Origin of the sequence: Leuconostoc mesenteroides subsp. mesenteroides ATCC 8293 (assembly GCF_000014445.1) — a bacterium.
Taxonomy (GTDB): Bacteria; Bacillota; Bacilli; order Lactobacillales; family Lactobacillaceae; genus Leuconostoc; species Leuconostoc mesenteroides.
Genome location: NC_008531.1, coordinates 902,981 through 960,651 on the forward strand (window position 1 = coordinate 902,981; position 57,671 = coordinate 960,651).

Here is a 57,671-nt window from a genome sequence, read left to right on the forward strand (position 1 = left end):
AATCGCTTCATTGGTTTTATTTCAAGTGTTTTCACACCTTTCTTAGGGGCAATGGCCGGAACCGGTGTTTTGAAAGGCCTATTGGCACTTTTTGTGACACTCGGATGGTTGCAAGAGTCCAGTGGAACTTATCAAATTTGGTATGCTGCTGGTGATGCATTCTTCTACTTCTTACCAGTTTGGCTGGCCTTCACAGCTGCAGCGCATTTGAAAGTGAATCAATATGTTGCAGCAGCTTTGGCTGGTGCGTTACTTTATCCAAATTTGATTACATTATTAGCAGGGAGTAAGCCTGTAACATTCCTCGGTTTGACCGTTGTCGGAACAACTTACAGTTCGAGTGTTATACCAATCTTGTTAGCAGTTTGGATGTTATCTTATTTACAACCAATTTTGGATAAGTTTTTCCATGATTCTGTTCGTAATATCTTTACACCAATGGTCAGTCTGATTATTATGGTACCAGTTACATTATTGGTTGTTGGTCCATTAGGTACTAGTGTTGGAACTGTGCTATCGTCGTCAGTCGAGAGTGTTTACCGCGTGGCACCTTATGCTGCTGGTGCTGTAATGGGTGCTTTGTGGCAAGTGTTTGTTATCTTCGGCGTACATTGGACTTTCGTGCCAGTTATGACAAATAACATCAGTCAGTTAGGATATGACTACTTGCTACCAATGTTAAGTGTTGCTGTTTTAGCACAGTCGGGTGCCGCACTCGGTGTGTTCCTCAAAACAAAAGATGCTAAGATGAAATCTTTAGCAGGATCATCAGTCCTCACAGGTGTACTAGGCATTACTGAACCGGCCATTTATGGTGTTACGCTTAAATTAAAGCGACCATTTATCTTTGCAACGATTGCCGGTGGTATTGGCGGTGCCATTGCTGGTGGGGGTGGCGCACATGCGAATGCCTTTGCCTTACCTAGTTTATTAGCCTTACCTACGTATTTGGGTAAAGGATTTACCAGTGTGGTTATTGGTTTGGTTGTCGCCTTCATTTTGTCAGCAGTTGCTACTTATCTATTCGGTGTACCTAGCCAACCAAAAGACAGTAAAACAGACGCTAAAAACCCCGAAGAAATTCAAGATGACCTAGTCATTGCACCCGTGTCTGGCACCATTATCCCACTAGAATCAGTAAAGGACGAAGTTTTTGCCAGTGGCGCAATGGGCAAAGGTATTGCTATCGTACCTGATGATGATCAAATTGTTTCACCAATAGTAGGTACAGTAGCTGCCGTTTATCCAAGTAAACATGCAATTGGTTTAATCTCCAATGGTGGTGTAGAAGTACTAATTCATGTAGGAATTGACACCGTGCAACTGAATGGAAAGCATTTCAATCAATTAGTTGAACAAGGACAAAAGGTCTCTGTTGGTACGCCATTAATAACCTTTGACCGTCAAGCTATTCAGGAAGCTGGATATGATCCAACGGTGATGGTGATTATCACAAATACAGCAGATTACGAAATCACCGAGACACAAGATACGGTAGCTAACCAAAATTGGTTACTACAACTGAAAGCATTATAAAAAGGAGAATAAAAATGTACAGTAAAGAATCAATCACAGGCTTTCCAAAGGACTTTTTATGGGGTGGCGCAACTGCTGCTAATCAAATTGAAGGGGCGTGGCAAGTAGATGGGAAGGGCTTAACAACAGCTGAAGTCGTACGTAAAGCTGAAGACCGACGTCATGGTTCAATGGGAGATGTTAACGCAGATACCCTACAAGAAGCTATCGCCGATCATTCGGATGTACATTATCCAAAACGTCGTGGAGTTGATTTTTATCATCACTACAAAGAAGATATTGCACTATTTGCAGAAATGGGTTTTAAAGTATTTCGACTTTCAATTGCTTGGTCACGTATTTTTCCAACTGGTTTAGAAGAAAATCCAAATGAAGCTGGGTTAGCTTTTTATGACCGAGTATTTGATGAACTAGATAAATACCATATTGAACCACTCGTGACTCTTTCACATTATGAGATGCCAATTGAACTAACGAAGCGTTACAATGGTTGGTTGGACCGTGAGGTCATCAAGGCATTCAATCACTATACAGAAACTGTTTTTAAAAGATACAAGGACCGAGTTAAGTACTGGTTGACATTCAATGAAATTAATACTAGTGCTTGGGGATTTCATGAAACTGGCGCTATGGATGGTGATTTAAGTACGCAAGAACAGTTGCAAGTGCGCTATCAGGCAGTTCATCATCAATTTGTTGCCAGCGCTATTGCGACAAAGCAATTAAAGGAAATTGCGCCCAACGCCAAAATTGGTTCAATGTTAGCTCGCATGCAAACGTATCCAGCAACAGCAAACCCGGTTGATGTGCAAGCAGCACAAGTTGAAGATCAGAAAAATTTGTTTTATACGGATGTCCAAGCACGAGGTGAATATCCAGAATACATGAATCGATATTTCAATGAAAATGGTATCGTTATTAATATGTCTGCTGATGATGAAAAAATTTTGAAACAGTATCCGGTTGATTTTATTAGTTTCAGTTATTATATGACCAACGTGACAGGAGTAGATGGTGTTGAAGACGGGATTGGTAATATGAGTTTGGGTGGTCGTAATCCCTATTTGAAGGAATCAGAATGGGGATGGCAAATCGACCCAATCGGCTTGCGAGTTTCTCTGAATGTCCTGTGGGATCGTTACCGTAAACCATTATTTATTGTTGAAAATGGCTTAGGAGCAGTTGACGAATTAACAGCAGATTACAAAGTACACGATGATTATCGTATTGACTACCTTCGTTTGCACATTGAGCAAATGAAAGAGGCTGTGATTGATGGCGTTGACTTAATGGGCTACACAATGTGGGCACCACTAGATATTATTAGTTTTAGTACTTCTGAGATGAGTAAGCGTTATGGCTTGATTTACGTAGATCAAGATGATGCAGGAAATGGCACATTAAAGCGTTACAAAAAGGATTCGTTCTTCTGGTATCAAAAAGTTATTGAAAGTAACGGTAAAACATTAGAATAATAGCAAAAAGCGACACACCGATAAACAGTGTCGCTTTTTAATTGAAGTAAGTTATTTAGGCTGAAATTTAACAAATATATTCAAATCTTTGAAATCATCATTATAAGTTATTTGGTCTTTTAATATTGCTTCTAAGGTAAAGTTCAGTCTATGAGCTACAGCTATACTCTTACCATTTTCACTGTCAGATTGAAGGATAATTTTATGAAAATTTAATTTTTCAAAAGCATAGTTCAACACAAGATTTACTGAGCTGGAAATGATGCCCAGACCTTGGTAATTACTCGATAACCAATAACCTAGCTCTGCTCTTTTGTTTTTCCTGTCAATATTATGTAAGTCAATCATTCCCACGGGAGTATTATTAACGAGTATCGTCAGCATAAGCAATTCTTGTTTGGCCATTTTAAGCCGAGCGTAATTTAAAAATTGTGCCTCATTTTCTACGGTTTTAATATTAGGCGTCCAAGGCATCCAGCGTGATAGAGTTTCCCTATCTTGATTAATAATACGAAATAATTCAGCAGCGTGACTGTTTTCGGGCATGACTAACTGGACTTTATAATGATCTATTACGAATTTTTGAAAAGTGAACATTTTAAACTCCTTAATACCTTTAAATTATACTCTTTCAATGAAATAGTTTGCGTTTTTTGCGAAAGTATCGTGATCATTTAATTAACAACAAGTTTGTACAGTCTAGTAATTTATATCAATTGCAGAAGTAGATCAGCTGAATAATAAGTGTTTAATAATTTACTCGGAACTTGTTTTATGTTAATATACTTATAATTAATAAGTATATTACTTTAATAAAAAGAGGTGTGTTCATGAGTAAAGTTATAAGTTTGGTTGGTCAACAGTTAGATGCGTTACTAGAAAATGAGACTAATATCGTTTCCAACCTAGCAAATGCTGCTGCCTTATTGTTTCAAAACTATGAGAATCTGAACTGGGCAGGTTTTTATATCTACAACGATGATGCTAAAGAGTTGGATTTAGGCCCATTTCAGGGTAAAGTGGCATGTATGCATATCAAGCCTGGATCAGGCGTGGTAGGGACAGCTTTTGCTAACAAAGAAAGTATTGTTGTACCGAACGTACATGATTTTGCTGGCCACATTGCTTGTGATGCTGATAGTAATTCGGAATTAGTGGTACCAATATTTAAAAATGGACAAATTTATGGAATAATTGATATCGATTCGCCATTACTGAACCGCTTTGGTGAGAACGAAAAAAATGAAGTAGAAGAGCTTGCTGAAATCTTAGCAAATCATATTTAATGTCCATGCTACAAATTAAAGGCAACTGAGTTGAACAGTTGCCTTTTTATTTTGATAGGAATCCGTATCAGTATCTACCTATTTTTGAGGACATCTAGTACGTGGCATTTTTGGTAAATAACCAATACTAGTAAACCTCCTAGCGACCCAACTAATGCCAGAAAAAGACCTGAGCTAACTCTAGTATCCGGAACAAAATGATTGGATACTAGACTCAATCCGGTAAACAGTATTAATAACATAAATGAGCTAACATAGATGGCATTTAATGCTTTTGTATTTAAAAAGTCAAGAAGTTCAAATCGATGATTAATATAACTGCCCATAATAATTGTGACAATAACCAGAGAAATAAACGTTGATAATAAAGCGCCTAGAGAGCTTGTTAAATAGATCATAATAGGTTGGCATAGGATTTTTACAGCTATGCCCCAGCCAATTGCCCTAAGCGCTATGCCAGTTTTACTGAGTCCTTGTAAAATCATGGCTAGGACAGATGTTAACCCCATGAATAGCGCAATAACCGCTGAAATTTGTACCATTGGTATATATAAGCTTTCCGCAGCATAATTTCCATAAAATAAAATGTAGACCGGTTTACTCAACGAGTAAAGTGCTGCACAAGCAGGTAAGGTAATGGCACAAAATAATACGTAAGCTTGACTAATATATTTTCTTAGTACCTCATGATTGTACCGGCTTTTCGAAATTAGAGGCAAAATAGTCGATGCAATTGAAACAGACAATGAAACCACAATCATAATTAGCTTATTACTATTAAAATTGAACAAGCCAAAAATCGTTTCAATTTTATTACTTGATAGCATAGGATTGAATTTTGACATCAGTACGTGAAAACTGAATTGATCTATCCATTGATAGGCAACTAAGAAACCACCAATGACGACGAAAGGCAAAGACTGAACAATAATATGCTTAAAATCGATGATTTCTGGTTCAGAATTTTCTTTAAGGGAATCAGCATTTAACAGCTGCTTTTTTGAAAGTGAGTTGGTGCAGAAGAGTAAGTAAAGTGTTGCAACCCAAGCACCAATTGATGCTGCAAATGTTGAATGTACAACTACAGTTACCCAGCTGCCATGCTGTAGTTGTAAAATAACATATGCAGATCCTAACATATAGGCCACACGGACGACTTGCTCAATCACGTCAGACTTGGCAATTTCTGCCATTCTTAGCTCACCCTGCAGTCGACCTCTTAAAACAGATAAAAATGGAAACACTAATACAGCCAAAGAAAGGGATCTTAGTACAGGAATCAATTTTACGTCACTGGCAGAAAGGATAGGGGCTAAGGACCATAATGCAACGCAACAAATAAATCCCGCGACCCAACTTAGTCGCGTCGCATTTTTCAAGAATTGATGCTTACTATTACCTTCAAGTCGTGCCGTAAATTTAGCAACAGCTGAAGGTAATCCAGCAGTCGATAACATTAAGAAAAATTGATATAAATTATAGCCTTTACCCATCAAAGTGTTAGCTTGGAGTGATAATGCACCTAACATTATTGTCCAAGGAATGACATACAATGCGCCTAAAACTCGCGAAGTAATATTGCCAAAAGCAAGCCATGCGGTACCATTGGTGAGTTGGTTTTGGGATAATTTTTTTAGTCTCATTTTATTATTGTAACACTGATAATTATTTCAATATATTAGTGCGTCTAAATTTGAAAAGGGATTGCATAAATATAGTTACAAAGTAGTCATTCCTTTGACAAAATGGACTGGTAAGGTGACGTGATTGTGGGACGCTGTAGTAGTAGTTTTTTGATTCATTTGTGATAATAATTTTTCTACTGATGATTTGGCGATTTCGGCAGTAGGCTGTTTAATTGAAGATAAAAAAATTTGTTGTCGTGAATAAATACGAGCACCATCAAATCCTATTATTTGTACATCTTTGGGTACATTAATTCCCTTATTGAAAGCTGGAATAAATTATATACGCAACGACAACGTTGGCAGCGTGGCCAAATTGAAGTATCGCAAAAGTATTCTGGAAATCGTTTGGGATTAAAATCATTTTTCTCAAATTTTTTGGTGAGAAGACTAATCATTGATCACACATTTATGTTTCTAAAAACAATATGGCTCTTCGCAAGTATTGCGCTATTGTTTTTAAACTATTCACCGTTATTGCTACTACTATCATATGTTGCCATTTATCTTCTATATGTTTTTATGAGTACAATGGTTTTTGTTAATGTAAACATGATGCTAAAAAAATTTAGTGATGAGCGAACATTTTATTTTTCGCTATTCGATTGTGTATTTTGGATGCCCATATATAATTTTATTTTGTCTTGGGTACGCTTAATTGGCGTAATTAATACAGAATATCTTTCTGCTAAGTGGGCTACGAAAAATTATCATGAAGAATTCAAAACAGTAGGAACAATTGTTAAGCAGGACTTTATTAAAATTAAAGGAGGTAGAAAAAAATGAATTTAGTAGGTACCTATCATTTGAAATATTACATCCATGCTAGCCATGCAATTAGATGGGAAAATGGCGAAGGTGACGAACACGCACATTCTTGGGAAATAGCGGTAGAGTTCCGTTCAACCAACGAAAACATGATTGTATTTGATAAAATTGAGAGCTCTCTAGATGATCTTTTTAAAGCATATTCTGGAAAATTTTTGAACACGGTTGAACCTTTTACCACAATAGATCCTACTTTAGAAAATATAACAAAGTTCTTTTTTACGTTAGTTGAGAAGCAAATTTTACCTATGCACGCACAATTAAACAAAATTGAGCTCGGTGAATCGCCAATGAGATTTTATTATGTGACCCGAGATGACATGAGTGGTGAATAGGATATGAAAAAGAAGATATTTTCTTTGGGAAATGCTACTATTCTGATTTTATTTTATTTACTTTTTGGTGTTACCTATCTTTCAGCGATTCTATCAGATAATTTTACTATCGGCGATAACTTAAAAAGAGGCACAACAACTACGTTGGGATTGCTTGTCTTTATCAGCATAATACTATTGTTCATAAGCCTAATTTATTTTTTACCTAAAGTCAAAAAGGCTGTTGTATTTGTTTTTAAACAACATAAAAATATTACATCAATTGCGTTATTTGTATTGTTAGTTTTATTACAATTTTTGTTTGTAACAGTATTTCATCCTAAAATTGGCTGGGATCCTTCGGCATTAATTAATACACTAGATCATGTAGATGATGTAAATAATCGAGCATATTTTAGTTTGAATTCAAATAACTTGCCCATTCTGTTGTTTATGTCGTTTCTTTCAAATGTTTTTCAGTTGAAAACATGGTTGTTTTTTGATTATCTGACCATAGTCATGGTTGATCTATCGATTATTTTTTCGGTTGCCACCTCTTATATGATCGACAGACGTTACTTTGCAGTTTCTTTATATATTCATATATTAGTATTTGGTTTCTTTCCTTGGATAGTTATACCCTATACCGATACATGGGTCCTACCATTTGTATCAGCATTTTTATTTTTCTATTTCAGCGCAAAGAAAGTATCTAAACTATGGCAAAAAAATATATTAATGACACTCTTTGCTTTACTTGTGTGTGGAACGTATTTCATTAAACCATCCGCAATTATTCCCGCTATCGCAATTGGTTTAATTGAGGCACTTAGCTTGTTTAAAGAAAAACGTGTGTTATTACCCGAAGTACTCAAAAAAACCAGTACAGTTTTGATAGTTATGTTTTCTTTTATTTGTTTATACACGATAACTCAAAATAAAATTGAGCATCAAACATTAATTCATGTCAATCGAGAGCGGGTTATCCCAGCGGTGCACTTTATGAACATGGGTATTTCTGGTGATGGTGGATATAATGCGCAGGATACTTTAAAAATGGGTGAGTTAGCAACTAAGTCCGAAAAAATTGAGTATTCGAAACAAATGTATGTTAAACGATTAAAAAAGTTAGGTGTCATTGGCTATTTTCATTTTATAATTCAAAAGCAAATAAACAATACGGCCGATGGCTCGTTTGCATGGGGAAAGGAGGGGCATTTTATTCAGGGAGACCAAATTCCAAAATCCCACGGATTAAAAGGGGTGCTGGAAAATTATCTATATATATATGGGAAAAATGTGGCCGACTTTCGGTTTATTGCCCAATTCATTTGGTTGATTATCTTAAGCTGTATATTTTTTGGTTGGCATAATAAATCACAGACAACACAAACAATCAGATTAGGTATCACGGGAGCCTTTCTGTTTCTTCTTTTGTTTGAAGGAGGTAGAAGTAGGTATATTATCCAATTTTTGCCACTATTTTTATTGGGCGCCAGTCTCTTGGTTAATGATTCGAAACAAAGTATTAAAAAAATTATTGATGCTACGTTATTAAAACGAACAAACTACGAATCATAAAAATTACAATTTTGATAGTATGATGTCACTGGTAACAGTGGCTTTTTAATTATGAAAGCGTGAAAATTAAGGTTATAATTATTTTGTTGGAAAACACAGTACGCAGTAAAGTTAACAGATTAATAAGTTTGTTAATTGTCAAATCATATTTTGAAACTTTACGTCAATATATGAGTCATCGAACGAAAAATGGAGAACATAAACGTATGACCAAACAAAAGATAGTATTAATAACTGGTGCTAGCAGCGGTATTGGGTATCAAGCAGCAGAAAAACTAAGCGCGTATGGCTTCAAAGTTTATGGTGCAGCACGCCGAATTGAAAAAATGAGTCCACTGTCTTCATTAGGAATTATTCCTCTTAAGATGGATTTAACTGATGAACATTCAATTAAATCAGCTGTAGCACACGTTATTAGTCAAGAGGGTCAGATTGATATTTTAATTAATAATGCTGGATATGGTTCATACGGTGCTATTGAAAATGTCCCCATAGAAGAAGCTAAAAAGCAATTTGAAACTAATTTGTTTGGCCTTGCCACTCTTGTTCAACTGGTTTTACCACATATGCGTCATCAAAAATATGGTCGTATTGTTAACATTTCATCTATGGCAGGACGTATGACAACATATATGGGCGCTTGGTATCATGCCACTAAGTATGCTCTCGAAGGATTTAGCGATGCGCTACGCATGGAGGTCAAACCATTTGGCATTGATGTTATTCTTATTGAACCAGGTGGAATTAAAACTGACTGGGGTACTATTGCTGCAGAGAATCTTCGAAAAACTTCGGTTGATACACCTTATGCTGAACATGCTTTAGCAGCGTCCAAAAGAATGCATCAACTTTATACATCTAGCAGGCTAACAGATCCAGATATAGTTGCTTCAACAATAGTAAGGTCAGTGACTACTAAACGACCAAAGCCTAGATACTTAGTGGGTTATGGCGCAAAAATATTGATTAGTTTGCATGCCATTTTACCTACACGAATGTTTGATAAATTAATTCAAAAGGTTGTTTAAATTTTAGTCCACTACAAGGAGGTAGTTATGGATTCATTTCCTTTGGAAAGACCTTACATCACTATTACTAATGTCATCTGGAGCTTTGATTATGACACGCAACAGGTCAAAGTACTATTAATCAAGCGTGCCGATGAGCCATTTAAAAATTTTTGGGCGTTACCAGAAATATTGTTGCGAGAAGATGAAAGTGCACACGAAGCATCCTTACGGCTAATAAAAGAGAAAATAGGATTATCGCTTTCTGATGTTCATGCAGAGCAACTAGCAACGTTTACAGCACCAGATAGAAATCCTGATTTTCGGGCGCTGTCGCTGAGTTACATGATATTTTTGCCAAAATACGTGAATCTTGTTCCTGGATCTGGTGCAATCGAAGCAGAATGGTTTACGCTAGAAAAGATTAAAAACAATTATTTTGGCCTAAAAAAGGGTGATTTGTTTTTTAAAACGTTAGCTGAAAATGAGTACGTAACAGAATTAGATTCTCAAAAGCGATTGGCCTTTGATCATAATTGGATTTTAACTGTGGCTTGCCACCGGATAGTCAACAAACTGAACTACCAGCCGACTATTTTATTAACATTAGGATCTTCCTTTACGCTGAAAACAGCTCGGCACGTCTATGGTATTTTTGGACAAGATGAGCCTGATAATTCTAATTTTTTACAAAACAACAAAAAAATATTTGAATTAGTTGGAGAAGTTGATAAAAAAGGGCCGGGGAGGCCAGCAAAAAAGTTTCGCTTGCTAATTTCATTTTAAAGATGTAGAATCTCTTTATAAATAATAAAAGTAAAAAATACTTTTATAAGGAAGAGGTTCTTTTTATGGATAAAAAGAGACACTTATTGTTCATTATTGGCACGGCATGGATGATTGACGCATTGGATGTTGCTTTGCTATCGTTTATCATGCCATTGATTAAAAATGAGTGGGACGTCGGTAGTACAGAATTAGGATTGGCCGCCGCTGTCACATCGATTGGCATGATTGTTGGGTCAATTGTTTGCGGTAAATTAGCTGATAAATATGGTCGTAAAAATATTATCATCGGAACGCTACTCATTTTTTCATTGGGTAATTTGGCGTTAATATTTGCGCCAAACATCTTGTGGTTTATGGTGATTCGTTTTATAACAGGCATTGGATTAGGTGGGGAGTTACCAGTAGCAGCAACGATTATTGCTGACAACTACACTGGTACAAAGCGATCACAAATGCTGTTATTAGCGGATAGTTTTTGGGCCTATGGTTGGATTTTAGCATCTTTGATTTCTTTTCTAATTATTCCTCGTTTTGGCTGGCGCGCTGCCGTTGCCCTTGCGGCTTTGTTTGCTTTTTATGCCCTAGCATTGCGTAAGCACTTACCAAATGAACCGATCAATAAGAAAAGTCACGAAGGCACTTTTAAAGAGCTTCTTTCCAGCAAACATCGATCAAGGTTAATTGTTTTAAGTATAATGTGGTTTATTGTGATGTTGACCTATTATGGGATCTTTTTGTGGCTACCTACTGTCCTAACCATGCGTGGTTTTTCAATCGTTAATTCATTAGGATATACGCTTATCATGAGTATAGCTCAGTTGCCTGGGTATTATTTAGCTGCCTACTTAATGAATAAGATGAGTCGGAAAAAGATTTTGGCAATTTATCTGTTGGGCACGTTGATTTCGAGTTTCGTTTTTGGCTTTGGTACTAATATAGCTTTAATATTAGTGGCCGGTGCCTTTATGTCTTTCTTTGACTTAGGTGCATGGGGGACATTAATCTCCTTGACTCCCGCACAATTTCCTGAGAAAATACGGGGTACAGCCATGGGTACCGCACAAGCAGTTGGGCGTGTTGGTGCCACGGTTGGACCATTCCTTGTCGGTTGGTTATTTGATTTCAAATTAGGCATTAGTGTCATATTTAGTGTCTTTGCAGTATTGCTGATTATTGCGATAGTGGTGTTATTGATAGGTGTAAAAGACAATCTAGAGGACGAGTATTGATTTTTACCATAGTATTACTTAGTTGTGTTGTACAAATTTATATGTTTTATACAAAAAAACAATGAAATTTATATACACAAATTGTAAGCGTTGACATATAATATAATAAAGATAATTTATGTCTTCCAAAATTTAAACTGATAGTCAGAAGGAGAAAAAATGAAAGCAGCTGTATGGCATGGCGTTAAAGATGTTCGTGTGGAGGATGTTGAACTCAAACCAACAAAATCTAATGAGGTAGTAGTGCGTGTTGCTTATGCTGGGATTTGTGGCAGCGACTTACACGAGTACCTTGAGGGTCCTGTATTTATTCCCGTTGATCAACCAGATGAATTGACTGGCGGTCAAGCACCATTAACGATGGGACATGAGTTTTCTGGCGTTATCGAAAAAGTAGGTCCCGATGTGGCTAATTTTAAAGTTGGGGATCACGTTTCAATTAATCCAACTGTCACAAAGGGAATTTCTTCTGATGATTTGGATGTTTACGATGGCTATAGTTTTATTGGTTTAAGCACGGATGGTGGCTTTACATCATACGTGAATGTACCAGAAGATAACTTATATCATTTACCTGAAGAATTCTCATTGAAATTAGCAGCTACTATTGAGCCAACTGCAGTTGCGGTCCAAGCTATCAAAGAGGCTGATCTTCGATTTGGCGAAAAAGTTGTGATTTTTGGTGCTGGACCAATAGGTGTATTAGTTGCTGCTGCTGCGAAGGCGGCAGGGGCTACTAAAATCGTGGCTGTAGATTTGTCAGAAATTCGCTTGAGAAAAGCGCTTGAAATGGGCGCAACAGACGTGATTAATCCAAGTCAAGTACCAGACACTGTTGCAGCTATTAAAAACATTATTCCTGGTGGAGCGGATGCATCATTTGAAGTTGCCGGGGTACAACCAACCTTTGAACAAGCAATAGATGCAACACGTCCGCGCGGAAGTGTCGTTATTGTTTCAATTTTTGCAAAGCCAATCAGCTTTAACCCAATGCAATTGATGAATGCAGGTGTTAAACTGACCACAACAATTGCTTATTCAAAAGAAACTTTCCAACAAACTGTTGCTCTTGTTAGCAGTGGGCAAATAAATGTAGAACCAGTTATTACGGATACAATTTCATTGGACAGTATTGTTTCTGATGGTTTTGAGTCATTAACAAGCGATAAATCGCAGGCCAAGATTTTAATTGATTTAAGTAAAGATTAACTACTTTAAAATATCGAAGCATACAAGTTGCTACTATTCTTACTTTTGTTTAGGATAGCGGTAGCTTTTTATTATGATTTACACATTTAGCTAATTAATATATAATGAAAAGAGTTTAACTTGTTTTTTAGAATTTATAACAGTTATGGGGAAGAGTAATGGACGATGTTAAAAACTTATCCAGCGTATATTGGGTTAATATGCTGAGCAACAAATTTGTTTTTATTTTTAATTTGGTTATTCCGACTATTTATTTTCTATATATAAATATCAATTCTTTCATGCGTGACAGCGTGACGTTTAACCACGAAACTTTCAAGGTCATTGGTTATTTTTGGGCTTACATCATTTTAGTCACAATTTTAAATAATGTGATTGTTGGGATGATATCTCAAAGGGAAAGCGGATTTTACAAACAAACTTTCTTCATTGTCGGATCTAAATACAAAATACTGGGTGCTAATTTTCTTGTCCAGTTATTAGTGTTGAATATTGAATTACTGATCTTTAATTTTGTGGTCATGTTTACTGCTCATTATTGGAGCATAAAGCTATTATTAGCTGGCATAATGGCTTCTATCGTTGTTTCATTACCGATTGCTTTTGCTGGTAGCATATTATTTATGCTTAAAATTAAAATAGAGTCAATAAATATCCTGGTGAGTATATTATTATTTGGTCTATTTATTGGGATGCATGTTCCAAACAATAGGGAAAACTTAATTACTACCTTTACTTCGCTAATTAATCCGCTTTCATATATTACTGAAGTGAGCTATCAAGTGCTATTATTTTTATTTAATGCTAAATTGTATTATTCGGAGATTGTCGTTTGTCTATTAGTCACACTTATTTATGTTTTAATTGGTTGGTACTCTATTTCAAAATTATCAGTAAATGCAGTGGCCGATCGAGTCTAAGCGGGGAGAGTAAGTTATGCAAATAAAAAAATATTCACTCCATTTTGGGAAAAGGATTCTTGCAAAAAATCTTGATGTTATATTAGCCGAAGATAAAATAAATATTATCTCCGGTGGTAACGGTGTTGGAAAAACTACTTTTTTAGATTTTCTTGCTGGTGTCGGGCCCAAGACAGCGACTGGAGAAAAAATTGGTGTTCCTGCCCAACGCGATATTGCTTACCAACTTCAGAACATACATTTTTTTCCAACACTAACCGTCAAACAAACTATTGAAATGTATCGTCGATTCGGTAATTCGTTGTTAGAAGATAATGAAAGCTTTAAAAAAATTAAGCAGACAGTTTTAGACAGTATCTGGCATTTAAAAGTTGGCCAACTTTCTGGTGGAGAAAGAAAAATTGTGTTGACTTATGGACAGTGTCTACTCAATAAAAAATTGTATATTTTTGATGAACCGACAAGCGGGGTAGATACTACAAACGCTAAAATTATATTAAAGCTTATTGCAGCTTTAGTTGTAAATAATGAAAAAACAGTGGTTATGACATCGCACAATTTGGACCAATTAGACGGCCTCCCATTTTCTAAAATAGATTTTTAACACAGTTGGATGCTATTAATATGGTAATATAAAGTTAGATTATGTAATTCATAACAAATGGGAGAAATACATGACTATCTTTGAGGACATTAAAGCAGATAAGGATAATTTAACTTACACAGAAAAAGGCTTAAATCCTGTATTTTACACACCTAAGAGCGCGAAAATTCTGATTATTGGTCAGGCTCCTGGTAAAAAAGTGCAAGAAACAGAAATCATGTGGAATGATGCTTCTGGAGATAGACTACGCGAATGGTTGGATGTTGATAGAAAACAATTTTACGATTCTGGTAATTTTGGATTTATTTCGATGGACTTTTATTACCCGGGGAAAGCAAAATCAGGTGATAAGCCACCGCGTGGTAGTATAGCAAAAAAGTGGCATCCAAAGCTTATTGCTTCAATGCCTAATTTGCAGTTAATTGTTTTAATCGGGTCATATGCTCAAAAATACTACCTACACTTGGCTCGCACAGAGAAAATAACTGATGTTGTTAAAAATTATAAATCTTATTTGCCAAAATATTTTCCTATCATTCACCCATCGCCAAGGAATAATATTTGGCTTAATCGTAATCCTTGGTTTGAAAAAGAGGTAGTACCTCGCTTGCAAGCCAAAGTTAGTGACACAATTAAAGAAAAGTGAAATTGTGCGACTATCTGACTGAAGTATAAAAAGATATTTATTTAAAATAAAAGGAAACAAATAATATGATAGAACAAAAAAATCATACAAAGCAGATCACTATTTTAGCAACCATCATTGCTTTCAATATTGCATTATCTTACATTGTTAAGATACCTGTCCCAGCGACAAATGGATTTGTTAACTTGGTTGAAGCTGGGATATTTTTAGCTGCCCTGCTTGGTGGTGCACGTAGTGGATTGATCGTCGGTGGCTTAAGCGGTCTGCTGTTAGATTTGCTTGCTGGTTATCCACAGTGGATGATTTTTTCTTTAATTATTCATGGGATAGAAGGATTAATCGTGGGCTATTTTGGCTATAAGAAACATATTACCAGCCAAGTCATTGGCTTAATTATTGGATCATTTATTATGGTGGTTGGGTACATGTTAGCTGGTGCTATGTTGTATAATTGGACAGCGGGATTGGCGTCAATTATCGGGAATATCGCACAAGCAGTGATGGGATTAATCGTTGCATTAGTTCTTGTTCCAGTATTTAAAAAGCTACCACAGGTTGATTTGAAAATTTAAGCTTTTTTGGTTAGCTATTGCTTTTTCCGGTTGATTGAAGACCTTGTATAAGAAGAACAACAAAAGTTACATTTATATGATATAATTACAAACGAACTGGAAAACTGGAGCTAGGGTTCCGCAATATGGTCAGTGACCGAGGGCTCCATCTTTTGAAATATTCAAAAGGCACCTATTGATATAAAAAATCCGAGGGGAAAGGTTTAGCGTTTTTACTGTACGCTGATTCTTTCCTCTTTTTTGTTGTTTTTGACTTCGGTAGAGTAATAGCTGAAAAATAACGTAAAATTCAAAACTCAATATTTTTGCTATATTGAAAAGTGCAATAAAAAAACATTAAGAGAATACGAAGAGGTAAAAGATGATGAGAAAAATTGCTTTTTTTATTTAGATGGAACGCTTTGTTCAGGTGGCGATTTACATGTCTCTTTGGAGATCAAACAAGCGTTTCAAAGCATGCGTGAGAATGAAATTGAACCTGTTATAGCAACGGGCAGAAGTTTTTACGAGGTACAGCATTTACTGACGTTTTTAGAAGTAGAAAATTACATTCTGTCTAATGGTTGCTATGTCAAATTCAAAGGAAAGCTAATTCAAAATGCGACTATGTCGATTGTTGAAATTCAGCATATATTAGCAATAGCCAATGAGTACAATATTGGTACAGGTTTTTTTAACCAGAACGGTTTTGCTCTAACAATGGATAATCCGATCGTGCAACAACATATGAGAAGTATGGGCAGTATGGATATCGAGTTCAATGAGAAGTTTTTTGTAGAACAACCTGTTAACTTTATGAATTTATATTTAAACGCCAAAACCGAGAGGGTCATTAGAGAGAAAATTATTGCAGTTTCAGATATTGAATGCTATGCGCCGTTGGCCATCGATATCCTACCTAAAGGAGTTTCTAAGGGGCAAGCAATTAATTTGTTGCTAGAAAAGGTTAGTGACAGTAGGGTGACAACTTATGCATTTGGTAATCAAAACAATGATATTTCCATGTTCAAAACGGTGAATTATGGGATGTCTATGAAAGAGTCTACAGCGGAATTAAAGAAGTTATCTAGCTATGTTGCAAAAACAGATAATGGCGTTTTGGAAGGCTTAAAACATTTTAAGTTAATATAAAAAACTTTCGAATAATCATTCAAAAGTTTTACGGTTAAAAAAATAAATGAGGCCGAACAGTGATAAAGTTAAACTACCTAAAACACTGTAGGTCCAACTACCCCAAGTGCTTACAAAAAAGCCAAAAATAAATGAACCTACCGGTTGAATGCCATCAAAAAATAGAAATGTAAGTCCAAAAATTCTTCCCAAAAATGAGATGTCCGTTTCTTCTTGAATAAAAGTAATCATACTGCCAAAGAAACGTGATTGTATCAAACCATATACTAGTGCAATGATAATCCAACTATATATCGAAAATTTTAGGCTACCTAGAATAAGAATAATACCATAACAGATTTGTTCAGCAAAAATACGATTTGAAGAAATTTTTTGTTTTTGTACTGTTAACCACAGACCGCCTACCAGACCACCGACAGCTGCACAGATCAAAAACAAACTATAACTAGAAGTGATTTTGGAAAAGTAGTGGCTACTTATATAAGGTGTGGTGAGTAGGAAGCCAGCGCACACAAAGTTAAAAATACCCATGGAAGTCATATATAGAAGTAATTTTTTGTGTTCGAGCACATATTTGAACCCGCTAATGGTACTTATTAAAAAAGATTCAGATTGATGGTTCTTAACTGATGGTGTTGGCTGGTAAGTTATTAATAAATTAAAAAATAGTGCTATAAAATATGAAGCAGCATTAATTAAAATAAATTCACTAAAATCAATGCCATTTATTGCCAATAAAACGCCACCAATAACTGGGGCGATAATATTTGCAAGACCAAAGAATGTATTTGAAAGTGCGTTGAATTTTTGCAAATAATTCCCGTTGATTACTTCAGGTACAATTGATTTAGCGGCTGGATAGTTCAGGGCCAGCATTAAATTTAGTATAAAAGTAATCAAAATTAAAAGCCATATTTGGGGAGTGTTATTATTAATTAGAAAACTACTGACGACACAAACCAAAGTAGCAATAATATCAGTCCATATTAAAACATATTTTCGATTGTGTTGATCTACTAGTAAACCGACTAATAAATCGCCGATCAAGAACGCAAAGCCACCAATTCCCTCGATGATACCCAGTAGTTGCGTAGTGCCAGTAGATTTTACTATTAGCCAGTTTAGCCCTAAAACATATATAGCTGAGCCGATTTGTGAAAAAAATGGGCTTAACATTAATGAAACGTAGGTTCTTTTCAAATGATTTGTCATAATAAAATCCATTTTAAACAAATACTTTCAGTAAAACAATATAAATTAGATATGTTCTCTTTATGCAAATAAAAAAGACCATCTTTCCTCAGAAATTAATGATCAATGGTAAGATAATTTTTATTGTGTTTCTAATTTAAAGCATCAATTATAGCTTCATTAAATGATGGAATGTCTTTTGGTTCTCGGCTAGTGATGAGATTACCATCAATAACCACTGGCTTATTCTCTATACGGGCACCGGCGTAATAAAGATCTGGTTGTACTGTTCGATATGCTGTCATGGTTCGACCCAATACTAAGCCAGTAGGAATCATCAATTGTGGACCGTGGCAAATACTAAATAATGACTTATTGGTTGCCAAGAAATGTTTTGTAAAATTAACAAAGCGTTCATCGGCTCGCAACTGATCTGGAGAAAAGCCCCCGGGAATGAACAATGCGTCAAAATCAGATGGCGCTACATCGCCGATTGATTTATCAATGTCAATTTTGGTGCCATGTTTTCCTGTAACAGCTTCAGTACTAAAACTGATTGTTGTAACTGAGGCACCACTTTCTTTTAGTGCTTTGACGGGGTCAGTGAATTCAATATCTTCGACTAAGTCGGTTACGAGAACAGCAACTTTTTTACTCATGACTAATTCCTCCTTCTATAATTAATTCAATTGTAACGATAATTGATATAGAATGAAAACGATATGTCTTGTAAATAATGAATAAGTCATTATCTTTGTAAACGTTTTCTGTTGGTGGTATATTAACATCAACAAATTGAATGTGTCACTTTGTTGAGAAAAATTTCTTTTTTTATATAGAATATTCAAATCGACTGCTAGCACAACAATTGCGTGTTGTGCTTTTTAATTTAAAAAATTTAAATTTTAAAGATATAGTAGTGAGCATTCGGCACGCACTCAAAAGGAGATGGAACAATGGCATTATTATCTGAAGAAATGAAAAAAATGATTGACCAACAGCTACCATTTTTAGCGACTACCGGAGGAGATGGATCGCCACAAGTCGGTCCTAAAGGATCAACTCGTGTGTATGATGATGAACATCTGATTTACTATGAACATACATTCAAACAAGCTTATGCAAATTTACAACAAAATGGTTATGCGGCAGTTGCAGTTGTGGATTCTAATGTAGAGAAAGGGTTCCGCTTTGAAGGAACGGCCGTTATTCATGAAGATGATGACTTTGCTAATGACATTTTAGCCAAAACAAGCATATTTGATCGTTTTCCAAGGGCGGCCGTCGTCTTGATAAGGATTGATCGCATCTATAAATTGGATAATACTCTGGAAGCTGGAGATCGCATTGCCTAATAGTCAAGAGAATATGGAAAAGGAAAATGTCATGACAAAGCCTATTAACCATCAAGTGATCAAAACAGAAGCCTCAGGAATTCGTCTTGTCTTGGACTTAGTAAAGAAACCTGCTGACCAAATGATTGAATTAACGGTTGGCGAAATCGATTTACCTACGCCCGCAGCAACTAAAGAAGCAGGTAAGCAAGCAATTAGTAATAACGTGACAAAGTATACCGAGAATATGGGATTCCTGTCGCTTAGAAGAGTGATATCTGATTACATTAAAAAGTTTTATGAAGTAAGTTATTCCCCAGAAAGCGAGATACTTGTGACTGTTGGTGCCAGTCAAGGTATTGACCTCACGGTTCGTGCGCTCATTGACGCCGGTGACGAAGTCCTTCTAATTGGGCCTGCCTATCCAGCTTATATACAAGCAGTAGTTCTAGCTGGGGCAATTCCTGTCGTGGTTGATACTCGTTCTACTCATTTTAGGTTATCTCCAGAGCAACTTGGGTCAGCAATTTCAAGCAAAACAAAATTAGTTATTTTGAACTACCCAAACAATCCAACAGGTATTGTGTTGTCGAAAGAAGAATTGAGTTCACTAGCGTCAGTTATTCAACAAAACGATTTATATGTGCTGACAGATGATGTTTATCAAAGACTAACATATGATCAAGATTGTGCGCCATCAATTGCCAGCGCATCATTAATGAAAGAGAGAACAATAATAGTCAACGGTTTGTCGAAATCGCACAGCATGACAGGCTGGCGTATCGGCTATTTAGCTGGTCCTAAAGTACTAATTCAAGAAATCTATAAAATACAGCAAGCTAATGTTGGTTGTGCATCAAGCATCTCACAAATGGCTGCGCTAACAGCTTTAACCACCGATATTGAAGCACCAAAAACATATATTAGGGTGTTTAGAAAGCGTAGAGACTATGTTTTGCAGCGCTTAGATGAAATGTCCTTAAACTATACTAAACCTGATGGTGCTTTTTATGTGTTTATCGATGTAAAAGCATTTGGCATGTCGTCTTGGGATTTTGTTGCATTCACAATCAACGAATCTGATCTTGTTTTAGTACACGGTTCTGCTTTTACGGAGGCCGGTGAAGGATACGTGCGGCTATCTTTTGCAAATGAAATGCAAGTACTCGTTGAAGCGATGAATCGTTTAGAGAAAACGGTAGATGTTTTAACGACAAAAAAATCCGCTCATTTAAGTTGACAAAATAAATACAAAAGACTATCATTGTAAGCGGTTACACGTAGTGGTTTATCGGTACACTAAGAAAGGAAGAAAATGATGGATAGTCTATCTAATTTATTTGATCTTACAGGTCGAGTTGCGATAGTTACGGGTGGTGCTTCAGGATTGGGAAAATATTATTCTCAAGCTCTATTAGATGCAGGAGCTGATGTTTTTATAGTTAGCAGAAGTGAAAGAGGCTGGCCAGAGTTAACGCAGTTTGCTGAAAATCGTAATCGAAAAGTGCGATTTATGAGCATCGACATAACTGAAAGTGGCGCGGCAGAAAAAATTGTCAAAAATTGTGTTACAATTTTTGGTCAATTAGATATTTTAGTTAACAACGCTGGTATCCAGATTAGAAATAACGTGCTGGATTATAAGGATGAGGATTGGCGTAAAGTTATTGATATCAACCTAAACGCATTATACTTTTTGTCACATGAAGCCGCAAAATTCATGACAAAACAAAAATCTGGGAAAATAATTAATATTGGATCAATGCAATCGTTTCGAGCTGGAAAGTTTATTTTTCCTTACGCTGCAAGTAAACATGCAGTAGTCGGACTAACAAAAGCTTATGCAGATGCTTTAGCGCCCTATGGGGTTCAAGTCAATGCGCTGGCTCCCGGATATATTGATACTGAAATGACAAAGGCTCTCCAAAATGATCCAGAAAGAAATACCGAAATTCTAAACCACATTCCGGCAGGACATTGGGCAAAGCCATCGGAATTAATGGGTACGGTTATTTATTTAGCTAGTGATGCTTCAAATTATGTGAATGGCGCAACAATCCCTGTTGATGGCGGCTATTTACTAAGGTAAGGTTCGTATTTAAAAGGAGAATTAATTATGCCATTGTTAACAGTTTTGATTGGTGTCATTTTACTCGTATTCTTGATTACTAAATTTAAGTTGAACACTTTTTTATCGTTAGTCATTACAGCGTTTGTTGTCGGCTTAATTTTAGGTATTCCAGTTTCTGATATTTCAACAAGTATTGAGACAGGAATAGGTGGTCAGTTAGGCCACTTAGCGATTATATTTGGATTTGGATCGATGCTTGGAAAGTTAATTTCCGACGCAGGTGGTGGCTTTCGAATTGCGCACCAGCTCATTGCGACTTTTGGAAAAAAACGCATTCAAATTGCTGTTATTATTACGTCGTTTATTATTGGTTTAGCTTTGTTTTTTGAAGTTGGATTAGTCGTGTTATTGCCAATTATCTTCGTCATTGCACGTGAAGTAAATATGCCTCTTTTGTACCTTGGTATTCCAATGGCTGCGACATTAAATGTTGCACACGGTTTCTTACCACCGCATCCTGCACCGACTGCTGTATCACAGGTGTTGAATGCGCCTTTGGGGCACGTTTTACTGATTGGTATTTTAGTGTCAATTCCCACGATCATTATTTCTGGTCCGGTGTTCAACTATTTTTTGCATCGAGTATATCCGCAAGTTTATAAAAAAGATATTAATATTTCTGTTTTAGGTGAGTACAAAGAATTCGAGTTGAAAGATACACCAAAGTTTGGTATTAGTGTTTTGACAGCATTATTACCAGTAATATTGATTAGTATTGCAACCATCTTATCATTTGTTTTGCCAGCTAAGTCAGTTATTTATCAAATCGTCACATTTATCGGTGCACCTGATGTAGCTATGCTCATATCATTAATTGTTGCGATTTTCACCATGGGTATTTTCCGTGGATTGAATATCAAAGAAATTGGTGACGCAATGTCTGAATCGGTTAAACAAATTGCTATGATGTTGTTAATCATTGGTGGTGGTGGTGCCTTCAAACAAGTATTAGTTGATGGTGGTGTTTCTAAGTATATTGGCGATTTATTCGGACAAACTAATTTGTCCCCAATTCTTGTTGCTTGGTTAATCGCTGCTTTACTTCGCGTCAGCCTAGGATCATCTACTGTTGCTTCGATAACAGCAGCCAGTTTAGTTACTTCAGTTGTGTCCAACTCAAGTGTGAGTCCTGTATTAGTAGTTTTGGCAATTGGTGCTGGAAGTATATTTGCTGATCATGTTAATGATGCTGGATTCTGGATGATAAAAGAATATTTTGGTTTAACATTGAAAGAAACGTTCTTATCTTGGACGACATTAACCAGTGTCATCTCCGTTTCGGGTCTGTTATCGATTCTACTCGTGTCATGTTTTATGTAGTGCAGTAAATTAATTATATATGAAATAAGTTTAAATTAAGGAAAGTGGGTAATAAAATGGAACAAGCAGATTTTGGTGTTGTTGGATTAGCTGTAATGGGACGTAATTTAGCGCTCAATATTGAATCCCGGGGTTATCGAGTTGCTGTTTATAATCGTTCTCGCGAACGAACTGATGATTTAGTCCAAAAGCATGAAGATAAGGCATTTATCCCAAGCTATACTACAGAGGAATTTGTGGAGACTATCAAAAAACCTCGCCGAATTTTGCTGATGGTAAAAGCTGGAAAGGGTACGGATGCTGTTATTGATGAATTATTACCACATCTAGAAAAGGGCGATATGCTGATTGATGGCGGTAATACTTACTTCGAAGATACGATACGCCGCTCAGATAAATTAGCTCAAGAAGGCATTAACTTTATTGGTATGGGTGTATCAGGTGGTGAATTGGGTGCACTGCAAGGACCGTCATTAATGCCAGGTGGTCAACGCGAAGCATATGATTTGGTAGCTCCTATTTTGACGCAAATTGCAGCAAAAGCCCCAGAAGATGGTAAACCAACCGTTACGTATATTGGCCCTAATGGCGCAGGACATTATGTGAAAATGGTGCATAATGGCATCGAATATGGTGATATGCAATTAATTGCAGAGTCCTATGATATTTTGAAGCGTGTCTTACATCTCAATCAAGAGCAGTTATCTCAAACTTTTTCTGGTTGGAATGAAGGAGAACTAAACTCTTATTTGGTTGAAATAACTGCTGATATTTTAACTCGAAAGGATGATTTAGGTACTGACAAGCCAATTGTTGATGTTATCTTAGACCGGGCCGGAAACAAGGGCACAGGCAAGTGGTCTTCTCAATCAGCGCTTGAAGTTGGAGCGCCACAGTCATTAATAACTGAATCAGTTTATGCACGTTATATATCAGCAATGAAAGATGATCGTGTTGCGGCTTCAAAAACATTGCAAGGACCAGACTATTCGTTTTCTGGTGATGAGCAAAGTACCGTAGAGGATATTCGAAAAGCTTTGTATTTTGGAAAGATCATGTCATATGCACAAGGATTTGATCAACTTCGTATGGCATCAGAGCACTATGATTGGCATTTACCATTTGGAGAATTAGCACAATTATGGCGTGCAGGGGCGATTATCCGTGCCCAATTCTTACAACGCATTACGGACGCTTTTACAACGCAAGCTGATCTGCATAATTTGCTCTTAGATCCTTACTTCCAACATATTGCTGAAGAATACCAAAATGCTGCTCGTCGTGTAGTAGCACTAGCTGTTACCGCTGGTGTGCCAACGCCTTCATTATCTGCTGCTGTAGCTTACTACGATTCATATCGTTCAGCTGTTCTACCTGCTAATCTCACACAAGCACAACGTGACTATTTTGGTGCGCATACCTATGAGAGAACGGATAAGCCTGCTGGAGAAATGTACCATTATCCTTGGTATGATGAAGCATGAAAAAAAACCGTCCAAGACGGTTTTTTATTTGAATGTACTTTCTTATTGAAAATGTGCTACAATTCTCTACAAATATGATTTGTGGGGTGAAATAATGGAAACAATTTTTCCTAAAAAAATACAAAAAGACGATGAAATAAGAATAATATCGCCAAGTTCTTCAATCAAGCGAGTTGGTGGGTTTGACCAAAATTTAGTGGCCAAGGAAAGATTGGAAAAATTAGGCTATAAAGTAACATTTGGGGATCATATACTTGAGAATGATCTGTTTTATTCTAGCTCAATTACTGCGCGTATTCAGGATTTACACCAGGCCTTTATTGATGATAACGTGTCAGTAGTGATGACGACCATTGGTGGCTTGAATTCAAATGAATTGCTGCCTTATATTGATTGGGAGATAATTAGAAGCCATCCAAAAGTGTTTATTGGCTATTCGGATATAACAAGCTTACACAATGCTATTCGTGCCCAGACAGGATTAGTAACATATTATGGGCCATGTTACTCATCTTTCAAAATGAATGAATTACAGGAGTATCAAACAAACGAATGGATAAAAGCATTAGGTCAGTCAGAGTATGATTTACAACCAAGCGGGCTTTGGACAAGCGATATGTGGTTTGATCCTAATATACCAAGAAAGCCAATGCCTAATTCGTGGCAAGTATATAACTCGGGCCAAGCAACGGGGATAAGCACTGGTGGTAATATACAAACGTATGGGCTCCAAGCTGGGACAAAGTTTTTGCCCGCCGTCACAAAACCTATTATATTTATTGAACAAGCTGAGGGCGGAGAACCACTTGAATTTTCTAGAGAATTATCTCAAATGCTACAAATTCATCCAGATATTGCCGCATTAATTATTGGAAGGTTCCCAGTTGAAAATAAAATGTCAGAACCCAATCTTCACAGCATATTAGCTAAATTTCCTGTTCTCAATACTATTCCGGTGGTTTATCATGTTGATTTTGGTCACACTCAGCCTATATTCACTTTCCCTCTTGGTGGCATGATTACTGTTCGTGCTAAGAATAATGCCGATGTTACGATAGAAGTGTTAAAAGGATAGCATTTATGCCAGAAACAAAAATGATGACGATGTAAACATAGTATAATTATAGAAATAATATATTTTGTGGGGAACTCGATTACATTGATTAATGACAGTTAAGTTGAAAAAATATATTATTTTATTCTTAATTCAGGGGGTATTGATTATTGAGCGGGAATAATCAAAAAGTCTCTAACACATTTATTTATTTAACTTTCATTATTTGTGTTTGGCTTATTTATTTTATATTTACGGTTGCTATATTAGTTTTATTCTGCAATTTTAGTCGGGCAATCTTTCTTGCTATGATAATATCTAGCATCCTAACATTATTGTTTGTCATAATACAGACTTCATTTAAACATTTGAATTCAATCAATAACGAAGATGATTAAATTTAAAAAGCTGCCTTAACAGGGCAGCTTTTTTTGTCGTATTTTTCAAGAAATAAAACAACTTTCTGGATGATAATATTTATTACTAACTATTCAAATCAATCCAGTATCGACAAAATAATTTTCCTGTGCTGGGTTCTTTGATGATATTTTCAAGGACGCCACCATTAGATTCAATTGTTTTGCGGCTAGCGATATTCCATTTTTCAGCGGTAATCAAGACAGGTGAAATTTTACGTTGCTGATAAATGTTTAGTGTTAATTCTAACATTCTCTTAGCTATTCCCTGTTGACGCCAGGCAGGGGCAACGCCGTATCCTATATGGCCTCCAAAATTAAGCAAGTGGTCATTTAACTGCCAGCGAGCTGATACGCCGCCTTTTATCAAACCATCCTCAATAAAAAAATAATTGCTGGCGGGAACAAAATTATTAATACTATTATTTTTCATTTGCTCTAGATTAGCTAAATGTTCAGCGAAACTGCCGGTAATGGGTTTGGCTACAGAAACAATTACTGATTCAGTGGTCCAACTTTTTATCCAGTCGTTAAAAATTTTTTCATCTGATTGTTTTAATTCTCTAAAAGTCATTTGTTTCCCCTGATGTGACCATAATCATTGAATGTATTTACCAATAATTTTATCATAGTAATTTATGTGGTTTTATATATTTTTAATAATCACCATAAAAATTACTCTTGTAAGGTAATTTCCGCAAGTATGAGGAAAACAATTCAATGGCAATGTAAGCGCTTACTTGATAAAATGTGAGTAGTTAAAGGAGGACTAAATATGTCTAAACGTTTATCTGAAGATTTTCTTTGGGGTGGTGCTGTTGCAGCTCACCAATTAGAAGGTGCGTGGCAAGAAGGAGGTAAAGGAGTTAGTGTCGCTGACATCATGACGGTTGGTGGACCAGACAAAGAGCGAAACATTACGAAAGGAGTTGTTTCAGGAGAATATTATCCTAATCATGAAGCGATTGATTTTTATCACCGTTACAAAGCAGACATTGCCTTATTTAAAGAAATGGGATTTAAATGTTTTCGAACTTCAATTGCATGGACAAGAATTTATCCTACTGGTGAGGAAAGCGAGCCAAATGAGGCAGGTTTAAAATTTTATGATGACTTATTTGATGAACTTATCAAAAATAATATTGAACCAGTCATCACGTTATCTCATTTCGAATTACCGTACCACTTGGTTACAAAATATGGTGGTTTCCGTAATCGAAAAGTAATCGATTTATTCGTTAAGTTTGCAACGACTTGTTTAAAGCGATACAAAGACAAGGTCAAATATTGGATGACGTTTAACGAGATTAACAATCAGGCTAACTATGATAATGATTTTCTGGTTTTCACAAATTCTGGGCTGCATTTTAACCCTGGTGAAAATCGTGAGGAGGGTATGTATCAAGCTGCTCATAATGAATTAGTAGCTAGCGCACGAGTTGTTAAAATGGGTCATGACATCAATCCCAATTTTCAAATTGGCTGTATGATTGCTATGGGACCAATTTATCCAGCATCTATGAATCCAGATGATGTTCTGGCAGCTCAAAAGAGCATGGAAAAAAATTATTTCTTTGCAGACGTGCATGTCAATGGTCAATATCCAGCATTTTTAACAAAATATTGGACTCGGAAGGGATTTAACATTGATGTTACCCAAGAAGACCTGGCAGACTTACAAGCTGGTACCGTTGATTATATTGGTTTTAGTTACTACATGTCACATGCAGTTAAAAAGCCAGAAGGTTTAAACTTTGATGACATGACACCAGAAAATAGCCAAGTACGTAATACCTATTTAGCAGCAAGTGATTGGGGATGGCAAATTGATCCTAAGGGGCTGCGTTACGCCCTGAACTGGTTTACAGATAAATATCATTTACCATTATTTATTGTTGAGAATGGATTTGGCGCATACGATAAAGTTGAAGAAGATGGTACAATACATGATTCTTATCGCATTGCATATTTACAAGAACACATTCGGGAAATGAAGTTGGCGGTAGTTGAAGACGGCGTTGATTTGATTGGATATACACCGTGGGGATGTATTGACTTGGTTTCAGCCGGGACTGGAGAAATGGACAAACGATACGGATTTATCCATGTAGACAAAAATAACCAAAATGAGGGTTCATTGAAACGTAGCAAAAAGGATTCCTTTTATTGGTTTAAAGACGTTATCGCAACGAACGCTGAAAATATTAATTAAAAAGGAGAAACACGATGAAAAAAGCTTTAATTATTTGTGCAGCTGGTATGTCATCCTCCATGATGGCAAAAAAAACAACTGACTATTTCAAAAATAAAAATATAGATATTGAAGTGGATGCGATTACTGCTACAGAAGGAGAAGATGCTATTCGTAATAGTGATTTTGATCTATTTCTGGTCAGCCCACAGACAACAATGTATCTTGAAGGTTTTGAAAAGATTGGAGATGAGGTTGGTAAACCTGTTGTTTCTATTCCCTTTAAAGCCTATATACCCATACCAACAGGTATTGAGGGCATGGCGAACTTAGTACAGGAACATATTAGTTAGCAATTTGCATGGTAAAGGTTGTGTGAGGTGTGATGATGAGGAAAAAAGAGCGTGATTTACTAATCTATTTAGTAGATAATTCAGATCGTTTCGTAACCAGTGAAGAATTATCTACTCTTTTGTCACTGACACCTAGAACAATTCGTAATTATATCAAAATTTTAAAAGAAACCTTAGTTTCACAAGGTGCCCTACTTGATGCAAAACCCAGTTTAGGTTATCGGTTGCACATATCTCATCCCGTTACATTTGACTTATTTTTAAATAAAAATTATGAATTATCCCAGTGGTTAATTAATGAGGACAGCAATAATATTTCGGACCGTCAAAAGTATATTTTGAACAAACTTATTATTGAAAATCAAAAATTTTTAATTGATGACTTGGCTGAAAAATTATTTGTTACAAGGACCACACTTTCAAAAGATTTATCGATCATTCGCAAAGTGTTAATGCCATATCGAATTAGTGTCGAAAGCAAAGCCAATATAGGTGTTTTCATTACGGGTTTAGAGCGCGATAAACGTCACTTTATTCTAGATTACTTTTTCAGTCATAGTGAAAATTCTATTCAACATTATATGAAAAATAAATCTTTCTTTAAGGCAATTAGTTTTGATCAAATTACGATTATTGTTCTTGATGAATGTCGAGAAGCTGGTATTCATTTAACGGACTTTACCATACAAAATATTGTTTTATACATTGCACTAAGCGTTCAACGATTGAAATGCGGCTTTGAATTACAGGCTGCTCCAGTTGACATTAATCCTGAAATCAGAAATGTTAGTGATGTTGCTAGAAAAATTTTTTCTCGTATTGAAAGTGGCTTAGCATTAAAATTTCCGGAAAGTGAAGTAGATTATTTAACCATTCAATTAATGGCACAAGGGAAAAATATTAATATACAAAATGATGGTCCCTTGCAACGGGATTTAGATATGATCTTGCAACGAATTGAATTAGAAACCGATTATCCAGTTACTAAGGATTATGCTCTCAAGAAAAATATCATTGAACATCTAAAACCCATGATAGTTCGCCTTGAGCAAGGTATTCAATTGAAAAATCCTTTGTTACAGGAAATAAAAACGAATTATTTAAGTGAGTTCATGGATACCAAGCGCTATATAAAATGGTCGCCTTATTTATCTCGGTTTGACATTAATGACGATGAAGTCGCTTATCTAGCACTTCATTTGATGGCAGCAGCAGAAAAATACAAAAATTTAAATAAACCAAGAGCCTTAATTATCTGCGCAACAGGGTATGGATCGGCACAGTTACTCAACAATCGTGTCGAAAAAGAATTTGGCATGTATTTAAACATTGTTGATATTAAAGGATATTATGAAGTTGATGACACTACTTTAAGTAATGTTAATCTCATTATCAGTGCTATTGATCTGTCAACACGTGTTTTCAAGGTTCCAGTCATACAGGTAAGTATTTTTTTAACCGAAGCAGATGTTCAAAAAATAAATGAATTTTTAGATAATGAGCAAGTCCGAAATAAATATATTGCTGTAGAGAAAAAGCAACCAATTAATAGTGTTTTAAATCATTTTGATCAATTTATTGATCAGTCAAGTTTTAAAATATGGCAGGTATCGCCTCATCGGAAGGAATTACTACAAGAGTTAACTAATATGCTGATGTCCAATGAACCTACCGAATTAAAACATGAATTTTTGGAACAAATCGATCAACGTGAACAACTGAGCTCAATCGTTTTTAGTGATACTATCGCCGTTCCACATCCTGCTATGCCGATGAGTCGAGTACCCAAAATTGCTATTGGAATTATACCAAATGGTGTCAGATGGTCTGACGAGCATCCAAACATTCAGCTAGTTTTCCTGCTATCACCATCCTATCGGAGCAATAAGGGTTTGACAGAAACGACGCAGGCAATTGTAAAATTTACAGAAAATACTGAAGAACAGGGCCGGTTGGTTGCCTCAATAAATTTTTCAGAATTTCGGCATAATTTTCTGTTAATGATGAAAGGAGGTAAGTATATATGAAATCAGAAGACATTCAAGTTGTCGCTTTTGAAATTATTTTACACAGTGGAAATGCGCGCACAATGGTTCATAAGGCTTTTGAAGCCATGAGAGAAAAAAACTTTAAGTTATCTAACGAAAATCTAAAATTATCAAATGACGAATTACTATTAGCTCATAAATCGCAAACAAACTTGTTACAAGAATACGCTGAGGGTAGTCATATTGATATGGAAATTATATTAGTCCATGCACAAGACCACTTAATGACAACGATGACTTTACGTGAGATGGCTATTGAAATGCAGACTCTTTATGAGGAGGTACAAGACATTGAAAAAAGGAATCAAACGAGGGCCAAAAAAGCCACAGGATAAACAGCACGGTTTAGAGGTCGCAATCGAAAAAAATCGTACGGAAATGAGCCTTAAAAGCATGCAGTTTAATCGATTCATGTTAATCCGTTATGCCACGGCATTCTTTCTGTTCGTAAACTTGTATTGGGCCATAATTATGTGGCAGACCCTAGTGGCACTGATACCTGTTGCTTTAATGTTTATCGCTTCGCTAGCAATTATTGAACAAATTAAGTTATTTGGACATCATACGAACCAACTGATTTATTCAAAAGTGTTCTTCAGATCACAGCTTATCGTGAATATCATTTTAATGGTGAGCATCCCAACATCGTTATTTACATTTTTTTACCAATTTATACAAAATACTGGTAGTAACCGCTTAGTGGTACTAATCCTGTTATTACTCAGTAGTAGCATACTTCTCATAGTTAACAAAAGGTTAGGCTTGATTGCAACAAATCACGATAAATATTACGCACGTTTGACAGCCTATCAGTCCGTTCTTAAAAATAATAAGGAGATGAAATAGTTATGGAAAATGGACCTATGTTTAACTTCCTACAAAAAGTGCTTTTGAAACCAATGACCAAAGTTTCCCAATATAGAATTGTGAGAGCTATCATGGCTGCTGGTATGGCTTCAATTCCTTTTACAATTGTGGGATCTATGATATTAGTTTTGAATATATTGCCGACAGTATTTCCGTTCTTAAATGATTTTTTCGACGCAACATTCTTTAAGTTTAGCGATTTGTACATGATTGCCAACACAGCAACCATGGGTATCTTAGCCATGTATTTTAGTTTAGCAATTGGTTTTGAATTAACTCGTATTATTCAAACAGAAGATAAACTAAAAGTAGCGCCATTAAATGGTGCCTTCTTATCACTATTTGCATTCTTTATGTGCTTGCCAGAATTGGTTTTAAAAGGCGGAAAAATTGTTCTGCTAAATACTATATCCAAGGACGAGACAGTTATCAACGGATTTAGAATGACTAGCACAATCGACCGTGTTGGAACAAGTGGTATTTTCACAGCGATTATTATGGCTATTTTAGCAGTTTGGTTGTATTCATTCTGTGTGAAACATAACTGGACGATTAAAATGCCGGATGCTGTACCGGAAGGTGTATCAAGATCATTTACGGCATTGATTCCAACTTTCGTTATTGCTTTTGTTGTACTGGGTATTAATGGTTCCTTAGTGTTACTCGGTACTGACATTTTCAAAATGATTGCAATACCATTTAGCTTCGTTACAAGCATGACTAGCACCTGGCTAGGAATTATGGTGATTGAGTTCTTGATTCATGCCTTGTGGATTGTTGGTATTCATGGCGCTAACATTATTTCCGCATTTATTACGCCTATCTTCTTAGCAAATATGGTAGCAAATTCAAATGGGGCTAACATACCGTTTGCTGGAGAATTTAATAATGCCTTTGCTATCTTAGGTGGCTCTGGTGCGACACTTGGATTATGCATATTTATTACTTTACTAGCACGTTCCGAACAGCTAAAAGTTTTAGGCCGAGCTTCAATCGTACCATCACTTTTCAATATTAACGAGCCGTTAATATTTGGATTGCCAATTGTTTATAATCCTTATCTAGCTATTCCATTTTTCTTGGCACCAATGGCAACAGCTTCCGTTGCTTATGCAGCCATTAACTTCCATATCATTCGGCCAATTGTTATTCAAGCACCATGGCCATCCCCAGCCGGAATCGGTGCATTTATTAGTACCGTTGATTGGAAAGCAGCAGTCTTAGCAATAATCTGTGTTGTAATAGCTTTCATTATTTACTTACCATTTATCAAAATATATGATACTAAGTTGTACAATGATGAGCAGGGGAAAACACAAGTACAGCCTTAATGACGAGGCATCAAAATACTGGTCTGTGTTTAGTAACAGACTGGTATTTTTTATATTCTCGACTGGCTGATTTGTGAAAGGTAAATTTCATCAGTAAGGATATCACTTAATGACAAACTTATGTGAAAAATAGAATGAATTACTTACATTTAATAGAAAATTTATGATACAATAATGCTTGTGCTAGGGGCGCCAAAATGGCTGAGAAGAACCCTTCGAACCTGAACTGATTAACATCAGCGTAGGAAAGTGCTACATTTTTTAACGTAGCATTTTTCTCTAGGTGAGAAAAATGTTTTTTTATTGCATAAAATGACTTGTTGAAAGGATTTTTTTGAAAAATGAATAATAATCACTAGGGGCGTCGCAAAGACTGAGATGATGTATATCGGTCCCTTTGAACCTGATCTAGTTAATACTAGCGTAGGAAAGTGACCAATATTTGATAACGACATGTACTGTTGTCAAAAGTGTCCTTTTTTATGTATTTAAGGGCACTTTTTTTATTGGAAAAGGAATTTAATTATGATGACACCAAAACATAATCGAATCATGGATCATGGCCTAGCTGGAATACAGCACGTGTTTGTTTCTAACGTATGGTTAGATCCAATTTATGTTGCCGCTGCCGCAGGGCTCTCACTGAACTTATCAACTAATCTTGTGAACACGATTTTTATTGTTTCAGGATTAGTCACGCTTACACAGGCAACAAAATTAGCGAAGCTGCCTATTGTTCAAGGGCCGTCAGCTGCTTTTGACGCGTTAATGATTAATGCTGGTAAAGCTGGTCAGTTAGCAACGGCGAGTGGTTCAATTTTACTGAGTGCACTCATTGTATTTTTATTGTCCGTTACAGGACTTATCAATAAACTAATCAAATTATTGACACCGGCAATTACCGGAACACTAATATTTTTGGTTGGTATTTCTTTATCTGGATTCACACTATCTGAATTCTTAGGTGGTTATCCAGGTGATAAAGGTTTCTCTTCACCAACAACACTTATTTTGTCTGTTACTACAGCAACTATTGTCATTCTATTGTCGATATTTGGTAAGGGATTTTGGAAGCGTTTTTCCTTTTTAATCGCGCTAATTGTTGGTGATATTCTAGCAGTTTCGTTAGGTGTCGTAGATTACAGCGTATTATCAACAAAATCATGGTTTGGCATGCCTCATTTATTGCCTTATGGATCGCTAAAGTTTAATTGGGTCATGTTTTTGACATTCTTTGTTGCCTATGTGGTTGCAGTGGTAGAGGCTTTAGGTGTCTATCAGGCAGCTGGCGATACTTTAAAAGAAAATATTTCACCAAGGCGCATTCAAAATGGTCTAATTGGCGAATCTGCGGGATCAATGTTTTCATCCTTGTTCGGAGGCTTTCCAACAACTGCTTTTGCTCAGAATGTAGGGATTTTAAACTTAACTGGCAATGTTTCGAGAATACCAGTAATTATTGCAGGGATTTTGTTTGTCGTACTAGGTTTTGTTCCTAAAATTGGTGCGTTTTTGGCAATAACGCCTAGTCCAGTGATTGGGGGCATATTTTTGCCCGCAGCAACAACTTTAATTCTGACTGGATTCAACATTTTGAAAAGAGCGCCTGACAACAATGAAAATAACATGATTATTGGATTGTCTATCATACTAGCGATTGCTCTGCCCAACTATGCAACCGGCTGGTCAGGTGTTACAGGTGAATTATTATCTAATAGCATATTAGTCGGTGCGTTGTCTGCCATCATCTTACAGTTTGCCTTGGTTAACTTACCACGAATGATAAAAAATATAAGGGGATCTCATGATTGAAAAATCTAAAAAAATTCAAAGCGACATTTTAACTTTCATTAATAAATACAAGGATCATCAAACAGAGCAATATGAATCGGACTTCAATCAGCTAGCTATGCGCATTTTTGCTTATCAATTTCAAAACAATTTACCATATAAAAAATTTGCCCAATTACGACATAAAAACCTCTTGACTGTAAAAAGCTGGCACGAGGTTCCGCTAATTCCGATTCAAGCGTACAAAGAATTAATTCTGTCAACCGAAGATATTAATCAAGCTGCGGATGTTTTTTATTCGAGTGGCACAACAAATATTAATCATAGAAGCAAACATTATATCTCGAATTTAAATATTTGGGAAGAATCTATGCGGGCAGGATTCAAGAAAAACGTTTTGCCTAATACGGATAAAATTAGAATACTTTCTTTGTTTCCGGGTATGGCAGATAACCCTAACTCTTCTTTATCTCGCTATATATCAACCGCTATACGAGAATTTGGTACTGAAAATAGCCATATCTTTTTTGAAAATAACCAACTAAACTATTCGGAACTAATCGTTGCTCTTCAAGAAGCAGAAAAAAATCATGAGCCCATATTACTTTTGGGTGCTTCGTTTTCTTATGTTCATCTATTGGCATACTTACAGCAACATCACCAATCCTTTAATCTGGCAAAAGAAAGCATTATTTTTGATACTGGTGGATTTAAGGGCAAGTCAAAAGAAGTGAGTATGACTGACTTATATGCTGATTTGGAGAGCACATTTAAGGTGACACGCGAACAAATTATAAATATGTACGGCATGACAGAGATTAGTTCTCAATGTTACGATCGAAATTTAATGGATCATTCAGAAAATAAAACAGTTTATTTTGATAAAATAGCACCTGCTTGGGTAAAAACTCAGGTCTTGGATACTGAAACGTTACAGCCTGTTGTACAGGGTCAACGTGGCCTATTGGCATACTATGACTTAGCTAATTGGGATTCCTGCGTATCAATTCTAACTGAAGACATTGTTATCAAAAACAATCATGGATTCACAATCATTGGTAGAGCAAAAGGATCGGTGGCTAAGGGTTGTTCCATCACCGCTGATGAGCTTTTACAACTGCAATAAAGGTGTCAATAATGTCCAATAAAGAAATGACAAAAATTAATATTTTTTACACGCCAGACAGCATTATCCTTGGTGATTTAACCGAAAAGGTAGTTGAAAATGAAACACATCATCTTGTATTGTGTTATCCCAAAATAACCGAACAAGAAATAAAAGAGATTACAAAAATAATAACGCATAACCGTAATCATTATTTAAAGCATCTTACAGTGAATGAAATTATTGATATTATTGCTCGGGCAGCAGAAAAATGGACTAACCCATCGTATCATCTTCGGAAAATAGCAGAAAAAGCAGTCCCCGCGGTAACTGGTTATGACGCTGATCAATTTAGTTTAGAGCTCAAAAACTTTATTCGCTTATTTCGAAAGAAAGAGTTAAAACGATTTGTGAATAGCGAACTTGGACAATCAGGTGCAATGTTGGATGATTTTCAACCAAATCTTTCCGGTGGATTTTCAAAATTTTACGGACCAGATTTAATATTCCAAATATTTTCCGGTAATGTGCCAGGTATACAACTGTGGACACTCATCATGGGACTACTTGTAAAATCGCCAACACTGGGGAAAACATCTTTTGCAGAGCCTATTATGCCAGCCTTGTTTGTTCAGACGTTAGCTGAAATTGATCCAAAATTGGCAAATACGATTGCCATTCTACCATGGCATAGTGGTGGAAAATTCGAGGTACGCTGTCTTAATTTGGCCGATACTATTGTTGTGTGTGGTGGTAAAGAAGCGGTTGCATCTGTAAAAAGCAAAACACCATTAAATAAGAAGATTTTAAGTTATGGGTACAAAATCGGTTTGGCAATAGTTGGTAGGGAGACGTTGACACCAGAGTATTATGCTCAAGTCATTAAAGACTTAGCTGAGGACATTGCCACCTATGATCAGCAAAGCTGTCTAGCTCCGCAGTCAATTTTCATTGAAAGAGGTGGGGCAATAACGCCTCAAGAGTTTGCGAGTATCCTGTCCAATGAGTTAAATAACTATCAAATCAAATATCCTCGTGCACCGATACACGAATCAGATAAAATTGCTATTGAAAAAATGCGGCAAGAAGCTGAGATAACGTCTATAAAAAACGGAGCAACCTCAGTATTTCGAAGTGACAATAGTACCGCATGGACTATTATTTTACATAATAATATCGGATTTAGCGCCTCGCCTTTGAATCGTTCAATTCATATTTTTGTTGTTAATGATTTGACAGATTTACCACCTGTACTCATACCGTATCAGCAATATTTACAGTCAGCAGGAATTGCGATTTCTCCGAATCGTTTGTTCTCGTTGGCAGATATGTTAGGGAAAGTGGGTGTTAATCGAATGAGTGCGCTGGGAAAGATGAATCACGTTTCCAGTGGCTGGCACCATGATGGACGCTTTAACTTATTGGATTTAGTTCGTGTTACAGACATTGAGCAGAGCTTAGAATTCTCTAGTGAGAAGTTTGATCCGGATGTGGAGTGAGGAGAATAAAAAATGCTATTAAAAAACAAAGTTGCACTGGTGACGGGAGCCAGTCGAGGAATTGGGGCAGCCATTGCCAAAGAGTATGCCAAACAAGGTGCCTTTGTCATTATCAATTACCTGGAAAATACTAAAAAGGCCGATGAAGTTGTTGCAGAAATTATTTCAGATGGTGGTCAAGCAATTGCCATAGCATGTGACGTACGTGATGAAAAACAAGTGAAAAACATGCTATACGATATTTTTGAAAATTTTGGTACGATCGATATCATTGTAAACAATGCATTAAGTCAATATCAATTTGATCCTAAGCATCGAAAAATGTTAGACCAACTGAAGTGGAGTGACTACCAAAATCAAATCGACGGTAGTTTAAAAGCAGTTTTAAATGTTACTCAAGGTGCTTTATCAAGATTAAAAACAAATAATAGCAGTCGCATCATTAATATAACCAGTAATTTGATAAGGTCTCCAGCAATCCCTTATCATGATTACATTGTCGGAAAATCTGCTATTCTTGGGTTGACACGTACAATGGCTAGTGAGTTAGGTGCTTTTGGTATCCGAGTAAATGCTATCGCACCAGGATTGACGTACCCAACAGCTTCTAGTAAGTACACGCATCGTGATATTCGGGAAGCACTTATTGCGCAAACACCGACTAAACGTTTAACTACTCCTGAGGATGTGGCAGGTTCAGCCGTATTTCTGGCCTCAGAGCTTTCGAATAATATGACCGGCCAATGTCTGTTCATAGATGGTGGTTTAACTATGCTCTAATCGAAATCAACACAATAATTAAAATATAAAACACAATGGAATATTAAAAAGGAAATCATAATGAATAAAAATGTTAAGTTGACAAAAATAATGGTCGTTACAATTATGATAGCGCTAGATATCGTGTTATCTCCAATTTTTAGAATTGAAGGTATGGCGCCAATGTCCAGTGTCATGAATATTATTGCTGGTGTAATTCTAGGACCAGTATATGCAGTTGTTATGGCAGTAGTCACTGGAATAATAAGAATGCTAATGTTAGGTATACCCCCATTGGCTTTGACTGGTTCAATTTTTGGTGCTTTCGGTGCAGGTATCTTGTATAAGTATGGCCGCAATATGTATTGGTCAATGTTTGGTGAATTTCTTGGGACCGGAATTGTAGGATCGTTAATTTCAGTTCCGGTGATGGTCTGGTTTACTGGACAACAACAAAACTTGTACTGGTTTGTGTATACACCTCGTTTTGTGGGTGCAACCATAATTGGATCAGTAATCGCTTATTTTGTTTTAGTAAATTTGCTAAAAATAAATTCTTTTAAAGAAATTCAGAGAATGTTTGTTGGGTAGCATAGCTATGAAAAATGAATTAATAAAAATTAAATCAATTTTACCTTTGCAAAAGGCACCGTTAGTACATTGCATAACCAATGATATTACGTTAGAAACGGTGGCTAATACTATATTGTATCTTGGTGGTAAACCTATCATGAGTAGTGATACCCGTGAATTTTCGTCATTATTTCAGTCAACAGATGCTCTACTACTAAACATGGGCCGACTTAATGAGTCACACGAACAAAGTCTCAGTCAAGCTAGCTCTTTAGCAGATATGACTAAAAAACCGACTGTTGTGGATCTGGTAGGCTATGGTATTACTAATGAACGAACAAAGTTAGGAATGGCTATGGCGCGTAATCATCCAACAGTTATCAAAGGAAATACTTCAGAAATCAGAAGATTTGTCGGCTTACCATCTTTAGCAAAAGGTATTGATGGTGCTAGCTCTGATCAGCATGATCAGGCGTTAAAAGATCTCATTTTGTCTTTGAAACAAATAACAACTGAGTATGCCGATACTGTGTTTGTGGCAACAGGGAAAAAGGATGTCATTGTTCAAAATGATAAACACCTTATTTTGAGCAATGGCGTCGATGAATTGGATAAGTTTGTTGGGACAGGAGACATGGTTGGCGCAATTATAACTACACTTCTCGCGGTCGGTGAAGATCCGTGGGTTGCTAGTCAATTTGCAATTAGCTACCTCAATGTAGCTGCTGAAAAAGCATTGTCATTAACAAACGGCATGGAAAACTTTAGACGAGAAGTTCTTAACCAAATTGATTTGCTAGGGAGAAATCAACAGTGGGCAACGAAAATTAAGTATTCGAATTTTTGAATCTAGGAAGAAAAAAATAATGGCAACCAAAAATATTCTGTTGATATGTAATACAGGTGCTTCAAGCAGCTTTATGGCTCAAAAAATTCGTCAAGCATCAAATGAAAATCAGCAAGCTTGTCAAGTTCATGCGGCAAGTATGACTCAAATTGATGAATACATTGATCGTATCGATTATTTATTAATTTCACCACAATTAAAGTATGCAGAAAGTGAAATACGATTGTCAGTAGCGAACAGTAATATAAAAGTTGCTGTGATTCCCTCAAAAGTTTATGGACTCTTAGACGGCAACGCAGTCCTAAACCAAATACAAAAAATGTAAAATTTGAAAGAATAATGATGAATAATATTTTAAATAGTCAGTTTATTAAAAAGGTAAACGATGTTACCTCAAATTCATGGATACAAGGTATTCAGAAATCCATTACGTTGATTTTATCCTTTATAATCATTGGGTCGTTAATTACTGTAATTAGTTTAATAAATAATATTAAAGCTAATCTAATCCCTGATTTAGGCTACATGTCAACCTTTACATTTGGAATGGTGGGACTTTTTGTCGCCTTCCTTATTCCCTATAATATTCTTCAACAAAAAAAGAACGATAAAAAGATGTTAGCGAGTTTTACATCATTGGCATTATACTTAATGCTCATCAAACCAAAATTTGATGGTTCAGGCAATCATGTAACGTTTGAACTCAGCCGCTTTGGTTCTGCAGGACTATTTTTGTCCATTATCGCAGGAATAGTAGTAACTGCAATAATACTATTCACTAGCAGATATTCTTTTTTTAAAAAAGATACATTAATGCCAGAGTTTATCGTCAATCTATTTGACTCTTTGATACCAATAACATTTATCATATTCATAGGGTGGTTAGGCTTAACCGCTAAAAATATTGACCCATTTAAAATTGTTACTTCACTTTTTTCACCATTATCAATCATTGGTCAAAGCTACATAGGCTTTATTGTTATTGGATTTGTATATAGTTTATTTTATTCGTTTGGTATTAGTACGTGGACATTATCACCAATTATTTTACCTATTATGCTTAGCGGTATCGCAGAGAATGAGCGACTAGCTGCCCATGGCTTAAAAGCAGTGAATATCACAACCCAAGAAGTTTTTTATACGGGATTTATTGCAGCAGGGGGAATTGGATTTACGATTACTTTAGCAATTATGATGCTATTTCTCTCAAAATCACAACAACTAAAAGCAGTTGGTCGAGCAACTTTTCCTGCTTCTATTCTCAATATTAATGAGCCCTTAGTTTATGGAGCTCCTATTGCATTTAATCCTTTGTTAATGATACCGATGTGGTTGAATGGTATTCTAATTCCAGCAGTTGCTGGTGCAGCGATGCGTTTAAATATTGTTCCAATTCCCGATAAAGTCTTCTGGATTTGGTATTTGCCATTCCCAGTTTCAACGTACATCACCACTGGCATTAAGGGCGTATTATTATTTGTCATTTTGTTCATACTTTCTTGGACAATATATTATCCATTCTTTAAGTACTATGATGCCCAGCTGTTAACTAATGAGTTGGAGAATAGAAAGAACTAGTGGATATGAACAGCAAATATGATTTAACAAATGATGCCATGCAAATCATTGTATGGGCTGGAGATGCTAGACAGTTGATTATGACAGCACTAGAAAAAATCGCGCAGCATCAATTTTCTAAAACACGATCTTTATTAGATGAAGCCGAATCACTATTAAATAATGCGCACAAAATACAAAGTCGTTATATGAGCTTAGAAGCGTCGGGTACACATATTCCATATTCTGTTTTATTTAATCATGCGCAAGATTCTTTGATGATTACAATGAGCGAGTTAAACATCGCCAAAAAAATGTCAATTATTATGAAAAGTGAAGTGAAAAATCATGAGTAAAAATCATTTTCCACAATCCTTTTTATGGGGTGGCTCATTTTCAGCGAATCAAGCCGAGGGCGGATACAAATCCGCAGGCAAAGGTGTATCGCAAACAGATCTTATTCCATTGAATAAGTCGTCTAAAATCACTTCTTCATTTGAACTGAATAACTACTTAGCTGATGAAAACAGTTATTTTCCGAGAAGAACTGGTATCGATTTTTTTAACCAGTTTGATGAGGATTTGGCACTTATTTCAGAATTAGGCATTAACTCATTACGTATTTCCATTGCATGGTCTAGAATTTTTCCCAATGGGGATGAAACGACACCTAATGAACAGGGGCTAGCCTTTTATAAAAAAGTGATCGATAAGCTTAGTTTGTTAGGCATTGAACCAGTAATCACTATTTCACATTATGAAATGCCCGTTAAGCTAATTACAAATTATGGTGGTTGGAAAAATCGAAAATTGATTGATTTTTATACTAACTATGTGCAAACATTACTGCACGCATTTCCAGAAGTTAAATATTGGCTTACATTTAATCAAATCAATTCTGGGTTAACAGATCCATTTTCTGCGTTGGGATTACTAATAAATGATTATGCATCAAAAGAATTGTTACAACACGACAAGTTTCAAGCCATGCACCACCAATTAGTGGCGACAGCAAAAGTTAAACAAATTGCACAACAAATGAATTCTAGTGTCTTAATTGGGGCTAGTGTTTACGATATGACATCTTATCCAAGATCCCCTGAACCAAATGATGTGTTGTCGAATCAAGAATCCATTTTGATATCAGATTTTTGTAGTGATGTACTGGTACGAGGAAGATATTCAAAATTTATTTTAAATAATTTCAAGAAAAATGGTGTTGATTTAGACATTACAGCGGAGGATCAACGGCTATTATTGCATAATACAATTGATTTTCTTGGAATTAGTTATTATGTAACCACGGTTGTTGATCAATCAACGCCATCCTTATTTGAAATAAATGACTGGAATATTCGCGATGAGACATCCAATAAACACTTAAAAGCTACGAAATGGGGATGGGGGATTGATCCAGTTGGCTTACGTATTGCATTGCGGAGGTATACAGACAAGTATCCATCTATGCCAATTATGATTTTAGAAAATGGATTGGGAGCAGAAGAAACATTATTTAGTAAAAAGAAAATTCATGATTCTTATCGAATTGATTATCTAAGAAAACACCTTTCTCAGTTACAATTATCAATACAGGAAGGCGTTAATGTCATTGGATACTTTTACTGGTCTCCGATTGATATTGTAAGTTCCGGATCTGGTCAAATGCACAAAAGATATGGACTAATTTATGTTGACTTAAATGATTTTGGTATTGGCAGCGGTAAGAGAATAAAAAAGGATAGTTTTTATTGGTACAAACAGTATATTGAATAGAAGCAGCATTGATTCTAGCTGATATCAGATGGTCAGTTTTCAAAAATTCACTTTGTGCGAATATGATATACTAGTATCAGCAAACAAGTTAAGATGGTGGCTAGCCGAATGGAGGTGGTGCTTATGGTGTAAAAGCTAGAGGCCCAGATTCTAGGAAAGGAGATGCCTAGTGTCCGTTTCGGATGCTGTGCAACTAATGTTAGGCTTTGGAACTTTTGTTCTAATGCTTCTCGGATTAGTTGTTGAGCTGATAAAAAACAGCAATAAAAAATGACCATCTTAGCTTGGCAGAGCTGATGGTCATTCAAGATTATTAACTTTAGCCACCGTCTAAACGGGTTTGTTGGAGAGTCATAGTTTGCGCTATGGCTCTTTTCATGTTTATATTATACCACATAGTTATAGTATTATGGATTAACAGATAGAAAACTCCATAGATGCTTATTTATCATTTAGTTACTTTTATATACTAAATAACTATAAACTGCCTACTATCAATTAGTTCGCAAATGTACTATAGTTATTGTAGTGAACAAAACAAATAATTATAGAAATGAGGTTTCATCATGAAAGTAACAATTTTTGGTAAAGGCAATATGGGACAGGCAATCGGAGCTAATTTTGAAAAAGCTGGCAATGATGTCAACTATTTAACTTCAGAGGATACAGCGACAAGTCTTAGTGAATTAGTTATTTTGGCTGTGCCTTATCCTGCTTTAGATACAATCGCTCAACAATACAAACAAGAATTAAAAGGAAAAGTTGTTGTTGATATAACAAATCCCTTGAACTTTGAGACATGGAATGAATTAGTTGTTCCCGCTGATAGTTCAGCAGCAGAAGAACTACAAAATAAGTTACCAGATAGCATAGTACTTAAAGCATTTAATACAAATTTTGCTGCTACGCTACAAAGTGGAACGGTTGGTGGAAATACAACAACCGTTTTGGTGGCAGGAAATGAGGAAGGAAAGAAGCTATTTAACGACGCTTTGAATGATAGCGACTTAAATGTTCTCGATGCGGGTCAACTTAATCGAGCTCGTGAATTAGAAGCAACTGGTTTTCTACAGATGACCTTAGCAGCTAGTGAACAAATTGGCTGGACAGGTGGCTTTTCAGTCACTAAGTAAATTGCAAAATAAAAAGCAACTATCTTTAAAATAGTTGCTTTTTATTTTGCATATACATTCATCCGAAAAATGTATATGTTTTAATTTTATTGTTCCAGCAAAGCTTTTCTTTTGTCTGGATTTTCGTCAAGATAGAAACTACCCCAGTCAGCCATCGAATCAATAACTGGACGCATACTTTGTCCCAAGGTTGATAAACTATACTCTACTTTAAGAGGTACTACAGCAAAGACCTGACGAACAACAAGACCGTCTTCTTCCATCTCTCTCAAACTTTGCGTTAACATTTTTTGACTAATACCGGCCACACTAATTTTTAATTCTGAAAAACGTTTTGTTCCAGGTAAAAGATCACGAATAATTAATACCTTCCATTTGCTGCTGAGCAGGTCAATAGTTGTTGCTACAGGGCAGATGCCATTTTGTTCTAATAATTTTCTAGACATAATGATTATCCTTTTTATTTTAAAAGATACTGAAAGTGTGTAGGTTACTTTTAGTGTCTTTTAAGTATTATAGGCTTTCTTTGATGATATGGCAAATAACTACAACATATAATCAGTCATTTTTTTAAAGTTGAAGTGTACTATTTGCAATATATATCGTATGCGATATAATATTATTTAGGAGGTTACGATATGAATAAAGATGAACATCTTTACGACGAATTGTGCTTGTCAATATATAATACAAATCGTTATTTTCATCATCTGTACGGTTATGTACTAGAAAAATATGATTTATCATATTTGCAATATATGAGCTTACTGATTATTTATAAACAGAATTCGGTGAAATTAATGGATATCGGTGCCGAGCTTGAGTTGTCAAGTAATACATTGACACCTGTAATTGAGAAACTTGTCAATAAGTCTTGGATTATTAAGGTGCAAAGTTCACAGGACAGACGCGTCAAGGTTTTAAAAATGTCTGATCAGAAGGTAACTACTTTTGAACGCATTTTGTATGAAATCAGAATTATGCGTGACAACCTAATACATCAAAGTGGACGTCCAATTGAAGAGGTATTACGAGAAAATCAAGCGCTTAATCAGGTCTTAAAAAAGATGATACAAGAAAAAAAGAGGTATGAAGATGAATTATGATGTTATTTTTATTGGTAGTGGTCATGCTGCATGGCACGGGGCACAAACGTTAGCTCGCTCAGGAAAAAAAGTAGCCTTAGTGGAAGAAAACAAAGTTGCTGGTACATGCACAAATTTTGGTTGTAATGCCAAAATACTGTTAGATGGCCCAGCTGAAATGATGCATCATTTGAATCATTACCATGGTATCGGAATTAATGACACGCCCAACATCATTTGGCCAGAATTAATGGCTTATAAGCACCAAGTGATTGATCCTTTATCAGGCGGTTTAGCACACATGCTGTCTGTTGATGGAATTGACATTATTAATGGGCACGCCAAATTTTTGAATAACGAAAAAATTGTTGTTGTTGATCAAGTTTATCAGGCTGAAAAATTCGTGATTGCTACTGGTCAACGACCTGCAAAACTACCAATTTCTGGTTCAGAGTTTATGAAGGACAGCACAGACTTTCTCGACTTACCTGATATGCCAAAGTCAATTCTATTCGTTGGCGCTGGTTATATTGCGATGGAATTTGCTTCAATTGCACATGCCGCTGGGAGTGATGTCACTTTAATTGAATACGGGAACCATGTTTTAAATGGATTTGATGAAGTCTATTCTCAAAAGGTCATCGAGGATATGACCGAAAAAGGCATCCATTTTACGTTTAACCAAGCTGTTTCAAGTGTATCGTTACTTGCAAATGGGCAATATCAAGTTGATACAGCGCAGGGAGAAACCTATTATGTTGACTACGTTATGGATACAACAGGTCGTGTGCCCAATATTGAAGAATTAGCCTTAGACGACATTAATGTTTTGTATGATAAGCAAGGTATTTTAGTTAACGATCATTTACAAACTTCTATTGACAATATTTACGCCAGCGGCGATGTAATCTCTAAAGCAATACCAAGATTAACACCAACTGCTACTTTTGAATCGAATTATATTGCTAGCGTATTATTAGGTAATCAGGAACCCATAAATTATCCTGTAGTGCCAACAGTCGCTTTTACATTGCCTCGTGTAGCACAAATAGGGGTAACCATTGACGAAGCGGCTAAGGATGAGAACTTACAAGTTCATGAAATTCCTTATGGGAGAGTTATGCGATTTCAGACACTAAACGATGTTCACGCAGCAATTAAAATCATAGTGAATAAAAACAAACAGCTGGTTGGTGCAGCTTTAATCGGTGATTTTGCCCCAGAGGTTGTCAATGCACTGGTTCCGGTGATTAATCAGCAGTACACAAGTTCGGACATTAAGTCGCAAATTTATGCGTTTCCAACTGACTCAGGTATTATATTGCCAATGATTGCCAATTATTTAGCCTAAGTAAGGAGGCCTTATTATGAAAGCAGCAGTGATTAATCACTATGGTGGTAGAGAGCAGCTAGAGGTTATCGACATGCCTATTCCTAAAATAAAATCGGACGAGGTTTTAGTAGAAAATATGGCCACAAGTATTAATCCAATTGACTACAAAGCGCGAGAGGGATTATTAAAACGGATGTTTCCATGGCAATTCCCGGTCATTTTAGGTTGGGACATCGCTGGAATAGTTGCTTCTACTGGAGATGACGTAACAAGTTTTAAAGTTGGAGATCCAGTGTTTGCTCGGCCAGATATTGACACAAAAGGAGTGAATGGTTCGTATGCAGAATATACAGCTGTTAAAGCGGATAAACTGGCACTAAAACCAAATAACATTAGCTTTGTTGAGGCTGCTGCCGTTCCTTTAGCTGGGCTAACTGCCTTACAAATGCTTAGAAAACTTCAGTTATCATCCAATCAGAAAATACTAATTCAAGCTGGTGCTGGTGGGGTAGGTATTTATGCAATTCAGCTGGCTAAAATGATTGGCGCATATGTAGTAACAACTGCTAGTCAAAATAATCATGAATTTGTAAAATCTTTAGGTGCGGATTCTGTAATTGATTATCACAAAAACAATATTCAAGATGTGTTGTCTGATTTCGATACTGTGTTGGACACAGTTGGTGATGTTGATAATGGGATTGCCATCCTTAAATCCGGTGGCCATCTTGTCACTATTTCTAACGCGTTAACTGACCAACAGAAAAACACCTCAGACAAGACCGTGACAGAAGGGTGGCTAAACCCGAACGGGCAAGATTTAGCAATTTTAGCATCCTACATCGCAAAGGGTGAGCTTCAAATTGTTGTGGATTCTCTTTATCCATTAACTACAGAAGGTATTCAGTCAGCCCACGAGCGGAGTGAAACACACCACGCCCGAGGGAAAGTAGTAGTTCAAATTAAAGAGTAAATACAGAGGAGAAATAAATGTTTGCTTATATTATGGTTACATTAGTTAGTCTAGAGGCTATTGGTATTATGTTTGTAGAAATGTTTGGTACAGCTTCACAGCAGGCAAAAGCATTTGATCTTAAAGAATCTTTCGTTCAGATACCAGAGGTTAAAACGTTATTAGCAAATCAAGGAATCTATAATGGCTTATTCGGTGCGCTTGTAATTGGTACTATGTTGTTTCTATCAGGCCCTCAACAGGTTTTGATGTTACAGATGGAAATGCTATTTATTTTCTTGGCTGCAGTTTATGGTGCTTTAACGGCCACGAAAAAGATTATCCTGGTTCAGGGATTGCCGGCATTTATTGCAATAATTTTGCTATTTTTGAAGTAGTCTTTAACCAGCTAATATTACCAAATAAAAAAAGCGTAGCAACTGCTGCGTTTTTTTTTGCAAAAAAATATCAATTATAGTTTAATTCTAGTATGCGCTGGTAATGTTGATAAAGAATAGTGAAGCGATTAATGCTGTGTTTATCCCAAGGTTTCGGACGACCACAAAAATGTAAAATAGATGTATTGGCTATCACCCAGTTTGTATCGACCTGACCTCGGCTCTTAGCAAAGTGAACGATGTTATCTCGCGTATCAAAATTCCAAATTTCTTCCGGTATACTCAAGATTTGATTACCATATAAATAATTCAAAATATCTTGATCAGGGAGTACGAGCTCTTTGGCATGATCCTTAATTAGGTCTAAAATATCCCTTTTATTAACTTTTGCAAGCATTTTGTTTAAATCTAAAAGCATCACACCAGAATTAAAGTATTCACTTTTAGTTCGCAATCTAACATTATTAATCGTCTGATTGATTCCCGTTAGACCTAAATGGCTTGCTGCCGCTATCATATTACCTTTTAAGTCTATCGACCATAGTGCTTCAATTGGGTTCAATATCAAAGTATCAGGGTCTAAGTAAATTATGCGTTCTAAATCTGCTGGCAGATATTCAGTGCAAAGCAATCGGTAATACATTTCCGTTGGATATTGTTTAAGCGTGGGGGCGGTTTGCCAATAAGTTGCGTCAATTTTTAATGGGTGAAAATCATAATCCAATTTGTCTGTAAAGCCTCTCAAATGGTTTATTTCCGCTTCTGGTATCGAATCGTGTAGCAGCCAAATAGAAAATCTACAATCAACATTCGTTGCTTTCAGCGACAAGAGCATAACTTTTAAAGGTTTTATGTAGGACTTGTCTAAAGTGACTAAAATGTTTATTTCTTCCATTATTATGAGATCCTTTTTTTATATGTTAAGCAGTCTATTAATAAAATACTTTGCAACATAAATTATACAGCATCCATACTTTATTAGAAGTATTGAGAAAAAAGTGACTACATCTTCATCAATTAACATAAGCTTTTAATCACCATCAAGACTAATTGGTAGCCATTCTTAAGCAACCATGATATACTTAATTTGTAATTGGAAACTATCAACTAGCTGTGTCAGCCAAGAAGCGGCTAGTTGATAGTTCATCAATTCGGAAATAAACAATGTTACGACGCACTCATTTCAACTGTAGGTTTTAAACGCGCCTTTTTTGCGTGCACGAAAGTTTTGGCTGAGAACACTCTAAATTTAAAAACTCACACTCGAATTAATGCGAAGAACATTAGGAGAGTAAGAAAATTATGATTAAAGTCCGCGATTTGACGGTGGCCTATGATGGCACACCGGTTTTCACGAACCTATCAATTCAATTTGAGCCTGGTAAAATTACCGGTATTATCGGACCTAATGGTGCAGGGAAATCAACAATGATTAAAGGCGTTTTAGGATTGATAAACAAGCAGAATGGTAAAGTTACGTTACACGACGAGCCAATCGCAAAGCAGTTAAAGAAAATAGCTTATGTGGAGCAACGTGCTGCTTTAGATTTAACTTTTCCAATCAATGTTTTTGATACTGTTTTAACAGGCACATACCCTAATTTGGGCCTGTTTAATGTTCCCGGCACAAAAGAAAAAGATGCCGCAAAGGAAGCATTAGAAGACGTTAAGTTATCTACCTTTAGCCAACGACAAATTGGCGAACTCTCTGGTGGACAATTGCAACGTGTTTTCGTTGCGCGTGCAATTGTTCAAAATGCTGATGTCATTATTTTAGATGAACCCTTTGTCGGTATAGATATGAAGTCCGAAGCCGACATTATGGCTATCTTAAAACAATGGCGTACTGCAGGAAAAACAATTATTGTTGTACATCACGATTTGAATAAAGTGACAACCTATTTTGATAATTTGGTGATTATCAATCACGGTATTACTGCATATGGGGCTACAGCCGATGTTTTCACAAAAGAAAATATCGCCTCTGCATTTAGTGGTGATCTATCATCGATCTTGTTTGAAGAAGAGGAGGATCAACATGCATAGTATTGAATTATTCATTGACGGACTAACAAAATATAATTTCTTGCAAACAGCATTAGTTACATCGATATTAGTTGGGATTATGTCAGGAATTATCGGGTCCTTCATCATATTACGAGGCATGTCTTTAATGGGTGATGCAATTTCGCATGCCGTATTACCTGGTGTTGCGGTTGCATACATGCTCGGGATTAACTTGTTACTCGGTGCTTCTGCCTTTGGTATTTTGGCAGCATTACTAATCGGTGTTGTCACGATGAAGTCAAAGTTGAAAAATGACACAGCCATAGGAATCGTATTTTCAGCTTTCTTCGCATTGGGATTTATTCTTATTTCATTGGCAGAGTCTGCTACTAATTTGCATCACATTTTATTTGGAAACGTCTTAGCTGTTTCTGACAGTGATTTAATTACTACTGCAATCGTGCTTTCTATAGTATTATTGTTTGTTGTTACCTTTTACAAAGAGTTACTTATCACATCATTTGACAATACTTTTGCTAAAGCCTATGGTCTTAAAACTCAAATTATGCATTACGCTCTAATGCTTGTTTTGACCTTAGTTACGGTGACAGCTTTGCAAACAGTCGGAATTATCTTAATTGTGGCCATGTTAATTACACCAGCAGCTACGGCTTACTTGTTAACAAATCGTATGTCTCATATGATGATTGTTGCTGCTATCTTTTCTGTAATATCATCAATTGTAGGCTTGTACCTGAGTTTCACATTTAACTGGGCGTCAGGTCCTGCAATTGTTCTTACAGCAGCAATTTTCTTTACATTGGCCTTTATCTTTGCACCAAAACAAGGCATTGTCTTCAAAAGAAAGTCTTAAAATTAAAGCAGTCTAAGTTAAATAGAGAGAATTATCAAAGCCAGCGTATGTTACGCAGAATATAGTGGAGAAATTAAAAATGATTAAACGTTTAAGTATTATCGTAGTGGCCGTTGTTGTCATATTGGGTGGTGTGCTGTGGTTTGTTAATAGTAGTCAAGGGGGAAAAACAAGCCAACATGATAAGTTGCAAGTTGTTGCGACAAACTCAATTATTGGTAACATGGTTGAAGAAGTTGCTGGTAATAAAGTCAACTTACACACAATTGTGCCACGTGGTACCGATCCACACGAATATGAACCACGACCACAAGATGTCTCAGCAGCCCAAGAGGCTGACGTACTCTTTCACAATGGATTAAACCTTGAAACTGGTGGTTCTGGCTGGTTCAAGAAAATGTATCAAAATGCTGGAAAGAAAACGAATAAGCAAGTGTTCGCCGTCTCAAAGGGGGTAGTGGCTAAGCATTTAACTGATAAGGGTAAAGAAAATGAATTAGATCCCCATGCTTGGTTAGATATGCAAAATGGTATTAAATATGTTAAAAACATTGAAAAAGTATTAATTGCTAAAGACCCAGACAATGCTAGCACATATAAGAAGCGCACAGCAGCATACGTTAAGAAATTATCTGCGTTAGATAAAAGTGCCAAAACTAAGTTCAATAATATTCCTGAAAATAAGAAATTATTAGTTACTTCTGAAGGCGCATTCAAATACTTCTCAGCAGCTTACGGTATCACACCAGCGTTTATTTGGGAAATCAATACAGAGTCTCAAGGTACACCTGAGCAGATGAAACAAGTATTGGAGAAAATTAAAGCTACTAACGTACCTTCATTATTCGTGGAAAGCTCAGTGTCTCCAAAGGCAATGGAAAAGGTTTCTAAAGAAACCGGTCTACCTATTTATTCAAAAATTTATACTGATTCTTTGGCTAAAAAAGGACAGGCAGCAGATACTTATTATGGTATGATGAAATGGAACCTAGATAAGATTTCGGAAGGTTTGTCAAAGTAAAACATAAATAGTGTAAACCGTATTCATAAAAACACCGCAACTATTCAAATAGTTACGGTGTTTTTATTGTTATTAAGTTTTAGTTGTTTATCTTTCTGCTACATCGATGGCTTCACGAATATTCAATATGTCGGCTTCATGATTATTGAAATCAGGATTATCAGTAGGCAAAGCGATGTTGAGTTCATTGAATAAATCAATTCTACCTAATACATCGCTCGCCTTGAAATCAAGAACATGGCCGCCAATCGTACGATCATCACTTAAAAAATGAAGATGCCACCCACTCGCCATAATGCCAGAATAAAGGTCAGGACCAAAATCACCAATTAAAGTACCAGAAACATTTTCATAATTAAACACTGGTTGTTTCAATGTTACATCAACGAAGGGTGGATAAGGCTTCATTTGCTTAGGAGCAACACGAACCTTCAGTTTCGAAAAACTAGCATTTATTTGAATACTAGCTGGTAAATTAGCCCAGCTCTGATGTTGTTTGGATATATTGTTTAAACTATCAAAAGTTAAAAATTTTTCTTGAAGAAAATAGTATAACTCTGATTGAGAATGGATGGAAGTAAAAGGTGTTTCCAACGATAAATCTGTGATTCCTTTAGTTACACCATTCGCTTTCGTTTGATATACGCTATTTTCTATGATTGTAACTTCACCATCAAGTTCATCCATTGTTCCAATGCCACTCGAACCATGATTCAATATTGACGACAACGGTGCCGTACCGTCATATAATCCTGACATAATTAATTCTAACGTTCCATGTTGATAAATTGTAGACATAATGACCTCTTTTTTAATTAAAGTGTTTTAGTTTTACTTACTAAAAGTAAACCATTTTAATATTTATTCAAGATTAAAAACCACTGATTACAGTGGCTTTAGTTAACGGTAAAATGATGAAACAATTAGTTAGTCATGTTCATCGAGAGAGTTTATCATTAGGTACTTCGAATAACACGGTGTCATTGATTTTAAAATCGATATTATTAGCAGCTAAGATGTCTGTGAAATCTTTGACATATACATCGCTTTCAAAGCTTTGCAGAATATCTACTGAAATGCCACCATTAATGGCTAGCATTTCAATAGATAACCCATTTGTTCCGCTCATATAGGTATGCATTTCATCAATATATTGTTCTAATTCTCCCAGTTTAGTTTGACCGGAATAACTAATGATGAAAGTATTGAGAAGAATATTTTCGAAGAAAGACAGCATTTGTTGCTTAGCTTCAATAGTGGGTAAGGAATCTAGTTTTTCAAACAGATTTGCCATTTGATTAACATTGGCCCTTAAGTTGCTGATTTGTTTGCTTTGTTTAATTAAGTTTCTAAATTCTGTGGCAACGGCTGTAAAATCTTCGTCATCAACAATAGGTTGATTAACTGGTAATGCAATGCTGCCAACACAGTTTCGGAAAGTGTTTTGATTAGTTACGCCTAAACGAAGATCACTTGCCATATGAGCAACAATCGGTAATTCAAAATCAGGATAGGCTTTTTGAATTGCTTGCGCCATAATAATTGCGACAGCGATAGCAGGTGTAGCATTATGTTTCTTAGCATATGTCATAAAACTTTCTTGATCTAAGACGATTTCATAGCGATAGCTACTTTTTGTTGCATCTTGACCCTTGGTTTCTAAAAGTTGGTATCCACGATGATTCAGATCAGGCATTTTATTAGTTTCTGAAATTGGTTGGGATTCTAGGTTCTCAAGTGGCTCTAACATTTCATCTTCTGACATAGTATCGTCGCTCAAATTAATATGTTCAATTTCTGGCCAAGTATTGCTTTTGTACCCTAAGTAGTAATAAAGTAACGTTTCAACGAATGGCATAATACCGCGTCCGTCTGCAATTGCATGATGATAAGCAATGAAAATGGTTTTTTCTGAGAAAGTAACATCGATGAGGTGTTGGTTCACCTCATCACTACCCAGAGCGCGTAGCTGATCTGTCTCAGCTACAATTAGCGGGCGATCATTTTTAGATAAATAATAGTTGGCATCTTTTTCAACTAATTGACTAGTCAAGTACGGATAGCGTTGCAAGGACTTATATACGGATTGTCGTAAATATGCTGCATCGATATCATTAGTTAATCTAATGTCGATTACCATGCTAGGCGCACCATTTTGGCGATACAAAAATGATTGCCCTGAAGTAATCTTTTCGAGTTTTGGTAATGCCGATAAGTAGGTTTTTCCGTTTTCTGTCTTAAAAATATCTTGATAAGTTGTATTTAATGTAGTTGATGTTGTCATGGTTGTTCTCCTTTAAGATGTTAAGTTATTAGCCATCAACTGATGACCATGACAATACTATAAAATTAAAATATTTATGTTGTATTTGAAAATTGTTTTCAAAGTGTTAATTGTAAAAAATGTTTGTTTAGTTTGTGACTTTGTCAGTTATAATTGAACTAACAAGATCATTATTAAAAGGAAATAAATATGGCTAATATTATTGTTGTTGAAGACGACCCGAATTTCAATCGAATTTTAAGTATCTATTTGTCTAACCATGGACACCAAGTTCAGAGTGCTCTTGGTGCGCAAGAGGCTTATGATAAGATGTATAACCAATTGTTTGATATGATTCTTTCAGATGTGATGATGCCTAACATTGACGGTTTTGAGTTCACTGAGACAGTCAGAAAAATCAATCCGAATATTCCTATTCTTTTTGTTACTGCCAAAGATGATATTCAATCGAAACAACGTGGTTTTTCATCTGGTATCGATGATTATATGGTTAAACCAATTGATATGTCCGAAATGCTAATGAGGGTGACTGCGCTACTACGACGAGCTCACGTAGCTAATGATAGAAAGCTAACAATTGGCAATACAGTACTTGATGCAGATTCTGTCAGTATTATGGTTGATTCACAGGAAATTTCAGTAACGGTTCGTGAATTCAACATTCTATTTAAATTACTGTCTTATCCGAATAAAACATTTTCACGTTCACAATTACTTGATGAATTCTGGGGTGTTGATACAACGACAGGATTGCGGGCAGTTGATGTGTACATTACTAAACTGCGTGATAAATTTTCTGGAAGTGATGTCTTTGAAATAACGACAGTTCATGGGTTAGGATATAAAGCGGTTTTAAAGTAAATGAAGAAGATAAAAAAACACAAAATTACTTTTCAAAAAGTATCCATTAAAGAGCTTATTGCTGCTTATGTTATTTTTTTATTGTTTGCTACTATTCCAAATATAGTTTTAATGCATGGTGGCCAACTGGCATTATTTACGAACAGTAACTTTATTTGGTACTTGATATATTGGTTTATAGTAACATTAATTTTCATTGGCTTAATTTCATATCAAAAACATGTTCTTTTTGATCAACCAGTCAGCCAATTAAATGAAGCAACACGACAGGTTGCCCAAGGAGATTTCTCCGTCTATTTAGAACCAGGCCATGCACGCGAGAAGTACAATGACTTAGATTATGTTTTTGAAAATTTTAACTTAATGATTGAAGAACTTGGTAGTACGGAAACTTTAAAGAATGACTTTATTGCCAATGTATCTCATGAATTTAAGGCGCCTCTAGCAGTAATTCGAAGTTATGCTGAAGCTTTAAAAAACGAAACAGATGAAGAGCAGCGCGACATGTATACTCAAATCATTGTTGACGAAACCGACAAAATGGCAACAATGGTCACCAATGTATTGAAATTAAGCAAGATTGAAAACCAAGCACTCCAGCCACATATTAAAAAATATAATGTGAGTCGTCAGCTAGTTGAAACATTACTTAACTTTGAAAAAATATGGGCATCTCACAATATTTCTTTAGATATTAATATTCCTGACGATATCGAAATTGCAGCAGATCCAGAAATGATGGAGTTAGTGTGGCAAAATCTACTTAGTAATGCGTTCAAATTTGTTCCTTCCGACGGACAAGTCACATTAAGACTGCAACAAAACAATGAAGGAACAGAAATAACAGTCCGAGATAACGGTGAAGGAATGGATCATAACACATTAAATAGAATATTTGATAAATTTTATCAAGGTGAAACATCTCATACCAACCAAGGAAATGGATTGGGATTGTCACTAGTGAATAGAATTGTAACTTTAATGCAAGGATCTATTAGTGTGGAAAGTAAATTGGGCAAAGGAAGCGCTTTTACAGTTTGGTTACCATTACATCATTTAAACAATTAACATGGCTTTAACAATTATGTTTTAAGTATTTTGTATAATTGTAGTTGATAATAATAGTGGTGAACCTGATAAGGAGAAATATGTCGTGTACGAAAAACAGTTTATCGGCTACGAATACCAAGAAAGAGTAGTTGAAAAAAAATATGAGCCTGTCTACTTGGATGCATATCCGAATTTTGGCTGGGTGATCGATCAACATCATAAAAGTACTCAAAATCCCAATAATATCATGTTACATATGAAGCGCAATCGTGATCTTGTGAACCGTATTGAAATTAAACGATTAGAAAATAAGTTTCAAGCTACTATGAATGAGATTATTAAAATCGAAAAACGCAACCAATTAATACCAACGATTCAAGCTTGTCTTGTTGGCCTTTTTGGGACTGCACTTATAGTGGGTGCGTTCTTTATACACAATGTTAGTAGTCTTTATTTGTCACTCTTATTTGGTTTAGTCGGATTCATAGGATGGGTGTTGCCTTATTTTATTTACAAGACTCAGTTTGAAAAAAGAACACATCATAATCAGGATTCTGTTGAATCTAAATATGATGCTATTTACGATTTAACAAAAAGAGCACATCAATTGTGCTACATGGATTGAGAATTAAAAATGAACTTACAAACCTGTTAGTGTTTGTAAGTTCATTTTTTTAATTTGAGTAATTAACATTTTTAAAACAATTCGTAAATATTTTTGAAATAAATCATGAATATGATATAACCAAGATAACTAACTATAGTTGAGTGAGGAAGACATGGTCGATAAAGTTAGCTATTAATATGTATTTCGCCAACATTCACAAGTAGACATGAAAAGGAGTTTATTATGAGCAAGTCAAAAATTGTTAAGGCAAACAAAAAGATAGAGGAGAAGGTTGTAAAAACTTATAAAACAATTGAAAATGGGGCAGTTGAAGGATTTGGTAATATTTCAGATAAGTTCGTCGATAAGTACTTAGCCAAAGATGGCGAGTCAGCTCAAGATGCTAAAAAGCGTATTGAAGCGGAACAGAATCAACGTGAAAAAACAAATATCGACATAATCAATAAACATCGTTAATGAATAAAAGCAGTATGACCATTTTAAAAGTCATATTGCTTTTTATTTAGCAAAAGCTACAATTTGTTCAGCTATACAAAAATAAGACGTCATTTACTGATTTGGTTTAATGTCATGATACAATAGACCAAATACAATAGGTTGCGAATGCTGTCTGAAAAGCGAAAGGGAGAATTGTTTTGTTAAAAAAATGGTTAACTACTGTCTTGCTAATTATCATCACTTTGTTGTTGGTAACCATAGCATATTTACTATATTCAAATCACAACAATATTAATACTTCAAGAAGCACTGATTCTTCTTTCGATACCAGTTCTTCTAGTAAAAGCTCCTCCAATAATGATGATTTGCTTAGCTTGGCTAAAATAAGAAGTATATTTTATAAAAGATACCCTAACGCTGCCATCACATCAATTGAATTAGAAAAAAATCTATTGTCGACCCATTATGATATTACAGGTGTAGATGACAATACAGAATATACACTAAAAATTCATGCTGATACCGGTAAGGTTATTACTCACAACAAAGAACAATTGGATGCCGATGAAAAGAATGGCACTGCCAAAAATAATGAAGCTATAGCATTTGATAACATCATATCTTTAGATAGTGCCGTAAATAAAGCTAAGGATGCGGCCGGCGATGGCTCCTTAAATGGGTGGTCTTTGGAAAAAGATGATGGTCGTACTTATTGGGAAATTTCATTAAAAGACGGAAACAATAATGTAGCAGTTAAACTTGATGCCAATAGTGGTCAAGTGATAGAAAAAGACGAAGATGATTAAATATTGCAAGCTTTTAGTATAGTTCACTTAATAATCTGCTAACTATGTGGTCCTTACAAAATAATAATAGTTGAAATCCGCAACATTCTTAATTAATTCTCAAAAACCCTTATGTTATAATGGATAGCGTCCAATAGACATTTGTCAAAATTTAGGGGTAACGGGGAATAATGGAGAAAAATAGGGATACAAATACGCCATCAGCTACTAAAAGCCGCATGGCGTTATTTCATAGTAAAAAACATAGTTCATTTAAATTGTATATCGTTTTAGCAGCTGTCATTGTATTACTATCCGCTTCTGGTTATGCTGCATACTATTTCTATAGTTTAAATAACACACTTAGTAAATCATTTTCATCAACA

At 35.8% G+C, this 57,671-nt stretch carries 61 protein-coding genes and 2 riboswitches (2 of these 63 running past the window's edge); of the genes, 51 read left to right on the top strand and 10 right to left on the bottom strand.

What is annotated here, in order from left to right; translation table 11 throughout:
- Positions 1 to 1,536, top strand: the 3' portion of a protein-coding gene (locus tag LEUM_RS04390) for a beta-glucoside-specific PTS transporter subunit IIABC (protein WP_011679665.1). It extends 303 nt beyond the left edge of the window; only the last 1,536 of its 1,839 coding nucleotides appear in the window; its start codon lies off the left edge, out of view; it ends in the stop codon at positions 1,534 to 1,536.
- 14 nt (positions 1,537 to 1,550) lie between these two features.
- Positions 1,551 to 3,011: a glycoside hydrolase family 1 protein gene (locus tag LEUM_RS04395; RefSeq protein ID WP_011679666.1), complete on the top strand. Its 1,461-nt coding sequence runs from the start codon at positions 1,551 to 1,553 to the stop codon at positions 3,009 to 3,011.
- 51 nt (positions 3,012 to 3,062) lie between these two features.
- Here LEUM_RS04395 and LEUM_RS04400 read toward each other — a convergent pair whose 3' ends face one another.
- The gene (locus LEUM_RS04400; RefSeq protein WP_011679667.1) at positions 3,063 to 3,608 is read right to left on the bottom strand and encodes a GNAT family N-acetyltransferase; all 546 of its coding nucleotides are present in this window, start codon (positions 3,606 to 3,608) and stop codon (positions 3,063 to 3,065) included.
- 233 nt (positions 3,609 to 3,841) lie between these two features.
- Between LEUM_RS04400 and LEUM_RS04405 the strand changes: the two genes are divergently transcribed.
- Positions 3,842 to 4,297 carry a GAF domain-containing protein gene (locus tag LEUM_RS04405; protein WP_011679668.1) on the top strand — a complete coding sequence of 152 codons (456 nt, stop codon included), beginning with the start codon at positions 3,842 to 3,844 and terminating at the stop codon, positions 4,295 to 4,297.
- 74 nt (positions 4,298 to 4,371) lie between these two features.
- Here the strand turns inward: LEUM_RS04405 and LEUM_RS04410 are convergent, their stop codons facing one another.
- Together LEUM_RS04410 and LEUM_RS10465 are read right to left on the bottom strand one after the other, a co-directional pair.
- On the bottom strand, positions 4,372 to 5,940 hold the full coding sequence (locus LEUM_RS04410; protein ID WP_041775232.1) for a polysaccharide biosynthesis protein: 1,569 nt from the start codon (positions 5,938 to 5,940) through the stop codon (positions 4,372 to 4,374).
- Between the two features lie 75 nt (positions 5,941 to 6,015).
- Positions 6,016 to 6,258 carry a substrate-binding domain-containing protein gene (locus LEUM_RS10465; protein WP_371861888.1) on the bottom strand — a complete coding sequence of 81 codons (243 nt, stop codon included), beginning with the start codon at positions 6,256 to 6,258 and terminating at the stop codon, positions 6,016 to 6,018.
- Positions 6,259 to 6,764: 506 nt separating this feature from the next.
- Between LEUM_RS10465 and LEUM_RS04420 the strand changes: the two genes are divergently transcribed.
- The 11 genes from LEUM_RS04420 (at position 6,765) to LEUM_RS04470 (ending at position 16,812) form a co-directional block, all read left to right on the top strand.
- Positions 6,765 to 7,145, top strand: a complete 381-nt coding sequence (locus LEUM_RS04420; RefSeq protein ID WP_010295278.1) for a 6-carboxytetrahydropterin synthase — start codon at positions 6,765 to 6,767, stop codon at positions 7,143 to 7,145.
- 3 nt (positions 7,146 to 7,148) lie between these two features.
- Positions 7,149 to 8,705, top strand: a complete 1,557-nt coding sequence (locus tag LEUM_RS04425; RefSeq protein WP_011679670.1) for a TIGR03766 family XrtG-associated glycosyltransferase — start codon at positions 7,149 to 7,151, stop codon at positions 8,703 to 8,705.
- 206 nt (positions 8,706 to 8,911) lie between these two features.
- The gene (locus tag LEUM_RS04430) at positions 8,912 to 9,733 is read left to right on the top strand and encodes an oxidoreductase (protein WP_011679671.1); all 822 of its coding nucleotides are present in this window, start codon (positions 8,912 to 8,914) and stop codon (positions 9,731 to 9,733) included.
- A gap of 27 nt (positions 9,734 to 9,760) precedes the next feature.
- Positions 9,761 to 10,498, top strand: a complete 738-nt coding sequence (locus LEUM_RS04435; protein WP_011679672.1) for an NUDIX domain-containing protein — start codon at positions 9,761 to 9,763, stop codon at positions 10,496 to 10,498.
- Between the two features lie 65 nt (positions 10,499 to 10,563).
- Entirely contained in the window at positions 10,564 to 11,730 is a 1,167-nt protein-coding gene (locus tag LEUM_RS04440; RefSeq protein ID WP_011679673.1) for an MFS transporter, read from the top strand.
- Positions 11,731 to 11,889: 159 nt separating this feature from the next.
- Positions 11,890 to 12,939 (top strand): 2,3-butanediol dehydrogenase, encoded by a 1,050-nt coding sequence (locus tag LEUM_RS04445; protein ID WP_011679674.1) that lies wholly within the window; start codon positions 11,890 to 11,892, stop codon positions 12,937 to 12,939.
- Between the two features lie 158 nt (positions 12,940 to 13,097).
- A complete protein-coding gene (locus LEUM_RS04450; RefSeq protein WP_011679675.1) occupies positions 13,098 to 13,859 on the top strand; it encodes a hypothetical protein in 762 nt (253 codons plus the stop codon).
- A 16-nt stretch (positions 13,860 to 13,875) separates the two neighbouring features.
- Positions 13,876 to 14,463 (top strand): ATP-binding cassette domain-containing protein, encoded by a 588-nt coding sequence (locus tag LEUM_RS04455; RefSeq protein ID WP_010282405.1) that lies wholly within the window; start codon positions 13,876 to 13,878, stop codon positions 14,461 to 14,463.
- Positions 14,464 to 14,533: 70 nt separating this feature from the next.
- On the top strand, positions 14,534 to 15,109 hold the full coding sequence (locus LEUM_RS04460; protein WP_011679676.1) for a uracil-DNA glycosylase family protein: 576 nt from the start codon (positions 14,534 to 14,536) through the stop codon (positions 15,107 to 15,109).
- A 65-nt stretch (positions 15,110 to 15,174) separates the two neighbouring features.
- Complete coding sequence (locus LEUM_RS04465) at positions 15,175 to 15,681, top strand: ECF transporter S component (RefSeq protein WP_011679677.1); 507 nt, start codon at positions 15,175 to 15,177, stop codon at positions 15,679 to 15,681.
- Positions 15,682 to 15,993: 312 nt separating this feature from the next.
- Positions 15,994 to 16,812: a Cof-type HAD-IIB family hydrolase gene (locus tag LEUM_RS04470; protein WP_041775233.1), complete on the top strand. Its 819-nt coding sequence runs from the start codon at positions 15,994 to 15,996 to the stop codon at positions 16,810 to 16,812.
- Between the two features lie 15 nt (positions 16,813 to 16,827).
- Here the strand turns inward: LEUM_RS04470 and LEUM_RS04475 are convergent, their stop codons facing one another.
- The gene (locus tag LEUM_RS04475) at positions 16,828 to 18,024 is read right to left on the bottom strand and encodes an MFS transporter (protein WP_230589321.1); all 1,197 of its coding nucleotides are present in this window, start codon (positions 18,022 to 18,024) and stop codon (positions 16,828 to 16,830) included.
- Positions 18,025 to 18,155: 131 nt separating this feature from the next.
- Positions 18,156 to 18,662 (bottom strand): type 1 glutamine amidotransferase domain-containing protein, encoded by a 507-nt coding sequence (locus LEUM_RS04480; protein WP_011679680.1) that lies wholly within the window; start codon positions 18,660 to 18,662, stop codon positions 18,156 to 18,158.
- A gap of 297 nt (positions 18,663 to 18,959) precedes the next feature.
- Here LEUM_RS04480 and LEUM_RS04485 point away from each other — a divergent pair, with 297 nt between their 5' ends.
- From LEUM_RS04485 to LEUM_RS04510, 6 genes are all read left to right on the top strand, one after another.
- The gene (locus tag LEUM_RS04485) at positions 18,960 to 19,358 is read left to right on the top strand and encodes a pyridoxamine 5'-phosphate oxidase family protein (RefSeq protein WP_011679681.1); all 399 of its coding nucleotides are present in this window, start codon (positions 18,960 to 18,962) and stop codon (positions 19,356 to 19,358) included.
- A complete protein-coding gene (locus LEUM_RS04490) occupies positions 19,351 to 20,577 on the top strand; it encodes a pyridoxal phosphate-dependent aminotransferase (protein WP_172844096.1) in 1,227 nt (408 codons plus the stop codon). The genes LEUM_RS04485 and LEUM_RS04490 overlap by 8 nt, the downstream gene beginning before the upstream one ends.
- Positions 20,578 to 20,655: 78 nt before the next feature.
- A complete protein-coding gene (locus LEUM_RS04495; RefSeq protein WP_011679683.1) occupies positions 20,656 to 21,426 on the top strand; it encodes a glucose 1-dehydrogenase in 771 nt (256 codons plus the stop codon).
- Between the two features lie 27 nt (positions 21,427 to 21,453).
- On the top strand, positions 21,454 to 22,788 hold the full coding sequence (locus LEUM_RS04500) for a gluconate:H+ symporter (protein WP_011679684.1): 1,335 nt from the start codon (positions 21,454 to 21,456) through the stop codon (positions 22,786 to 22,788).
- Between the two features lie 56 nt (positions 22,789 to 22,844).
- Positions 22,845 to 24,272 (top strand): NADP-dependent phosphogluconate dehydrogenase, encoded by a 1,428-nt coding sequence (gene gndA, locus LEUM_RS04505; protein WP_011679685.1) that lies wholly within the window; start codon positions 22,845 to 22,847, stop codon positions 24,270 to 24,272.
- A 94-nt stretch (positions 24,273 to 24,366) separates the two neighbouring features.
- Positions 24,367 to 25,347, top strand: coding sequence for a S66 family peptidase (locus LEUM_RS04510; RefSeq protein WP_011679686.1), 981 nt, complete (start codon positions 24,367 to 24,369; stop codon positions 25,345 to 25,347).
- Between the two features lie 462 nt (positions 25,348 to 25,809).
- On the opposite strand, the gene LEUM_RS04515 is transcribed toward LEUM_RS04510, so the two are convergent.
- A complete protein-coding gene (locus tag LEUM_RS04515; protein ID WP_011679687.1) occupies positions 25,810 to 26,316 on the bottom strand; it encodes a GNAT family N-acetyltransferase in 507 nt (168 codons plus the stop codon).
- A gap of 201 nt (positions 26,317 to 26,517) precedes the next feature.
- Here LEUM_RS04515 and LEUM_RS04520 point away from each other — a divergent pair, with 201 nt between their 5' ends.
- The 18 genes from LEUM_RS04520 (at position 26,518) to LEUM_RS04605 (ending at position 43,569) form a co-directional block, all read left to right on the top strand.
- Positions 26,518 to 27,954, top strand: a complete 1,437-nt coding sequence (locus tag LEUM_RS04520; protein WP_011679688.1) for a 6-phospho-beta-glucosidase — start codon at positions 26,518 to 26,520, stop codon at positions 27,952 to 27,954.
- 14 nt (positions 27,955 to 27,968) lie between these two features.
- Positions 27,969 to 28,286: a PTS cellobiose transporter subunit IIB gene (locus LEUM_RS04525; protein WP_010280592.1), complete on the top strand. Its 318-nt coding sequence runs from the start codon at positions 27,969 to 27,971 to the stop codon at positions 28,284 to 28,286.
- A 35-nt stretch (positions 28,287 to 28,321) separates the two neighbouring features.
- Positions 28,322 to 30,313 carry a BglG family transcription antiterminator gene (locus LEUM_RS04530; RefSeq protein WP_011679689.1) on the top strand — a complete coding sequence of 664 codons (1,992 nt, stop codon included), beginning with the start codon at positions 28,322 to 28,324 and terminating at the stop codon, positions 30,311 to 30,313.
- Positions 30,310 to 30,669: a PTS cellobiose transporter subunit IIA gene (locus LEUM_RS04535; protein WP_010284241.1), complete on the top strand. Its 360-nt coding sequence runs from the start codon at positions 30,310 to 30,312 to the stop codon at positions 30,667 to 30,669. The genes LEUM_RS04530 and LEUM_RS04535 overlap by 4 nt, the downstream gene beginning before the upstream one ends.
- Positions 30,626 to 31,180, top strand: a complete 555-nt coding sequence (locus tag LEUM_RS04540) for a hypothetical protein (protein WP_011679690.1) — start codon at positions 30,626 to 30,628, stop codon at positions 31,178 to 31,180. Before LEUM_RS04535 ends, LEUM_RS04540 begins: the two co-directional genes overlap by 44 nt.
- A 17-nt stretch (positions 31,181 to 31,197) precedes the next feature.
- A complete protein-coding gene (gene celB / locus LEUM_RS04545; RefSeq protein ID WP_025268059.1) occupies positions 31,198 to 32,532 on the top strand; it encodes a PTS cellobiose transporter subunit IIC in 1,335 nt (444 codons plus the stop codon).
- Positions 32,533 to 32,707: 175 nt separating this feature from the next.
- Positions 32,708 to 32,797, top strand: a riboswitch (TPP riboswitch).
- Between the two features lie 82 nt (positions 32,798 to 32,879).
- A riboswitch (TPP riboswitch) is annotated at positions 32,880 to 32,979 on the top strand.
- 78 nt (positions 32,980 to 33,057) lie between these two features.
- On the top strand, positions 33,058 to 34,344 hold the full coding sequence (locus tag LEUM_RS04550) for a solute carrier family 23 protein (protein WP_011679692.1): 1,287 nt from the start codon (positions 33,058 to 33,060) through the stop codon (positions 34,342 to 34,344).
- Positions 34,337 to 35,449, top strand: a complete 1,113-nt coding sequence (locus tag LEUM_RS04555) for a LuxE/PaaK family acyltransferase (RefSeq protein ID WP_011679693.1) — start codon at positions 34,337 to 34,339, stop codon at positions 35,447 to 35,449. Before LEUM_RS04550 ends, LEUM_RS04555 begins: the two co-directional genes overlap by 8 nt.
- Before the next feature lie 11 nt (positions 35,450 to 35,460).
- Positions 35,461 to 36,927 carry an acyl-CoA reductase gene (locus LEUM_RS04560; RefSeq protein WP_011679694.1) on the top strand — a complete coding sequence of 489 codons (1,467 nt, stop codon included), beginning with the start codon at positions 35,461 to 35,463 and terminating at the stop codon, positions 36,925 to 36,927.
- 12 nt (positions 36,928 to 36,939) lie between these two features.
- Positions 36,940 to 37,707, top strand: coding sequence for an SDR family oxidoreductase (locus LEUM_RS04565; protein ID WP_011679695.1), 768 nt, complete (start codon positions 36,940 to 36,942; stop codon positions 37,705 to 37,707).
- 60 nt (positions 37,708 to 37,767) lie between these two features.
- Entirely contained in the window at positions 37,768 to 38,277 is a 510-nt protein-coding gene (thiW, locus tag LEUM_RS04570) for an energy coupling factor transporter S component ThiW (RefSeq protein ID WP_011679696.1), read from the top strand.
- Between the two features lie 7 nt (positions 38,278 to 38,284).
- Complete coding sequence (gene thiM / locus LEUM_RS04575; protein WP_011679697.1) at positions 38,285 to 39,106, top strand: hydroxyethylthiazole kinase; 822 nt, start codon at positions 38,285 to 38,287, stop codon at positions 39,104 to 39,106.
- 19 nt (positions 39,107 to 39,125) lie between these two features.
- The gene (locus LEUM_RS04580; RefSeq protein ID WP_011679698.1) at positions 39,126 to 39,431 is read left to right on the top strand and encodes a PTS sugar transporter subunit IIB; all 306 of its coding nucleotides are present in this window, start codon (positions 39,126 to 39,128) and stop codon (positions 39,429 to 39,431) included.
- Between the two features lie 14 nt (positions 39,432 to 39,445).
- Positions 39,446 to 40,684, top strand: coding sequence for a PTS sugar transporter subunit IIC (locus LEUM_RS04585; protein WP_242824528.1), 1,239 nt, complete (start codon positions 39,446 to 39,448; stop codon positions 40,682 to 40,684).
- A 5-nt stretch (positions 40,685 to 40,689) separates the two neighbouring features.
- The gene (locus LEUM_RS04590) at positions 40,690 to 41,019 is read left to right on the top strand and encodes a PTS sugar transporter subunit IIA (RefSeq protein ID WP_220457724.1); all 330 of its coding nucleotides are present in this window, start codon (positions 40,690 to 40,692) and stop codon (positions 41,017 to 41,019) included.
- Positions 41,012 to 42,436 carry a glycoside hydrolase family 1 protein gene (locus LEUM_RS04595; RefSeq protein WP_011679701.1) on the top strand — a complete coding sequence of 475 codons (1,425 nt, stop codon included), beginning with the start codon at positions 41,012 to 41,014 and terminating at the stop codon, positions 42,434 to 42,436. Before LEUM_RS04590 ends, LEUM_RS04595 begins: the two co-directional genes overlap by 8 nt.
- 169 nt (positions 42,437 to 42,605) lie before the next feature.
- Positions 42,606 to 42,710, top strand: a complete 105-nt coding sequence (locus LEUM_RS04600) for a putative holin-like toxin (protein ID WP_011679702.1) — start codon at positions 42,606 to 42,608, stop codon at positions 42,708 to 42,710.
- Between the two features lie 292 nt (positions 42,711 to 43,002).
- Positions 43,003 to 43,569 (top strand): NADPH-dependent F420 reductase, encoded by a 567-nt coding sequence (locus LEUM_RS04605; protein WP_011679703.1) that lies wholly within the window; start codon positions 43,003 to 43,005, stop codon positions 43,567 to 43,569.
- A gap of 86 nt (positions 43,570 to 43,655) precedes the next feature.
- Here LEUM_RS04605 and LEUM_RS04610 read toward each other — a convergent pair whose 3' ends face one another.
- Positions 43,656 to 44,015 (bottom strand): winged helix-turn-helix transcriptional regulator, encoded by a 360-nt coding sequence (locus LEUM_RS04610; protein WP_011679704.1) that lies wholly within the window; start codon positions 44,013 to 44,015, stop codon positions 43,656 to 43,658.
- A 192-nt stretch (positions 44,016 to 44,207) separates the two neighbouring features.
- Between LEUM_RS04610 and LEUM_RS04615 the strand changes: the two genes are divergently transcribed.
- The 4 genes from LEUM_RS04615 to LEUM_RS04630 are packed head-to-tail and all read left to right on the top strand — an operon-like array spanning position 44,208 to position 47,337.
- Positions 44,208 to 44,675, top strand: coding sequence for a MarR family winged helix-turn-helix transcriptional regulator (locus tag LEUM_RS04615; RefSeq protein ID WP_011679705.1), 468 nt, complete (start codon positions 44,208 to 44,210; stop codon positions 44,673 to 44,675).
- The gene (locus tag LEUM_RS04620) at positions 44,665 to 46,005 is read left to right on the top strand and encodes a dihydrolipoyl dehydrogenase family protein (protein WP_011679706.1); all 1,341 of its coding nucleotides are present in this window, start codon (positions 44,665 to 44,667) and stop codon (positions 46,003 to 46,005) included. Before LEUM_RS04615 ends, LEUM_RS04620 begins: the two co-directional genes overlap by 11 nt.
- Positions 46,006 to 46,021: 16 nt before the next feature.
- The gene (locus LEUM_RS04625) at positions 46,022 to 46,960 is read left to right on the top strand and encodes an NADP-dependent oxidoreductase (RefSeq protein WP_011679707.1); all 939 of its coding nucleotides are present in this window, start codon (positions 46,022 to 46,024) and stop codon (positions 46,958 to 46,960) included.
- 17 nt (positions 46,961 to 46,977) lie between these two features.
- A complete protein-coding gene (locus LEUM_RS04630; protein ID WP_011679708.1) occupies positions 46,978 to 47,337 on the top strand; it encodes a DUF1304 domain-containing protein in 360 nt (119 codons plus the stop codon).
- 70 nt (positions 47,338 to 47,407) lie between these two features.
- On the opposite strand, the gene LEUM_RS04635 is transcribed toward LEUM_RS04630, so the two are convergent.
- The gene (locus LEUM_RS04635; RefSeq protein WP_011679709.1) at positions 47,408 to 48,232 is read right to left on the bottom strand and encodes a glycosyltransferase family 8 protein; all 825 of its coding nucleotides are present in this window, start codon (positions 48,230 to 48,232) and stop codon (positions 47,408 to 47,410) included.
- Between the two features lie 407 nt (positions 48,233 to 48,639).
- Between LEUM_RS04635 and LEUM_RS04640 the strand changes: the two genes are divergently transcribed.
- From LEUM_RS04640 to LEUM_RS04650, 3 genes are all read left to right on the top strand, one after another.
- Entirely contained in the window at positions 48,640 to 49,383 is a 744-nt protein-coding gene (locus tag LEUM_RS04640; protein WP_010281476.1) for a metal ABC transporter ATP-binding protein, read from the top strand.
- Complete coding sequence (locus LEUM_RS04645; protein ID WP_011679710.1) at positions 49,376 to 50,218, top strand: metal ABC transporter permease; 843 nt, start codon at positions 49,376 to 49,378, stop codon at positions 50,216 to 50,218. Before LEUM_RS04640 ends, LEUM_RS04645 begins: the two co-directional genes overlap by 8 nt.
- A gap of 82 nt (positions 50,219 to 50,300) precedes the next feature.
- Positions 50,301 to 51,239: a metal ABC transporter substrate-binding protein gene (locus LEUM_RS04650; protein WP_025268069.1), complete on the top strand. Its 939-nt coding sequence runs from the start codon at positions 50,301 to 50,303 to the stop codon at positions 51,237 to 51,239.
- A gap of 87 nt (positions 51,240 to 51,326) precedes the next feature.
- Here the strand turns inward: LEUM_RS04650 and budA are convergent, their stop codons facing one another.
- Together budA and LEUM_RS04660 are read right to left on the bottom strand one after the other, a co-directional pair.
- Positions 51,327 to 52,037 (bottom strand): acetolactate decarboxylase, encoded by a 711-nt coding sequence (gene budA / locus LEUM_RS04655; protein ID WP_011679712.1) that lies wholly within the window; start codon positions 52,035 to 52,037, stop codon positions 51,327 to 51,329.
- A gap of 139 nt (positions 52,038 to 52,176) precedes the next feature.
- Complete coding sequence (locus LEUM_RS04660; RefSeq protein WP_011679713.1) at positions 52,177 to 53,523, bottom strand: hypothetical protein; 1,347 nt, start codon at positions 53,521 to 53,523, stop codon at positions 52,177 to 52,179.
- A 189-nt stretch (positions 53,524 to 53,712) separates the two neighbouring features.
- On the opposite strand from LEUM_RS04660, the gene LEUM_RS04665 reads away from it, so the two are divergent.
- From LEUM_RS04665 to LEUM_RS04690, 6 genes are all read left to right on the top strand, one after another.
- Complete coding sequence (locus LEUM_RS04665) at positions 53,713 to 54,384, top strand: response regulator transcription factor (RefSeq protein WP_011679714.1); 672 nt, start codon at positions 53,713 to 53,715, stop codon at positions 54,382 to 54,384.
- On the top strand, positions 54,385 to 55,452 hold the full coding sequence (locus tag LEUM_RS04670; RefSeq protein ID WP_011679715.1) for a HAMP domain-containing sensor histidine kinase: 1,068 nt from the start codon (positions 54,385 to 54,387) through the stop codon (positions 55,450 to 55,452).
- A gap of 85 nt (positions 55,453 to 55,537) precedes the next feature.
- Complete coding sequence (locus LEUM_RS04675; RefSeq protein ID WP_011679716.1) at positions 55,538 to 56,059, top strand: hypothetical protein; 522 nt, start codon at positions 55,538 to 55,540, stop codon at positions 56,057 to 56,059.
- Positions 56,060 to 56,284: 225 nt separating this feature from the next.
- Positions 56,285 to 56,518, top strand: coding sequence for a hypothetical protein (locus LEUM_RS04680; protein ID WP_011679717.1), 234 nt, complete (start codon positions 56,285 to 56,287; stop codon positions 56,516 to 56,518).
- Between the two features lie 179 nt (positions 56,519 to 56,697).
- Complete coding sequence (locus LEUM_RS04685; RefSeq protein ID WP_011679718.1) at positions 56,698 to 57,306, top strand: PepSY domain-containing protein; 609 nt, start codon at positions 56,698 to 56,700, stop codon at positions 57,304 to 57,306.
- Positions 57,307 to 57,476: 170 nt separating this feature from the next.
- Positions 57,477 to 57,671, top strand: the start of a protein-coding gene (locus tag LEUM_RS04690) for an LCP family protein (RefSeq protein ID WP_011679719.1). 1,038 nt of this gene lie beyond the right edge of the window; only the first 195 of its 1,233 coding nucleotides appear in the window; its start codon is at positions 57,477 to 57,479; its stop codon lies beyond the right edge, outside the window.

Excerpts from the sequence above, each read along its gene's own strand:
- LEUM_RS04395 (WP_011679666.1), top strand. The coding sequence starts at position 1,551 with ATGTACAGTAAAGAATCAATCACAGGCTTTCCAAAGGACTTTTTATGG.
- LEUM_RS04400 (WP_011679667.1), bottom strand. The coding sequence starts at position 3,608 with ATGTTCACTTTTCAAAAATTCGTAATAGATCATTATAAAGTCCAGTTA.
- LEUM_RS04405 (WP_011679668.1), top strand. The coding sequence starts at position 3,842 with ATGAGTAAAGTTATAAGTTTGGTTGGTCAACAGTTAGATGCGTTACTA.
- LEUM_RS04410 (WP_041775232.1), bottom strand. The coding sequence starts at position 5,940 with ATGAGACTAAAAAAATTATCCCAAAACCAACTCACCAATGGTACCGCA.
- LEUM_RS04420 (WP_010295278.1), top strand. The coding sequence starts at position 6,765 with ATGAATTTAGTAGGTACCTATCATTTGAAATATTACATCCATGCTAGC.
- LEUM_RS04425 (WP_011679670.1), top strand. The coding sequence starts at position 7,149 with ATGAAAAAGAAGATATTTTCTTTGGGAAATGCTACTATTCTGATTTTA.
- LEUM_RS04430 (WP_011679671.1), top strand. The coding sequence starts at position 8,912 with ATGACCAAACAAAAGATAGTATTAATAACTGGTGCTAGCAGCGGTATT.
- LEUM_RS04435 (WP_011679672.1), top strand. The coding sequence starts at position 9,761 with ATGGATTCATTTCCTTTGGAAAGACCTTACATCACTATTACTAATGTC.
- LEUM_RS04440 (WP_011679673.1), top strand. The coding sequence starts at position 10,564 with ATGGATAAAAAGAGACACTTATTGTTCATTATTGGCACGGCATGGATG.
- LEUM_RS04445 (WP_011679674.1), top strand. The coding sequence starts at position 11,890 with ATGAAAGCAGCTGTATGGCATGGCGTTAAAGATGTTCGTGTGGAGGAT.
- LEUM_RS04450 (WP_011679675.1), top strand. The coding sequence starts at position 13,098 with ATGGACGATGTTAAAAACTTATCCAGCGTATATTGGGTTAATATGCTG.
- LEUM_RS04455 (WP_010282405.1), top strand. The coding sequence starts at position 13,876 with ATGCAAATAAAAAAATATTCACTCCATTTTGGGAAAAGGATTCTTGCA.
- LEUM_RS04460 (WP_011679676.1), top strand. The coding sequence starts at position 14,534 with ATGACTATCTTTGAGGACATTAAAGCAGATAAGGATAATTTAACTTAC.
- LEUM_RS04465 (WP_011679677.1), top strand. The coding sequence starts at position 15,175 with ATGATAGAACAAAAAAATCATACAAAGCAGATCACTATTTTAGCAACC.
- LEUM_RS04475 (WP_230589321.1), bottom strand. The coding sequence starts at position 18,024 with ATGACAAATCATTTGAAAAGAACCTACGTTTCATTAATGTTAAGCCCA.
- LEUM_RS04480 (WP_011679680.1), bottom strand. The coding sequence starts at position 18,662 with ATGAGTAAAAAAGTTGCTGTTCTCGTAACCGACTTAGTCGAAGATATT.
- LEUM_RS04485 (WP_011679681.1), top strand. The coding sequence starts at position 18,960 with ATGGCATTATTATCTGAAGAAATGAAAAAAATGATTGACCAACAGCTA.
- LEUM_RS04495 (WP_011679683.1), top strand. The coding sequence starts at position 20,656 with ATGGATAGTCTATCTAATTTATTTGATCTTACAGGTCGAGTTGCGATA.
- LEUM_RS04500 (WP_011679684.1), top strand. The coding sequence starts at position 21,454 with ATGCCATTGTTAACAGTTTTGATTGGTGTCATTTTACTCGTATTCTTG.
- gndA (WP_011679685.1), top strand. The coding sequence starts at position 22,845 with ATGGAACAAGCAGATTTTGGTGTTGTTGGATTAGCTGTAATGGGACGT.
- LEUM_RS04510 (WP_011679686.1), top strand. The coding sequence starts at position 24,367 with ATGGAAACAATTTTTCCTAAAAAAATACAAAAAGACGATGAAATAAGA.
- LEUM_RS04515 (WP_011679687.1), bottom strand. The coding sequence starts at position 26,316 with ATGACTTTTAGAGAATTAAAACAATCAGATGAAAAAATTTTTAACGAC.
- LEUM_RS04520 (WP_011679688.1), top strand. The coding sequence starts at position 26,518 with ATGTCTAAACGTTTATCTGAAGATTTTCTTTGGGGTGGTGCTGTTGCA.
- LEUM_RS04525 (WP_010280592.1), top strand. The coding sequence starts at position 27,969 with ATGAAAAAAGCTTTAATTATTTGTGCAGCTGGTATGTCATCCTCCATG.
- LEUM_RS04530 (WP_011679689.1), top strand. The coding sequence starts at position 28,322 with ATGAGGAAAAAAGAGCGTGATTTACTAATCTATTTAGTAGATAATTCA.
- LEUM_RS04535 (WP_010284241.1), top strand. The coding sequence starts at position 30,310 with ATGAAATCAGAAGACATTCAAGTTGTCGCTTTTGAAATTATTTTACAC.
- celB (WP_025268059.1), top strand. The coding sequence starts at position 31,198 with ATGTTTAACTTCCTACAAAAAGTGCTTTTGAAACCAATGACCAAAGTT.
- LEUM_RS04550 (WP_011679692.1), top strand. The coding sequence starts at position 33,058 with ATGATGACACCAAAACATAATCGAATCATGGATCATGGCCTAGCTGGA.
- LEUM_RS04555 (WP_011679693.1), top strand. The coding sequence starts at position 34,337 with ATGATTGAAAAATCTAAAAAAATTCAAAGCGACATTTTAACTTTCATT.
- LEUM_RS04560 (WP_011679694.1), top strand. The coding sequence starts at position 35,461 with ATGTCCAATAAAGAAATGACAAAAATTAATATTTTTTACACGCCAGAC.
- LEUM_RS04565 (WP_011679695.1), top strand. The coding sequence starts at position 36,940 with ATGCTATTAAAAAACAAAGTTGCACTGGTGACGGGAGCCAGTCGAGGA.
- thiW (WP_011679696.1), top strand. The coding sequence starts at position 37,768 with ATGAATAAAAATGTTAAGTTGACAAAAATAATGGTCGTTACAATTATG.
- thiM (WP_011679697.1), top strand. The coding sequence starts at position 38,285 with ATGAAAAATGAATTAATAAAAATTAAATCAATTTTACCTTTGCAAAAG.
- LEUM_RS04580 (WP_011679698.1), top strand. The coding sequence starts at position 39,126 with ATGGCAACCAAAAATATTCTGTTGATATGTAATACAGGTGCTTCAAGC.
- LEUM_RS04585 (WP_242824528.1), top strand. The coding sequence starts at position 39,446 with ATGATGAATAATATTTTAAATAGTCAGTTTATTAAAAAGGTAAACGAT.
- LEUM_RS04590 (WP_220457724.1), top strand. The coding sequence starts at position 40,690 with ATGAACAGCAAATATGATTTAACAAATGATGCCATGCAAATCATTGTA.
- LEUM_RS04595 (WP_011679701.1), top strand. The coding sequence starts at position 41,012 with ATGAGTAAAAATCATTTTCCACAATCCTTTTTATGGGGTGGCTCATTT.
- LEUM_RS04605 (WP_011679703.1), top strand. The coding sequence starts at position 43,003 with ATGAAAGTAACAATTTTTGGTAAAGGCAATATGGGACAGGCAATCGGA.
- LEUM_RS04610 (WP_011679704.1), bottom strand. The coding sequence starts at position 44,015 with ATGTCTAGAAAATTATTAGAACAAAATGGCATCTGCCCTGTAGCAACA.
- LEUM_RS04615 (WP_011679705.1), top strand. The coding sequence starts at position 44,208 with ATGAATAAAGATGAACATCTTTACGACGAATTGTGCTTGTCAATATAT.
- LEUM_RS04620 (WP_011679706.1), top strand. The coding sequence starts at position 44,665 with ATGAATTATGATGTTATTTTTATTGGTAGTGGTCATGCTGCATGGCAC.
- LEUM_RS04625 (WP_011679707.1), top strand. The coding sequence starts at position 46,022 with ATGAAAGCAGCAGTGATTAATCACTATGGTGGTAGAGAGCAGCTAGAG.
- LEUM_RS04630 (WP_011679708.1), top strand. The coding sequence starts at position 46,978 with ATGTTTGCTTATATTATGGTTACATTAGTTAGTCTAGAGGCTATTGGT.
- LEUM_RS04635 (WP_011679709.1), bottom strand. The coding sequence starts at position 48,232 with ATGGAAGAAATAAACATTTTAGTCACTTTAGACAAGTCCTACATAAAA.
- LEUM_RS04640 (WP_010281476.1), top strand. The coding sequence starts at position 48,640 with ATGATTAAAGTCCGCGATTTGACGGTGGCCTATGATGGCACACCGGTT.
- LEUM_RS04645 (WP_011679710.1), top strand. The coding sequence starts at position 49,376 with ATGCATAGTATTGAATTATTCATTGACGGACTAACAAAATATAATTTC.
- budA (WP_011679712.1), bottom strand. The coding sequence starts at position 52,037 with ATGTCTACAATTTATCAACATGGAACGTTAGAATTAATTATGTCAGGA.
- LEUM_RS04660 (WP_011679713.1), bottom strand. The coding sequence starts at position 53,523 with ATGACAACATCAACTACATTAAATACAACTTATCAAGATATTTTTAAG.
- LEUM_RS04665 (WP_011679714.1), top strand. The coding sequence starts at position 53,713 with ATGGCTAATATTATTGTTGTTGAAGACGACCCGAATTTCAATCGAATT.
- LEUM_RS04670 (WP_011679715.1), top strand. The coding sequence starts at position 54,385 with ATGAAGAAGATAAAAAAACACAAAATTACTTTTCAAAAAGTATCCATT.
- LEUM_RS04680 (WP_011679717.1), top strand. The coding sequence starts at position 56,285 with ATGAGCAAGTCAAAAATTGTTAAGGCAAACAAAAAGATAGAGGAGAAG.